This is a genomic window from Pseudomonas cavernicola (genome assembly GCF_003596405.1).
Classification (GTDB): domain Bacteria; phylum Pseudomonadota; class Gammaproteobacteria; order Pseudomonadales; family Pseudomonadaceae; genus Aquipseudomonas; species Aquipseudomonas cavernicola.
The window spans coordinates 570,172-627,601 of record NZ_QYUR01000002.1; the positions used below are offsets into that span (position 1 = coordinate 570,172).

Consider the following 57,430-nt stretch of genomic DNA (forward strand, 5'->3'; position numbering starts at 1 on the left):
TTTCCTCGACCCATGCCATTCGATTGGCGCTCCACAGAAGGCGCCGGTATAATCCGCCGGCTTTCCGGGGCCTATAGCTCAGTTGGTTAGAGCAGGGGACTCATAATCCCTTGGTCGCAGGTTCGAGTCCTGCTGGGCCCACCACCTTCAAAGCCGCGCACTGCGCGGCTTTTTTATTGGCCAAGCAAAAACAGCTCGACCAATCCCATGTTCCAAAGGTACAAATTCGGTACAGCGCTGATTCGCCAGCACGCCTTCGGAGCACCTCAAAGATGGCCAGCATCATCAAAACGCCCTCCGGCACCTGGAAAGCCCTGGTGCGTAAAACCGGCTGGCCGACCAATGCAAAAACCTTCCGCATCAAACGCGATGCCGAAGACTGGGCACGCCGCACCGAAGACGAAATGGTCAGGGGTGTCTACATCCAGCGCAGCGGCTCCGAACGCATGACGTTGGAAATGGCGCTCAAGCGCTACCTCAGCGAGGTCAGCCCTACCAAGAAGCCCACCACCCAGAAAGCCGAAGCCACAAAAGCTCAGCAGCTGATCCGGCATCTGGGTAAATACTCAATGGCCGCCCTCTCTGCTGAAATCATCGCCGGCTACCGCGACACCCGACTTGCCTCGATCACCAATCGCGGAAATCCCACCAGCAACAACACGGTGCGCTTAGAGCTGGCCCTGCTAAGCCACCTCTATACCGTAGCGATTCAGGAATGGGGTCTTGGACTGACCTTCAACCCCGTTCTCAACATTCGCAAGCCGAGCCCCGGGGAAGGCCGCGACCGTCGCCTGTCAGGCGAGGAAGAACGCCGCCTGCTGGCAGCCGTTAATGCACATAGCAACCCCATGCTGGGCTGGATGTTCCGAATTGCCCTGGAGACCGGGATGCGGTCATCCGAGATCGCATCCCTACGACGACATCAGGTCGACCTGAAAAAGCGCGTGGCGCGACTCTCAGACACCAAAAACGATGGCGCCCGCACTGTGCCGCTGAGTAAACGGGCCACCGAGGCCTTCCAGGCAGCCATGAGTAACCCGGTCCGCCCTATCGACTGCGACCTGGTGTTTTTCGGCGAGCCGGGCAAAGACGGAAAGCGCAGACCCTACGCATTCACTAAGGCCTGGGGTCAGCTTAAGACAAAGCTAGGGATGTCCGACCTGCGTTTCCATGACCTGCGCCATGAAGCAGTAAGCCGCCTGGTGGAAGGGGGCCTTTCCGACCAGGAGGTGTCCGCTATCAGCGGCCACAAGTCCATGCAAATGCTCAAGCGCTATACGCACCTGCGCGCTGAAGACCTGGTTAGCAAGCTGGATAAGCTGACGAACGAACGGTAGATCGCCTTGACGGTGCGTTAAACGCACCACAAACTATACGCAGATAACGTACAGAATATGAAAGCACTGTTTGTTGAACTACCACCGTTTCAGCGGCACCGAATGGACTATCTGGATGAGGAGGCCTTTCGCGCTTTTCAGACCGTCCTCATGGAGAACCCCGAAGCCGGCGATGTGATCCAGGGAACCGGCGGCCTGCGCAAGATTCGCTTCGCCGATGAGAAGCGCCAGAAGGGCAAGCGCGGCGGCATTCGAGTCATTTACTACTGGTGGCTGGGTGGCGCGCAGTTCTGGTTATTTACCGTCTACGGCAAGGACGTCCAGGACGACCTGAGCGAGCAACAAAAGAAGGCGCTCAAAAAGCTGCTAGATACTGAGATAGATGCGAGGAACAAACCATGAAACGTGACATTTTTGCCGAACTGGTCGAAGGCTTTGAAGCCCTGGCCGACGAACGCCAGGGGAAAGTCACGCTGCGCTCGCATAAGGCACAACTGAAAAAGCTGCCCGAGGTTACTGCAGAAGAACTGGTCGGAATTCGTCAGCACTTGAACATGTCCCGGCCTGTGTTCGCCATGTACCTACGCACCAACACCCGCACCCTGGAGAACTGGGAGCAAGGCCGCGCCAAACCCAACGCTCAGGCCACAACCCTGATTCGCCTGGTGCAGAAGTATCCGGAGACGGTGGAGCACCTAGCAGCGCTAGCCTAAATATCGGCGAGACGCCCCTTCCCCGTCTCCTCAGCGCGCTGCTCTCGCGTCACCCTTCTGCGCTGAAGCTCCGCCTTCATCCACTTGCTCGCCTCACGCATCTCATCTCTCAAAGCTACAAGTTCAGCATCAGTCAATCTTCGAACTGTCACTACTCGCCCCTCACCCAAACGCAGCTTTGATTTAGCTACCACTCCATGCATGCATTTTAGCGGCTAAAAAGCCTACTCAGACATGAGAGGGGCATTCCACTCAAGTGCGTCGTCGTAGGTCCATTTAGCCGAGTCGTAAACCGCAGTATCTCCTGCAAAATTTACAACCCGCTGAAGCTGCCCGCCTCGGTACCCAGCCCTCATAAATAGCTGGCAGACCTCAGCGAAACACTCATTGAAATGATGACGCCCAAGCATCCCTACAGCGATTCCTCGACCATTCAATTCATCAACGGTCTCGCTGGAGTCCCACGCCGGCATTGTGTTTACTTCTTCACGCCAGATCGTCACGCTGGACATTTTCGCCTCTCAACATTCGTAAGCAGAAGGAACGATTTGTCGTTATCGGGCTCCACCGACAAGCCGGCGTAGTGCTCACACAACATGCCACCCCCTCGCACCTCGTAGCCAATTTCCAGATTGCGCAGAAACGCGGCAACAGAAAGCCCCGCCTTTTTCGCGTTGTCCTCTATCGCCTTTTTTTCGTACGCCAGCACCGGAACTCTCAGGTGCGGCCCGTTCTTGCGCGTTTCATTTCCCATCGCTCACCCGCTGTATGGCTTTGATTTGACGGCGGTAGCCGTCTGCCTCGCAGAGCAAGATCCCCGTTGAGTGCGTAGCGCGAATAAGGGAGAGTGAAGATAGATAACCGGCTTGCCGGTTAGCTAACTTCACACATCTTGCCACAAACTTAGAGTTGTATATCCCTTTCCATAAAACCCCTCATAGGCTTGCTTATACCTTGTAGCTGCCTTTCTTCAAAAAAAGAAAGGCAGCTACAAGACAGAGGAAAGCCATAGACAAGGAGCAGGCCAAAAAGAAAGCCTCTTACAAGAAAATAGAAAGGGGTTACGGTGCGCACAGGAAAGCCAACTCAAAAAATTCGACCAACCGGAGTCAAACGAAAAACTTAACGGGCACTTTCCTGGCGTAACAACCAAACAAGCAGCACACGAAAGAAGTTCAGCTAAACTAATTATCAACACCCTAAGATCTTAGGATTTACATCTTTACGATGGATACACCCAACACTTAAAATTGCAGTTAACTTACACAACACTACTCAAACCTGCAGACACAATCAGGCACCAGACAATATATTGTTCGGCAAAGGCTCTACTCCAGGACAGAGCAAAGGAAAAAGGAGAGTGAGAGTATTAGAGGTGGTGCTATCGAGAGCTGGCGTGTCAGGCTGTTGCAGCCGCTTTCTCAGGGCACTCAAGGCGACGGTAGAGCTTTGTCAGCTCATCATCAGCAAGGTCAGGATGCGCAGCCTTCAAAGCCATAAGCTTTTCCAACACGGCAACGCCATCAGACTGCCTAGCAACTTCGTTTCGAGGCCTCACGCTCACTGAGCGTACAGGCCCCCTAATAGCTTTCACCGCAGCGTTAGGCCGCGAGGAGACATGCGCCTTCCTGCGTGAGATCGCCTTAGCACGTAATTTAGTAAAGAGTTGACCCAGCCCAAGATCGACGAAGAAACGCTCTGTGATGCAGATCAGAGTGCGTGTAGTCCAACGCCCATCCACATACTCGCGCTTAAATTTACGGTGGGTGTAGCCTGCCGAGTCCATAGTCCCCAGCAACCTCGAAAGACGCGACTCAGTGACACCTCCATCCTCTGCCAATTCTCTCTGCCTATTGAGGCGGAAGGCACCTGCATTATCGATCCACCCCAATGCCATTTCTGCAAGATCGAGCCTAGCCAGCATTGGTTCCATGACAGCAACCATTACGTCCCAGGGCTCCTGTCTGGTTCTGCGACCACTGCTGTTAACACGATCAAACGCCGATAGAAATCTCCCGGTGCGCGCTTGCGCCTCGGCTACGACTCGCCTTAAGGCCTCGCCAAAGATGGATTGATTTTGTTTAGGCGAGAGAGTACGCATAACAAGTGCCGTAAATTTTAGCCGCTAAATTTAAGAGGCTTCATTCACGACGCCACCCAGAAACTCGTCAGAGATCAGCCGAGCAATCGCCGGTGTACTGAAGTAAATGCGCCGGCCGATTTTCACTTTGGTTGAGTTCAGTTTCTTCGCATAGGCCTGCTCGCCGCGCAATGCAATACGCAACCCATCAGGACTTCTATGCAATATCTCCGCAAGCTCCTGAAGGCTCAGTAGCGGCCCATATTTACCCGAAATTGATTCGCTCACAGACATGCTTGAAGACATACAGACCTCGCAAAAATATTAGAAACCACGACTAAACACCAACAAAATACACTAACGCAACTTAACTATCGCACCAACGCAACTCAACTATCAAGCACTTCAGTTCCAAGCTTACCAAGTGCCTGCTATATTAACTTCAGGCACCAGAACGCAACTTTCGATATATCGAAAAACAAACATATATCTCTTCAAAAAATAAGCGCTAGAAATTTTAGCCGCTAAAAAACAAAGCCCTCTACCCAGGCCTAGCACCTAGTAAAACTTCAAAACATTAGGAGAACCAAAGAGATGATTGGAACGAAGAAAATTTTAGCCGCTAAAATTTTGCTGCTCGTCTCCTTGAAAGGACATGCAACAGGCATCCCCGTAGTGGATGTCGCCAATGTCTCACAGACCACCATTTCAGCCATTGAGAACGTGGCTCAGACCATTACGCAGGTAGAGCAATACGTCTCTCAACTAGCACAGCTTGAGGATCAACTTAGAAATACAGCCGCGCCAAATGCCTATCTCTGGGATCAGGCGGAGCAAACCATCGCGAGGGTACTTAGCACCATCGATACGCTGGGCTACTACAAACAGCAGGCTGGAAGCATTGATGCCTATCTAGCGGGGTATGGCGATGTGAATTATTACCGCAGTTCCCAATGCTTTGGAGTGAATGGCTGTAGCTCAGACCAATACCAGGCTATGCGACAGTCCGAGATAGACGGATCTGATGCGCAGATGCGAGCCAACGGGAACATGTTGCGAGGCCTAGACGAGCAACAGAAGCAACTCCAACAGGACGCCAGCAACCTAGTGCGGTTGCAGCACAGCACACAGTCCGCTCAAGGGCGTATGGAAGCCCTTCAGTTCGCGAACCAATTGGCCTCAAATCAGGCGAACCAACTCCTACAAATCCGCACCCTCTTGGTCGCTCAGCAAGCCGCCGAAATCCCTCGAGCGCAAACCATCGCTGCGCGAGAAGCAAAGGAACAGGCAGCGTCTGAGCAACTGCGTCGTGGTAGCTACCGGCCCAGCCCCACTCAATCCTGGTAACCGAGGAAACCTTGATGAAAAAGCATTTGCTTATCGCCCTGATGGCTGCGGTTACCTCAGCCAGTGTTACCGGCTGCAACCCCAATTCAGAAGATCAAGAAAAGGCAGCACAAGAGAATCAAAGCACACCGGACACGCGAAAAGGCGAGTTCAAAAAAAGCCCACACAAGCAATGGTAAGTGCCTAATGAAAATTTCCGACTTACTCAAAAGCTCCGTAGCCCTTCCCCTGCTTTTAGCCACATCCCTCTATTCGGTTGATGTGCTGGCGGCCGTCGACAGCGCGGGAGTCCTAGATAACGTTCTTCAACGTTATGCAACCTCCGCAAGCCAGTGGGGAAGCATCATGGTGAATCACGCCACCTTTCTTTTTTGGTCGTTGGTCATGATAAGCATGGTCTGGACGTTCGGGTTCATGCTGATGCGAAAAGCAGACATAGGTGAATTTTTCGCCGAATTTATCCGCTTCACGATCTTCACGGGCTTCTTCTGGTGGCTGCTAATTAACGGGCCAGCGTTTGCCACTTCCATCATCCAATCTCTGCGCCAGATCGGCGGTGACGCCACCGGATTAGGTAATAGCCTCAGTCCCTCAAGCATCGTGGACATCGGATTCGAAATCTTTTTCCGAGTCCTAGACCAGTCAAGCGTCTGGTCGCCGGTTGATAGTTTGTGCGGGATCATTCTTAGCGTGGCGGTTCTGGTAATTCTCGCGCTGATCGGGGCGAATATGCTGGTACTTCTGTGCTCCGGCTGGGTACTGGCCTACGGCGGAGTGTTTCTCCTTGGTTTTGGAGGCGCACGCTGGACGTCCGACATCGCGATTAATTATTACAAAAGTGTCATCGGCGTTGCGGTCAGCCTAATGGTCATGGTGCTGCTCGTGGGCATTGGCAAAAGCCTTCTTGATCAGTACTACGCACAGATGAGTCAGGGCATCAGCCTCAAGGAAATGGGGGTGATCCTGATTGTCGCGATCGTACTGTTCTACCTAGTGGATAAGGTGCCAGCAATGGTGTCTGGCATCGTGGGCAGTGCAAGTAGCGGTGCTGTTGGCGCATTTGGTGCTGGGGCAGTTACTGGAGCTGCCAGCATGGCCGCTGCCGCTGTCGCGACTGGAGGTAATTCGCTTGTTGCCGGCGCTACGGAGATCGGCGGAGGAGCTTCTGCGTTAAAAGCGGCGTTCACCTCAACCCAAGCCAATATGAGCAACGCAACGGGGATGTTTGCTGGGCGCAGCAATGACGACTCAAGCGGCATGAGCCAACGTTCATCCGGGCACCAGGCCTCCAGCTTTACTCAAGCAATGAATACCGGCTTGAGCTTTGCAGCAGATATGAGCGCTAACCTTGCTAAAGGTATTGGCTCTGCCGCTCAGGAAAAAACGGGCTCAGTTCTGGAAGATTTCAAAGCGCGCATGGCCGAGACGACTGGCGGACAAGCCGCCACAGCTATTCGCAGCAACGACAACGCCTCTCAGGAAAGCAGCAAAGAACAGCCAAATGAATTCTCTGGCGACAGTCTCGCTGGTGGCGGCATGAGCGATGAAGTCGCTGCCTTCGTGAACAAGCAGCCGTACAACAGCGACGCGAAAGGAGACGCATGATGAGCAAAAATCAGGCGTCTTACCATGCAATCGAACCTCAAAGCGCAGCCTGGTATGAAGGACATGATGCAGGGCAACGCGGAGAGAGTTTTCTGAGCTGCCCCCATCCTCGCCGCTCGAAAGCGCGCATCCATTGGCAAAAAGCCTATTGGTGTGGACTCCAGGACTGGAAAGAGAGGGATCGCCAGCGCCAGTTGAATCAGCGCAATCCAGCTCATTATCCATCCACTATGACTCTTGAGGGATGAACACTATGCAGAAATCCGCCGCGCCACATAAACCCCTGACTATACGAATCGCTGAGAAGGTATTGGCAGATTCGCCCGACCATCCCCTTCGTCACCGAGCAGAGTTCGTTCTAGCGCTCGACGAGGTAAAGGAAGCACTGAAGGCTGGACACTCCGTAAGGGCAATTTGGCGGGTGCTGCATGAGGAAGGAAACGTGAACTGTACGTACCAGGCTTTCAGGTGTTCGGTGAACAACCTGATCTTATCTAGGCCAGAAGGCCCAGATGGCCAAAGACCCAGGTATGTGGGAGCGGCAATGTCTTAGAGGCTTCGTCTGCAGGAAAAGCGGCGTAGGCCATCTGTCACGATGGCCTACGGTTTCAAGGCGCATGCCATAACTTTTGGAACAAATCGCTCGACTTAGAGCCTCTTACACGGAGCTGAAGCTCTAAATTTGCATCGAATAGGTTAGACCGTGACAGATGGCCTATGGCACAACGAATAAAACAGCCACTGGTGAGCCGAATAATCTCACCTATTCGGCTCACCAGCACCGAGCCCAACTGACCAGCCAAAACCAGTCAGCAAGAGCGAACCGCGAGAAAAGAGTGATAGCCGTCCCAGGCTCCTCACCCAGGATGAGATTGAGGCGCGGTGAAAAGATACCCGGCACTTGGCTGATCTTGTTGAGAAGGGAGTACTGCAACGACTCCCTGGTGGGGGGCGCAGTACTCGTTACCAGATCAGTGCATGCTAGGAGAGCCCATAGCATCTCGGCGGCTCTGCTCTCGATGATCATTTGGCACCACTTGGACTGATCACGCCAGGTGCCGGCTTTTGAGTCCAAAGCCAGCTTCGTTCGTCGTTTCGTTTATTGCGTTTTCGTTTATTTCGATTAAGATGGGGTTGTAAATCTAAGCAATGCACGAACGGAGTACAACCATGAACGTGTCCGAACTCGCCGGCTTCCCTGAGGCTCGCGAGGTTGCTGCCGCGGTGCAGGGGCAGCGCGATCTCGCGGCCTTCCTGTCGACCAAGACAGACACTCAGCGGATCGAAATCTACGATGCCGAGAACAGGGCTCACCAAGTTGAGTTGCCCACCAGCGCGCTGCGCCTGCTGGTGGACATCCTTGGCGAATTGGCCTTGGGCAACTCGGTTCGAGTGGTTCCTGTCCACGCAGAGCTGACCACCCAGGAAGCGGCCGATCTGCTGAACGTCTCTCGCCCTCACCTGGTGAAACTGCTGGAGGAAGGTGCTTTGCCTCATCACAAAACTGGTCGCCATCGCCGCGTGCTCTTCTCCGACCTGATGGAGTACAAACAGCAACGCGATGAAGCCAGCCGCAAAGCCATGGACGAACTGGCCAACCTCTCCGAAGAGCTCGGGATGGGCTACTGATGCGGCACTCGCCTTTCACTGCCGTCTATGACGCGTGCGTTCTCTACCCTGCTCCCCTTCGCGACCTGCTGATACGGCTGGCCGGGAAGGGGCTCTACAGGGCCAAGTGGACGGCGCAGATCGATGAAGAGTGGAAGCGGAACCTGCTGGAGAACCGCCAGGATCTGACGCGCGAGCAGCTCGATCGCGTTTCTCGCCTCATGGAGGCTGCCGTGCCCGACTCAATCGTCACCGGGCATGAAACGCTGTGCGCCGGGTTGGTCTTACCCGACCCTGACGACGCCCATGTACTCGCCGCGGCGATTCGCAGCAACGCCGAGGTGATCGTGACCTTCAACCTGAAGGACTTCCCGCCGGCGGCCCTGGCCGCATTCGATGTTGAAGCTCAGCACCCAGACGAGTTCATCATGGATCTTTGGGACCTCGACCAGGCTGCAGTGCTGGCCGCCGCGACCGAGATGCGCCGGGCCCTGACCCGCAACCCGTACACACCCGAAGAGTTCATTGAATGCATCTTCAAGCAGGGCCTGCCGCAAACGGCAAACGCCCTTCGCAGCTATACGATCCTCATCTAGTCGGTTACCTCTTGATACGGGTCTCAGAAAAAGTCCGTAGATCGAAGCTAAAGACTCTGCTCAAAATCTTTTCTGGAGGGGTATGTTTTCGACTTTATCGATACACAGCCTAAATTTCGATAGAGCTGTACTGCCACCGCGTTATCAAGATCAACCCCTTCAAATAGCAGAAATTGACATCCAGCCGCTTTAGCCTCTTCAATTAATCGCTCACAAATCTTGCGACCATATCCTTTACCCCGATAGTCAGCATAGACTTTTAAGCCGGTGACCCTGAACTCCCGCTCTGGAAGTATATGCCCATGAGATTCTGCAATTAAAATTCCGTCTACGAAAGCACGCGCGTCGTAGTAATGGCATCCCAAAGATGGCCCAGATGAGTAAGCCACAAAAAAGCCCTTTGGTAGAGCTTCCTCTATTTGCCTCCTTGAAAAACCGCACACCTGCTTAACTATTTCAAGCATACATCTACCTATATAGTCACCTGCAACCAGAATTTCTCGCTCACTTCCCGTATATACGCCGGGCAGATGCCAATGCCTGCACGGTGTCCCGTTCGAAGGTTGATCGCATTTCTTCCAATGGGTTACCAAGCCAAATCGGACCAAGGCCCCGCTTAGTTGCCTCTTCTAACAATGGCCTATACTGATCCGCCATTAATTCGTAAAAAATTTTCGCACGCTTGACCCGCAAAGTTAACCGCTCTACGACTTCGCGCTCGTCCCGAATTTCCTGAGTAAGCTCCCTCAGAGTGTCCCAAATATCCTTATCCGAGATGAACGTATCCATCAAAATATTTTCTACAAAGGTAAGATCTGCGATTAGAGCCCTAACGACATGCCCACCCAATCTGCTTGCGAAATAACCGCTGGCCAAATCTGCTTTGCCATGCGATTTAGTATGAACAAACCGCAAATCGCACAAATCCGACAGCACTCTGAGTGTGTCATCTTCCGAAAATCCGATTGAACGTATGTTGTCCCTAATCTCTGGCCCATCCAAGTGACCGCCAGAGGCACTACTCTGGCGAACAAGAGCAGACAAGACGAACAATCGCAGCAGCCCACCGTTTGATTTACCTAACCTAGAGTCGAACGGATTACCAAGAACAGAAAATTCCTCACTATAGACAGATTGATTACCAAGAAGAATTGAGCGGAAAGCTTCCTGTTTTGGAAGTACATATGCCCCTTTGCTTCGGAAGCTTTGAAGTGCTTTGGCTGGATCAGTATAGCCGCGAGCGAGAAACTCTCGCGTCATCCGCAATGCCAAGCGGACATCATGATTTGCCAAAACATCAATCCGCTCACCAACCTCAGTCCCCAAGACCGAAGCCCTAACGATATCAATAAAGACAGACAAATCTTCAACTTTGAAATTTGCACCATTGACCGAAGTAAAACTTCCAGTTTTCCCGGACAACAATTGCCCCGTTAGGAAGAACCGACGCGACAGAACCGCAGGAATTTCTGGCGGCTCAATATGAAGCGGGTCGAAATCGAAGGCATCGAACGTTGCGGAGCCACGATGATTGACATAGGTAGACTCACGCATTGAAATTATCAGGTTGAGGTGCAACCGGCCCGCAATAGCCATGGCATCTGAAAAAATCTCAGACTGCACCCTGTCATCTTCGAATTGATCAACGTTATCAATAACCAAAAAAATCGGCGCATTCTTAGCACCATAAGACATCAACTTGTCCACATATGGCCGTTTCTGATTATAATCAGAAACTATCACTTCAGTGATCTTTTTATCAAATTCCTCTGGATTCCTTGCAACAAGAAACATCGGCCCCGCCTTCAACGCATCTATGTCACGTTTATAAGCTGCCCTAATAGCCCGATTGAAATCCATAAAGTACGGATCATCGTTCACATAAGAAAACAAATGCGAATATATAAACTCCAAAGGGCTTTCATTGCGAGAAAAGTTACGGAAGTCGATATCAATCCAATGCGGATAAGGGGAACTTGAGGACTTCACGAAATATTGAGCAGAAGCCACCCTCCTAGTATACTGTAGAAAAGTAGTCTTCCCCGTACCGACTGTTCCCAAAATCAAAATTGCCAACGGCCGATGAGATGCAGAGGCGGAATTAATCGAATCAACCAGCGTTGACGCTTCTTTCTTTCGCATCGGTTTTTTTGGCTGGACTGAGAAAAGCGGCTCTCGTCGCTGTAAGTGCATCTGTATGCGATTATCAAATTTCTGTCTATCCGCATTCTTTACATAGCACTTTTCAAGCAAAGAATCCTCTGCCTCCAGAAGGGAATCAGAAAAAGCACTGATCACTTCATTTTCTATAAGCGGGTAAATCGGGTTTGACCGCTTAATACTAGAACCTTTAAAAAACTTGTTTAACCTTCGCTCCTCAAATTGATCCGTATTTCTACCGATCAACTCAATAGCCAAATTACCTTCAACCACAGCCGAACGCGAAAGAAGATCAACAAAATGATCCAGTTCTTCACCTAAAATACGTTCCAAAGAGTCGAAGACAATCGCATACGAGTCGGAGAAAGATATCGCATCAGTCCTAACCGCTGGAAATATTATCCACTGACTTCCGTTGGTCACGACAGCAAAAGGAATTGACTTTTTCCGGCAGTAATCTCGCGCCTGAATAATCGCAGCTCCTGTATCACCCTCCATTATTTTCCCGGAGAGCTTAACCCGCTTCTGCGTAGGCACCACGCCGAAAGCTTTACCGACCCTCTTGGCTTCAATCAGCAATGATATGTCGGCAGTACGAATTATATAATCCGCATAAGTTGTCTGCCGATCTTCAGATACTCGCTCTTCGTAGGATATATCAGCATCATCCCAGCCAAGCAATCGCTCGACAATTTTGTCGATCAACTTCTTTCGAGTTTCAGCTTCATTAGAGTCATGCAGCACGAGCGCAGAATGCGCCGCCAGTAGTTCGCTCGCAACTTCCGCTATTTGGTCCAAAATTACCCCCCCCCCCCGAAACAGCACTTCCATTCTTAAATAGATGAAGGCGGCGCACCTCTAGGAGCAGAGCAACACACTTTTTGCGTCCTTACATCTAGCGATGCGCCAGACTAGTCCAAGCGAATGGGGACCGTAAAGCAAATAGGCAGTTTCATTGCGTGACCTTTCGTGTACGAGAGATCACGCATACTCGACGACTACCCAGCCTTGGAGGACAACAAACGCACCATCGGCGCGCTGCAAGCCGCGCTGATTGCCGGGCGATAAGGGCAGCCAGTCGGCCATGCACTCAAGGTCGGCCGTGAAAGCCTTGAACGTATGCGCTGCCCCATCGGCGAATCCGGTGGCACAGTTAAGAGGTCAGTTAAGTGGTCGTAGTGATTTAGGCAGAACAAATCACTACGACCCCTTTAGTCGCTCAATTCGAACATAAGGGCAACCCTGCACCTGCGATTTTCGCGGGCGCGAAAATTTATGAGCCCGGTCGCGGGCCAATATAGATCCCCGACAATCTCGCACGATCAAAACTGAATACATGTGCGTGTGGGCTCTCGCTACAGCGCCCAACCAGAGGCAATTTATGCTCTGGCTTACCTGGCATTAGCGAGACACGACCACTACAGAGCGGACAATCTCCGGTAAAGCGAACAAAACGCGTCCAAGGGCTTTTCTCGCTATCGCGGTACATTTCCAGCTCTGCAGAGTCTTCCAAGATCGATAGAAGCAAGCTCGGTACCTTGATTACACGATCATCCACCAGCTGCCACCAAGGCAAATAAGCACTGCGCCACACAACCCAAGCGCATCCACACATGAAGAAAGCGGTCGCCAGTTGCCTAAATGTAAGCGCCTGATCGACTAATGCCACACTCCATAACCCGCCGACAAGCCAGGTCGCCAGCATTACCATTCCGATCAGGACGACCAAGAGCAAAGACAGTCCTCGCCAGCTTCTGTTCTTCAGCTCTCCATTCTTGAACAACAGTCGCAGCCACCAGGCGGGCTTAACCGCTCCGACGTCTGAACGCGTGTAGACAATCTGCGCACTCGAACCGATGACACCCTCCTGCTTTGATGTGTCCCGTTCAACCGGCCTTGTCTTCAACCAAAACAGGCGCTGAATTCCTGAACCGCCGTCACTGTCGTTCGTGCCAATTGCCGGTATCTCTTGCAGTCCCGCCCGCTCAAGCCGAGCAAGAATTGCTCCCTTACGGGCATCCAAGAACGTCTCCAACATGCTCTGCGTCAGCCAGCGAGAAGGGTTCACCCTGGCAGCATTTTCCTTGCTCTCACACAAGCGCAGTATTGTTGGCCGGTCAAATGTCTGGGGCTCAGCGTTGCCCTGCTCAAGCGCCTTAATACTGGCGTCCAACAACACCCTCAAAACCATGTAGGCCTTTAACCCATGAGCTGGGACTTGCGTTAGCTCCTCATCCAGGCACCGCATCACATCCAACATCTATTTCTCCCTGAAAGCACCGGTCTAGAGGCATTACAACATCAACAAGAACACTACATGAACCCCTTCTTGTGGGGATGGGGGGAAGTTTCACAGCGCACAAATCATGACTCTTGGAGCCGTCTTAACACCAGAGGCTTTGCCCATAAGCATGTTCGTTGCACTCGATCCAAACGGCCAACTGATCACCATTGAGAACGCCCTGCGCGGGCTTGCCTGCAATTGCACCTGTGCTTGCTGCGGCGAGCCCGTCCTCGCCCGCAAAGGCCTGATCCGTGAACATCACTTCTCCCACCACTCGAACAAGGAAAGCTGCTTCATCCATCGAGAAAGCCTGCTGCACCTGTACGCCAAAGAAGTCATCCGTAACCAACTCGGCCTGCAGCTTCCCCCGATGCCTGGCAATTGGCCGGCGAGCGAAGACAAAACCAGCTGGTGGGACTTCGAAAAGGTGGATGAAGAAGTCCCACAACAAGGATTCCAACCTGACCTGGTCGCCCACCTGAGAGATGGCAGCCAGCTATTCATCGAGGTCGCGGTCACCTCATTCATTGGCGAAGAAAAGCTGGAGCGGATTAAAAACGCCGGCATCAATACCGTCGAAATTGACCTCAGCGAACTGCTGTTCAGCAAGCAGTCCATTCCATCTGAAGAGGTGAAAGCCCATATCCTGGAGCAGACGCACAACAAATCATGGGTCTACCCCGAGCAGCCTCTAATGGCAGCTCAGCCAGCAACAGCTTGGCTATCCATTACTCCTAAGCCCCCTGTAACCGAGCCCGTGACCAAATGCATCGAGCATCGCTTTACGGTCATGGGCATGTGGGTATCTGCACGGATACTGCCAACGGGTTCAGCGGCCGTGCGTTCCTGGTCGTTCAATCCACAGATCGCAGAGCTGCTTAAATCCTGGCGAAACGAACTAGGCGGCGAGTACAACCCCAAGTACAGGAACTGGATTTTCTTCCCTCAATCTCGCGAAGAAGTATTGAGCCGCCTGCAGCAACTGGATAAGCAACCCTGACCAGCCGCGATGCCTCTGGCCACAAACAACCTGACCTCAGGATTAGACAGTGAGCCGATTAGCCGGCACAATCAGCTCAAGCGATGAGCCGAATAAGCTCTCTAATCGGCTCACAGATGAGCAGGCCCCATGAATGACCCCTTCTGGATCTGGCAGCAGCCCAACTGGCCGCACTTCAGCTGGCAAGCCGAACTGCTTGCCCCGTTGCTACGCGCCTGCACCCAGGCTCAGGGGCGCTTGCTCGGCATGCTCGGTGCTGTCGGTGGTGATACTGAAGCACAGAGCAGCCTGGATGCCCTGCTGCAGAACATCGTCACCTCATCAGCCATCGAAGGTGAGCAGCTGAATGTCGGTTCGGTGCGCTCCTCCCTGGCGCGGCGCTTGGGGCTTAGCGAGGAGTGCCGCACCACGGCACGTTCCGAAGGCCTGGCGGAATTGCTGCTCGATGCCACCAGTGCACACCAGCAACCGCTTACCCTAAAGCGGCTGTACGGTTGGCACTGCTGGCTGTTCCCCAGCGACGACAACCTGCTAGCCCGCCCACTGCGCATTGGCACGCTACGCGGCGAAGAGCCCATGCAAGTCGTTTCCGGCCGCCTGGACCAACCCACCGTACACTTTGAAGCCCCGCCACGCGCCGGGCTGAAGCAGCAACTGGACGACTTCCTCGCCTGGTTCGAGAGCAGCCGCAGAGGTACCAGTATCGATCCATTGTTGCGCGCCGGCATTGCCCATTTCTGGTTCGTCACCCTGCACCCCTTCGATGACGGCAACGGTCGCCTCACTCGCGCTCTCACCGACCTGGCCTTGGCCCAAGGCGAGCAGCAGGCCATCCGCTTTTACGCCATGTCGGCCAGCATCCTCGACGACCGCGCTGGCTATTACCGCATCCTTGAGGCCAGCCAGAAAGACACACTGGATATCACCGCCTGGCTGCAGTGGTTTCTCGGAACACTGCTCAAGAGCCTGGAACAAGCCATTGCCCGCATCGACCGAGTGCTAACCAAGGCTCGCTTCTGGCAGGCACACCGCAGCCATGCCCTATCAGCCGAACAAATCAAAGTGCTCAACCGCCTACTCGATGGCGGCGAAAGCGGCTTTGAGAACGGTATCAGCGCCGCCCAATACCAGGCCGTGGCCAAGGTTTCCAAAGCAACCGCGACCCGCCACCTAGGCGACCTCCTTGAAAAAGGCTGCCTCAACCGCCTATCTGGCGGTGGGCGCAGCACCCGCTATCAAGTTAATTACGCAGCAAGTGTGCAAGGCAGCGAGGCAACCTAAACAAGCAACGCAGAGCCATCAGGCTACCGCTCCGCAGGCCAGGCAGTGCAAGAAATCATGGCCTGCCCCCATACGCGCATGACGCTCAAAGGGACAAGCTAGAGCGCCCTGCAATACTTTCGTCCACTTGCGCTTACTTTCGGTAATATCCGGAATATCTGAGGATTGCTGAAGGTTAAGAAATGGACTTCACTCCCGTCATCGCGCAGGTCTGGGGCACGCTTGGCTGGTTTATCCCGCTGATGCTGCTGATCGGCCTGCTCAAGTCGCCTTGGGCCAAGGGCCATATCGGCGAGCTCCTGGTGCGTCTGTTCGCCCATTGGCAGCTGGATAAACAGACCTACCGCCGCCTGCATAACGTCACCCTGAGCGCACCCGACGGCACCACGCAGATCGACCACGTATTCCTCTCGCCCTACGGCATCTTTGTGCTGGAAACGAAGAACATGAGCGGCTGGATTTTTGGCAGCGAGAAGCAGCAACAGTGGACGCAGAAGCTCTACAAACGCTCGTTCAAGTTCCAGAATCCTCTACGGCAGAACTACAAGCACCTCAAGGCGCTGGAAGCCACCCTTGGCGTAAGCCCGGAGCACCTGCACTCGGTGATCACCTTCGTCGGGGGCAGCACCTTCAAAACCAACGTGCCGGCCAACGTCACCCAGGGCATTGGCTTTATCCGCTACATCAAGTCATTCCAGCAGCCGGTATTCAGCGAGGCTGAAGTCGACGCCCTCATGCATACCCTGCAAACCGGCCGCCGCGCACCAACTCTCGCTACCCACCGTGAGCACGTGCAAAACCTCAAACGCCGTAGTGACCCTACAGCCGAGCGGCAATGCTCGAAATGTGGCAGCGCCCTGCTGATCCGCACCGTGAAATCAGGCCCGAAAGCGGGTCAACAGTTCTGGGGCTGCAGCGCCTTTCCTAAATGCCGCACTATGCACCCTTTGGCTTGATAGAGCTGCCGCACACACTCAACCAGTAACGAACTCACAATAAGGACAACCTATGACCATTTCAAATTCTAGGCTGTTGTGAGCCCCATATTGGCTGCAGCCGCAGACGGCAACGACAATAACCTCTTCGCATTACGACTACTTTCGGTGCCCCCTGATTATGGACAAAGCAATAAAGAAATTAAGGCAGTTTCGTGACGAGCGCGACTGGAAAAAATTCCATAACCCTAAAGACCTCGCTTTAGCTTTGAGCATTGAATCAAGTGAGTTGCTTGAAGCCTTTTTATGGAAGTCACCTGAAGAAGCAGACATTGAAAAAATTAAGGAAGAGTTGGCGGATGTATTTTCCTATGCATTGCTGCTTGCAGAGTCCTATGAATTGGATGTGCAGCAGATTGTGCTCGACAAGATCGAAATAAACGAAAAGAAATACCCAGTGAGCAAAGCCAAAGGCTCCGCCAAGAAGTACACCGAATTATGAGCCACGAACATTTGGTTGAAGTGAATTGTTATGCCTTTTCTCGAGAGGCTTTGGACGATATCCGTAACAACGCCTACGCAAGCAACCACTGGCCCTTAGTGTATATATTAAGCGATGGCACAAAAAAACGAGCCTATATTGGTGAAACCACAGATACGCTCACCCGCATAAACACCCACATGAAACATGATGAGAAGAACCAGCTAACCTCAGTGCACATGATTAGCAGTGAGCGGTTTAACAAGTCAGCGACACTCGACATGGAGTCCGCCCTCATCAAGTACATGGCAGCTGATGGAAATTTTTCACTGCTTAATGGCAATCTCGGATTAGTTGAACACAACTATTACCAGAAGAATGATCTCTACGCCCATATATTCAAGGAAGCCTGGAACAAGCTGCGTAGTGAGGGCGTGGTAGAGCACTCACTGGAGTCCATTGATAATTCTGACTTATTCAAATACTCACCCTACAAGACACTTTCCTTTGATCAGCGCCAAGGCTTGCTAGGTATCATGTATGCATTGCTGGATGACAAAGTTAAGAGCCTAGTGGTTCAGGGTGGGGCTGGCACGGGCAAGTCTATTCTGGCAATTTTTTTGTTCAAGCTGCTGCAGTCTGATGATAGCGATTTAAATTTTCGCGAATTTTCCAACGAGGAGACCGAACTGCGTGATTTACTGCTGCTACTCAAGCAGCTTTATAAAAAGCCGAGAATGGCTTTGGTCGTACCTATGACTTCTTTCAGGAATACACTGAAAAAAGCCTTTAGAAATGTTAACGGTCTCAGCGCTGACATGGTGATTAGCCCATCTGAGTTAGCCAAACAAGCATACGACATTGTACTGGTAGATGAATCACACCGTTTGCGCAAACGTGTGAACCTAGGGGCTTATTATGGTGCTTTTGATAAAGCCTGTGAGGTATTGGGTTTTGACAAAGGCACCTGCAGTGAGGTGGATTGGGTAGGCAAACAGGCGAACAAGGCTATTTTCTTTTATGACGAGAGCCAATCTATCAAACCTTCAGATGCCAACCCAGAGGACTTTGCTGAGCTAAAGGCAGCAAGTACAACGCAGGTTCAGACACTGGCATCACAATTCCGCGTTCGAGGCGGAAATACTTACGTTGAGTTTGTGGATGCTCTGCTCAATGTACGCTTGCAAGTAGGCAAAATATTCACATCAAAGAATTATGAATTTTCACTATTTGACTCTATTGACGCAATGGTACAGACCATTCAGGAAAAGAATCGTCAGTTTGGGCTGTCGCGACTGATTGCAGGCTATGCCTGGCCCTGGATATCAAAAAATGATGCCAACCTTTTTGATATTGAAATTGAGGGCAATCTACTACGCTGGAATAGCACAAATACAGACTGGATCAACGCAAAGAACTCCGAACAGGAAGTAGGCTGCATTCACACCACCCAAGGATACGACCTGAACTATGCCGCCATAATTTTTGGGAAGGAGATTACCTATAACAAGGAGCGCAATGAAATTATAATTAATGCAGACCAGTATTTTGATCGCAATGGAAAACAAAGCATTCAGTCCCCCGCCGACTTAAAGCAATACATTCTAAACATTTATAAGACCATCATGCTTCGGGGCATCAAGGGTACTTTTGTCTATGCCTGCAATAAAGAGCTTCGTGAGTACTTAGCACAGCATGTCCCCCTGCACGAATCAGCCCAACAAAGGCCGCAGGAACAAGTAACCAAGCTCATCCCTTATGTGAATTCTGTACCTTTTTATGATTTGCAGGCAGCGGCAGGAGGCTTCAGCAAGCTTCAACAGGCCGAGCATAAGGAGTGGATTGCTGTCCCAGATGACATGAATCCGAGTGAAAGCCTTTTTGCATGCAAAGTAGTGGGGGAATCTATGAACAAAATTATCCCCAACGGTGCCACCTGTCTGTTTCGCCTAGAACGCGGCGGAAGTCGTAATGGAAAGATCGTTCTGGTAGAACACAGCGATGCAATTGATGGCGACAGTGGCTCCCATTACACCGTCAAGGAGTATGAAAGCTTCAAGATGGAGGACGAAAGTGGCTGGTATCAGAAAAAAATCCTATTGAAACCAAATTCATATAACGATGGTTTTGAGACACTAGAATTAACAGAGGAACAATCATCATATTACCGGGTTATAGGGGAGTTCGTAAGAGTATTAGGGCGACACTATCCATATACTGAATAGCCCTTAGCTTGGCATGCAACTTGAGCAGTAGGCATTAAGCCGAAACCTCTCAAGGCGAAAGCTAACACTTACGAATGACCGAATCCGGCCAAAAGCGCCCATTCATGAGCGACAGCCTCTGCAATATGGTTGTGGCAATTTGCCCTTGAAAGATTGTGAGGCAGCCGCTGGAGCCAACTGTGCTGGTATTCGGTGTGAGTCCTGCTCGCTTTATAATCCTCAACTAATCCAACGCGGTCGAATATTCTTCCTGAAAGGAGCGGCAAAGCTACTGGCAATCGCAAGCGCCTTGTTTTCGATCCCATTGCATTTTACATTAGGCTTCACGTACCTCTAGCGATCAACAAAGGGTGAAGGGTTCAAAATATCCTTATTGATTATCAGCCACCTAAATATTAGTTAATAACATGACAGAAAGCGCGGCTACAAATAGCATCAGACAGTCTATAAGCAAAGGGGAATTAGTAGTTGTTGTGGGGACTGGCTGTAGCATTTCCGTAACCAATAATTATTATAAATCACTTTCTTGGTCTGGGCTTATAAAAAGTGGATTTGATTTTGCCGGAGTTAAAGGAAAAGTCTCCAGCGAACAAATTGGCTTTTGGAGTAATCAGTTGCACTCATCAGATATAGATGATGTCTTAAGTGCGGCTGAATATATTAGCCGAAAACTTAATGCACCGACTGGAGATCTGTACGCACGGTGGCTTAATGAGTCATTTGAGAATATCACGCCAAAAAATAATGATATGATTCGCGCAATCAATCATATTTCAAGCATGGGTATTCCAATTTGCACGCTTAACTATGACTCTCTGCTAGAAAGCGTGACCAACCTTCCAACAATCGTATTGTCCGATACTCGTAAATCCTCCGCATGGATTAGGGGTGAGGAGAAAGGGATATTGCATTTGCATGGTCATTGGCAGCAACCTGAAACATGCATCCTAGGAATAAGAGACTATGAAAAAACATTGGACAGTGAGACTCGCGATTTATTTCAGAGATATTTAGGGGCGTTCAAGCGCCTGTTATTTATTGGTTGTGGTGATACCTTTTCGGATCCGAATTTTTCTGCGCTAATCATGTGGTTGAGGTCAAATATGGGCGCTTCAACTCCCCAGCATTACGCGCTGGTTGACGAGAAGCAACTTCCTGAGCGTCATGCCGACTTAACCTGGCAAGGATTTGTCGACCCCCTTGGTTATGGTTCTTCGCATTCGGATTTGCCAAATTTCTTATGTGACATGTTCAGTCAGGTCACATCCCCCAAAAATGCAAGAACACCAACTATAAAAAAGGCCTCCCGCAGCGATAAAAACGCAAAACTTTTGAATAGTTATAAAGAGTTTTTAGTAAGAGATTGCGGCCAGATGACTATCGAAGGCGTTCGAGCAGATATGGACACTGCGCAACGTCGCTTTGATCTAGAACGCCTATTCGTACCGCTGGATCTACTGCCATGCCCTCCAGATATATCACTGGATGATCCAGAACGGCAAAAAAAACTAACTATTTGGAAGCGAAAAAATAAAGATGCTCAATCATTTGGTAAGATCTTTTCAAAAACTAAAGGCTTGGCTCTTTTGGCACTCCCGGGAGGAGGGAAAAGTCTTTTATTAAAAAGATTGGCAGTTGCATATGCTAGTCCAGATCGAAGACTGAAGAGCGATGATCATTTACCGAATATCGAGATAACCCCAGTATTGATTAGATGTCGAGAGTGGAGAGAGCATATAACACTGCCAATCGCGACTCTTCTGAAAAGCCTTCCAGACATAACTGGCCAGCCTGGATTAGAAGGCCTTAGTGGTGCATTGACACCGCTTTTTAGGCAGGGAAAGGTATTGCTTCTCGTTGATGGGCTCGATGAAATACATGACGATGCTGATAGAACAATTTTCGTGGAAAACTTGAGGGGGTTTCTGGATCAATTTCCAAAAACGAAGCTTGTCGTAACTAGCAGAGAGGCTGGCTTCAATCTTGTTGCCCCATACTTGGCGACATATTGTGAACAGTGGAGAGTAGCTTCATTAAGCTCAGATGCCATACGCTTGCTTTGTGGTCACTGGCACAAACTTATGGTTGGGAATGCGCCAGAGGCTATTCAAGAGGCGGAGTCACTTGGTACCGTCCTTACCTCTAATGTCGCGCTAAGAAGACTTGCCGAAAATCCATTACTTTTAACAATGCTACTCGTTGTTAAACACGGTGCAGGCCGATTACCCCCGGACAGAGTGAGTCTCTACGGGAGAGCCGTTGAGGTGCTTCTGGATACCTGGAATATTAAGGGACATGATGCGCTTAATATGAAAGAAGCTATACCTCAATTGTCTTACATAGCCTACGAATTGATGCAGGCGGGGCAGCAAACGGCTACAGAGCGAGAACTGCTGGAGCTTCTTGAGAAGGCTCGAGAAAATGTCCCTCAGATTAAACGTTACGCCAAAGATACACCTTATGAGTTCTTGAAGCGCGTTGAGCTAAGGTCAAGTCTTCTACTAGAGGCCGGCCATCAAGTGGAGAACGGCAGGGCTGTCCCCTTCTATCAGTTTCGGCATTTAACATTCCAAGAGTACCTGGCAGCCCTAGCGGTTGTTGAAGGTAACTATGTTGGTTATGACGCCAAGACCCCGATATTGAAACCTTTAAATGACAAGCTTGCTTCTGATGAGTGGAAAGAAGTAATACCAATGACCGCCGTTCTGGCGGGAAAGCAAGGTGAGTCAGTCGTACAAGCATTGGTTAAAAAAGGGATCTTGCTTAAGAGGAAGATGGATGAAGGGAAAGGTTTTGCAGGGAAGCAGGAGTGGATTTCTCACCCGAACGTATTGCCTAGTGTTATCGCAAGATTGGTTCAAAGTCTCATAGAAGAAGCGCAGGCTGAGCCAAGGACGCTTGCTGAAGCACTTAAGCTTATAGCGTATTTTGCAAGAGGATGTCAGTCTAGCATGGATTGGAAAACCTTGTGTCGAGGGCCTTATGCAGGTGAACTTATCAACCAAGCATGGAAGCTATATGAGCCGATGGATTTCCCAGCAGAGGCATGGGTTCGAAATAGCTACGCAAGTTTCGCCGCACACAGAAAGCCTACAACCTATTGGCTCAGCGAAGAAGGACAGGATGAACTACATGAACTTTTAAGTAGCTCTTCCGATGAAAAGATTTGTTTGGGGCTCATGACTTGCGTGGGTATTCTATGGAATGGTAAATCCACTCGTGGAACGTTCACTGTAGTCGGGACCAAGCTCAGTCAAAGCACAGAATCTTTCTTGTTTTCCGATAACCCTGCAATCGCACACGTTGCTCTATGGGTGTGGAGCCTTGATCGCCACAGTAACGGTTCAGCAGAAATTCCGCCCGTAAAAATATTAAACCTTTTGCTGGAAGGTTTTATGCGAGGGGATTTTGAGGAGAGTGACTTGTCTGCTTTTGCCTTAGATACCTGCTTTGGTCTCTCTAGGGACTATTGGAAGCCCAAGTTAACTTTCGCCTATATTGAAAAACTGAGAACCGCTCCAAAAATTCAAGCTGATGAGCGCGTTAATAAAAATTTAAGTGCAGTATTGGTTATTGCCTTTCATGCTCTTTCGGTGCTGAGTGATGCAGAAATAGTTGTTCAAATTTCCGCACTTCGTGAGCACTACAAACGAATTAGTATCGGCAGAAATATAAGTGAATTTGATCGGACTCTTGCTCAAATTCAGCCATATGGTGTCGATTATTTGGCGTCAGTCGTTGATGATGATGATGTCGAGGTAGAAGATGAGTTGTATATAGATGATATTGAGAATGCTGAAGGTATTGTGGAGCTGACCGCGAAGGAAATGGAATAAGAGGATTTAAGTTTCCAATTTTGGTGATAGCTGGTTAATTCCGCTAGGAGTGAAGCTGTTTGGTGAATAATGTTCCAGCCTATTTTTCTGGGGTGGAACATTTTCAAAATTTGCGTTGTGCAAATGTATCATTGCTCACTGGCAGCTGCTGGCCGATGGATACCTTTCGCCAACGGCAGCTATGGGTCCAGGCTGTGTGAAAACGTATTGAGTGCCAAGCGCTGATCAATAAATGATCAAATTTGGTGCTCTTCCGCGGATTCTATGCAGGCTAGCTCGGATAACTTCTGCAGATTTCGCGTAGCAACGCGAACCTCAGAATCGATCGGGAGTTTTCACACAGCCTGGGTCGAGAGCTGTCAATCACGGCATGAGACAGCTAAATCCTGACCGTTTCGCGGTACAGAAAACAGTACACCAGCGGTACAGTGCCCAGCTTCTACACGTTTCGCCAAATTACGCTCAACCCCAGTAACCACGCTACTTTCAGCTTGCTGTACCTACGCTAACCTAAGTTCGATTTCACTAGGCTTACCGCGTTTCCAGGCAACTCATAATCCCTTGGTCATAGGTTCGAGTCCTACTGGGCCCACCATATAAACCAAAAAGGCTCACGCCGTGATGGCGTGAGCCTTTTTTTGTGCGGCGTTTGTTGATCCACGGTCGGCCGGCTTAACCAAGCCGGAGCATCGACGATGCTCCGGCGCATTGCGCTTAGAAGAACCCCAGCGGGTTGATGTCGTAGCTGACCAGCAGGTTCTTGGTCTGCTGGTAGTGTTCCAGCGCCACTTTGTGGGTTTCGCGGCCGACCCCGGATTTCTTGTAACCGCCGAACGCGGCGTGCGCCGGGTACAGGTGGTAGCAGTTGGTCCACACCCGCCCGGCCTTGATCGCCCGGCCCATGCGGTAGGCGCGGTTGATGTCGCGGGTCCAGAGGCCGGCGCCGAGGCCGAACTCGGTGTCGTTGGCGATCGCCAGGGCTTCGGCTTCGTCCTTGAAGGTGGTTACGCCGACCACCGGGCCGAAGATCTCTTCCTGGAACACGCGCATCTTGTTGTGGCCCTTGAGCAGGGTCGGCTGGATGTAATAACCGCCACCCAGGCTGCCGGCAAGCTGTTCCACGCCGCCGCCGGTGAGCAGTTCGGCGCCTTCCTGCTTGGCGATCTCCAGGTAGGCGAGGATCTTGTCGAACTGCTGCTCGGAGGCCTGGGCGCCGACCATGGTCTCGGTGTCCAGCGGGTCGCCGCGCTTGATCTGCGCGACCTTCTTCATCACCTCGGCCATGAACGCCGGGTAGATCGACTCCTGCACCAGCGCCCGCGACGGGCAGGTGCAGACCTCGCCCTGGTTGAAGAACGCCAGCACCAGGCCTTCGGCGGCTTTTTCGATAAAGCTCGGCTCGGCCTGCATGATGTCTTCGAAGAAGATGTTCGGCGACTTGCCACCCAGCTCGACTGTGCTCGGAATGATGTTCTCCGCCGCGCACTTGAGGATGTGCGCGCCGACCGGGGTCGAGCCGGTGAAGGCGATCTTGGCGATGCGGGTGCTGGTCGCCAGCGCTTCGCCGGCTTCCTTGCCGAAGCCTTGCACCACGTTGAGCACGCCGGCCGGCAGCAGGTCGCCGATCAGCTCCAGCAGCACGCTGATGCCCAGCGGCGTCTGTTCGGCCGGCTTGAGCACCACGCAGTTACCGGCGGCCAGGGCCGGGGCCAGCTTCCAGGCGGCCATCAGCAGCGGGAAGTTCCACGGGATGATCTGCCCGACCACGCCCAGCGGTTCATGGATGTGGTAGGCCACGGTGTTGCCGTCGATCTCGGCGGCGCCGCCTTCCTGGGCGCGCAGGCAACCGGCGAAGTAGCGGAAGTGGTCGGCGGCCAGCGGAATGTCGGCATTCAGGGTCTCGCGCACGGCCTTGCCATTGTCCCAGGTCTCGGTGACGGCGAGCACTTCGAGGTTGGCTTCGATGCGGTCGGCGATCTTCAGCAGGATGCCCGCGCGCTCCTGCACCGAGGTCTTGCCCCAGGCCGCGGCGGCGGCATGCGCGGCGTCCAGCGCGCGCTCGATGTCGGCGGCGCTCGAACGCGGGAACTCGGCGATCGGCTGGCCGTTGACCGGCGAGAGGTTGGTGAAGTACTGGCCGTTGACCGGCGGCACGAACTCGCCACCGATGTAGTTGCCGTAACGGGCCTTGAAGGCAACGATGGCGCCGTCGGTACCGGGGTGTGCGTAACGCATGGTGGTATCTCCTGTCTTTTGTACTTATTAGAGGGTGCAGTTCTGGCCGGGTTTTGTAGTGGGGTCGCAGCTCCCGGCCCGCTGCTCAACCCGTAGGTTTTAACCTTTGTCTGCCTTGCCGGCCGCCGCGGCGAACTTCGCCAGGCCGACATCCAGGCGCCGTGGCCGACGACCGTGATCTTCGGCCTGTTCTTTACGGCGGATCGCGTTGCGCACCATCAGCGAACCGAGGTAGCGGATCGGCTCCGGCGGGAAGTAGCCGAGCGGGCCATTGAGCAACGGCGAACGAGTCCACTCGTTATCCAAACCGAGGACCATCGAGGACAGAATCTGCCCGCCCATATGGCAGGGGCCGACGCCACTTCCAGAGTAGCCAAAGCCATAGAAGACGTTGCCGCTCTGGCTCATCTGGCCGAAGAATGGCAAGCCGGTGACCGAGCGATCCGAAGGGCCGTTCCAGGTCGACTCGATAGCGACCCCTTCGAAGTCCGGAAAGAACTCGCCCAGGCTGCTGCGCAGCAGGCTCTCGTAGGGCGATGGCTGATCGAACACCGGCAGCATGCGGCCGCCATAGGCGAAGGTATTGCCACCCTTGCCGAGCATGATTCGGCCATCCGGGGTGTTGTGGTAGTAGTGCACGAAGATCCGCGAGTCGAGCACGGTCACCCCGCTGGTCAGGCCGATCTTCTTCAGCAGGTCCGGGCGAGGCTCGGTGATGATCATGTCGCTGGAGACGATCGCCACGGTGCGTTCGAACTGCGGGAAGGCGCGGGCCATCCAGGCATTGATCGCGAGCACCACGCGGTCGGCTTTGACCCGGCCGTGGGGGGTATTGACGGTGGCCGGTTTGCCTTCTTCGAGGCCGCTCATCGGCGTGCATTCATACAGGCGCACGCCCAACTCCAGGGCGACCCGGCGCAAGCCACGCACCAGTTTGCCCGGCTGCACGCTGGCAGCGGCCGGCGAGAACCAGCCTTCGAGGTGTTTGCTCGAACCAGCCATGCGCTGCACATCGGCCAGCGGGCGTTTGGTGAACGAGTTGATACCGTTGCGCTCCAGCGCCGCAATCACCCCGTCGGTGGCGCCGACTTGCGCGCGATTGGTCGCGGTGTAGAGCGTACCGTCGAGGCGGTAGTCGGCATCCACCGCGTATTTGCGGCAGAAATCGCCAATCGCATAAATACTCTGTTCCGAGGCTTTGACCAGACGTACGGCCTCCTCCACCCCGAACAGCCGTTCAAGGGTGAAGTACTTGGCCGACCAGGACAGTGCGCAGCCGCCGTTGCGCCCGCTGGCACCGGCACCGCAGATATCCGCCTCGATAATCACTACATCGAGTTCCGGGTTCTGCTCCTTGAGCATGATCGCCGTCCACAGCCCGGTGTAGCCGCCACCGACGATGCAGACATCGGCACGGGTGTCCTGCTGCAGCGTCGGGCAGGGCTCGGACGTATCGTGTTTGAGCGCTTGGTCGAGCCAGTAAGGTCGCATGGGAAAATCTCCAGTGTGTTGTTGCAGGTGTCGGCGGACTTCAGGAGCGCGCCGCCACCACGATCATTTCCAGCCGCCAGTCCGGGTTGATCAGCTCGGCCAGGGTGCAGGCGCGGGTCGGCGCCTGACCTTCGGGGAAGAACTCATCCCAGACCCGGTTGAGCCCTTCGTAGTCTTCCCGGTGCGCCAGCAGGATGCGCACCGAGAGCACCCGGCTGCGGTCACTGCCGACGCTGTGCAGCAGGCGCTCGATGTTGGCCAGGACTTCGCTCGTCTGGGCTTCGATACCGCCGCTGGTGTCCTCGGCGACTTGGCCACCGATGTAGACGGTGTTGTCGTGCAGGACCATATCCGCGCGGCGTTTCACCACCTCGAAACGTTCGATATCCATGGCGTTCTCCTATCTGCAGGCAAAGCGCTGGTAAAGGACGCAAGCGAACTCGCATCACCGGGAAGACAACAAAAGGGTTTAGGTGAACAAAGGGTTCAGGTGCGTAGCGGTTTAATCAGCACCTGCGTGTTCGGCACTGCTGTCTGGCCCTCACTCAGGGCAGCCGGCCGGCTGTTCCAGTGCGGGAGCAGGATCAAGGAGGAGAGCAAGGCGCAGCCGGTAAACACCTGGAACACGGTGTAGGTGTCGAAATAGCCAGGCAGCAAACCACCGAGAATGGCGCCGACCGAGCCGCAGCCGTTGACGAAGCCCGCGGCGGTACCGGCCGCTTTGCTGGTGCCGAAGTCGATCGCCGCGGCGCCGCTAATCATCGAGTCCGGCCCGTAGAGGGTCAGGCCCATCATGAACAGCAGGCCGAGCACGATCAGCGTGTTGCCGGTATTCAGCGCCGGCATGAACAGGAACAACGACGCCGTCAGGGCCAGCAGGCTGATGACACAGGCGGGCATGCGTCGCGCACCGAATAGCTTGTCCGAGGCCAGACCGATCATGATCGGGCCGAGTAAGCCGGCCAGTTCGAAGGCCGTCGGGATGATCGCCGCACCGACCTTGCCCAACGCAGGCATGCGCTCATAAACGATCACCGGCCCCCAAAGTAGAATGGCGTAACGCGCGGGCTTGATCAGGAAGTAAGCCAGGCCGAGGGTCATCACCGTACGGTTGCGCAGAATAGCCAGTAATGGCGCGAGCACACTCAGCTTGCAGCCATCGGCGCCGGCGCTGGCCGTGGCCTCCGACTCCGGTTCGACCGCGGGCAGGCCGACGTCCTCCGGCTTATTGCGTTGAAAGATGAAGAACAGCAGCGCCACCAACCCGACCGCCGCGGCACTGGAGATAAACGCCGCCTGCCAGTTGTGAAACACGGAATAGGCCCACCAGCCGGCGAACGGCGAGGCGACCAGGCCACCGAAGGCATAGCAGGAGCTCCACAGCCCCAACACGCGACCGCGCTGTTCGTTGGGAAAGAAACTGCCGATGTTCTTGCACAGGCCCGACCAGCCGGTGGATTGCGCCAGGCCTTGAACCACCATGCAGGTGGCGAAAATCGGTAGCGTGGCGAAGGTACCCATCGCCAGCGCCGCCAAGGCGGAGATGATCAAGCCGCCGAGAACGACCACCCGTGGGCCGAAGCGGTCGGCGAGCATGCCCCAGGTGAACTGGCCGACCGCGTAGGCCGCCAGGTACAGGCCATCGAGGTTGGCCATGGCCATCTTGTCGAGATGGAAAGTCGGGTCTTCGGTGATGCCAAGCTTGGCCACCGAGAAAGCTTTGCGGGTGAAATAGAAGCCGGCATAGGCCAGCCAGGTGATGGCGAAAATCTGCATGCGCCAACGTTTAATCGTATCCCAGGGCTGCATCTGGGCAGCCGCGCCAGTGTGCTTGTTCATTGTATTTCTGACCTCAGATTTTGAGTGTGCCGGCAGATTCGAGGAACCGCCTGGTTTTTGTTTTGGAAGCACTTCGGTGCCGGCCTGAGGGGCTAGCACTGGTCAGATGGGTAGCAGGTGGGTCACCTCCGCTAGGTTATCGAGAGTCGTCTGGCCTGCACGCTGCCGTTGGGCCGAAAGATCACCCAAACGCATGGCCAGATGTTCAACCGCTGGTGAAGCTGGAGGCGATAAAAGCAATTCCTGATAGATAACTGAAATCGATTTATCGTATTTTAAAAATAAGTTCAGCTTGTAAGAGGCAAGGTCATGTCGGTTTCCCACGCTCAGTTGAAGGCCTTCCACGCGGTGGCGGTACACGGCAGCTTTACCCGAGCCGCCGAACGGTTGTTTTTGACCCAGCCGGCCATCTCCGATCAGGTGCGCAAGCTCGAGGAACGCTTCGGCGTGTTGTTGTTTCATCGCAACAAACGCTCGGTGCGCCTGACCGATCTGGGCGAACGCCTGCTCGGCGTAACCCAGCGCTTATTCGTCATCGAGGCGGAAGCTCAGGAGCTGTTGATGGATTCCCGGGCCCTGCAGACCGGCAGCCTGATCTTGGCGGTGGATGCACCGGTGCATGTGCTGCCGCAGATCGCGCGTTTCTGTGAGCGCTACCCGGGGATCACGGTGAAAATCGAGACCGGCAATACCGATGAATCGCTGCATCGGTTGTTCAACTACCAAGCGGATCTGGCCCTGCTCGGCCGCGCGGTCTCGGACGAACGGTTGCTCTCGCTGATGCTGCGCAATGACCCGATGGTCGCCTTCGTCGCCCACAGCCACCCGTGGGCAAAGCGCGAATCGATTTGCCTGGCCGATCTGGATGACACGCCCCTGGTGCTGCGCGAACAGGGTTCGGTGACCCGGCAGACCCTGGAGGAAGAGATGAGTCAGGCCGGCTTGCGCATTCGCCCGGCGATCGAAGTCGAGGGGCGCGAAGCGGCGCGGGAGGCGGTGGTCGTCGGGATTGGCGTCGGCGTGGTGTCGGCCGCGGAGTTCGGTGCAGACTCGCGGGTCTGCGCCCTACCGATCGTCGACTGCCAGCGGCGCTTGACCGAGACCCTGGTGTGCCTGCGCGAACAGAGCTCACGGCGCATCGTCGCGACCTTCCTCGATATGGTCCGCGCGACCATGCCCGTGGGCTAACCCGGACTAATCTACGACGCGGCTCAGGTTGAAAAAGGCCTTGATGATGCGCAGTTCGCGCCGGCGCTCCATGCAGCCGATCATGTGTTGGTTGACCAGCCCCGGACCTTCGATCGGCAACGCCCGTACCCGCGGGTCATGGCTGACCTCAACCGAGGAGACGATGCCGATGCCCAGCTCGGCGGCGACCGCTTCGGTGACCGCCTCGCGACTGTCCAGCTCCAGCAGCACACGCGGGCTGACCTTGGCGCTGGCACAGGCCTGAAGGTCCGGCGGGTGATCGAGGTCGGCTCGCGGAGCACCATGATCATCTGATCCAGCTCGGCGAGCGAGAGGCCTGCCGAGCGCTCCAGCCACGGCTGCTTGGCCGGCACCAGGGCACAGATCCGCGACTCACTCAGGCGCTGCAGATGCAGGCCCTTGCGCTCCTCCACCTCGGTCAGCACGGCCACATCGGCATGCTCGGAGAGCAACGCGGCCAAGGTTTCCTGGGCATTGCCCAAGCGCAGATTGACGGTAATCCCCGGGTATTGCGCGCGCAGCCGAGCCAACAGCGGCATCACCAGATGCGGGCCATCGGCGGCGACTTCAAGCCGCCCGGAGAGCAATTGCCGGTTGGCGTCGAGCAGCGCCTCCGCCTCCTCCGCCAGGCCGAACATGGCCCGGGTGATCGCCGCCAGTTTGATCCCCTCCTCCGTCAACTCGACTCGCCGTGCCGTTCGTCGCAACAGGGTGATCTGATAATGCTCTTCAAGCGCCTTGATATGCCCGGTCACTGCCGGCTGGCTGATGAACAGGCGCGTGGCAGCATGGGTGAAGCTGCCTTCACGGGCGACGGCGTCGAATGCGCGGAGCTGAAATAGGTTCATATCTATCGGCCTTACTTATTGCAGGCATCACAACAAACAATTTGATTGATGACAAGCCGAACCTCAATTTATGTCCGTCGCATCGTCCACCAGCCTGATGGCTCTTGAGCCTGTACATCCTGAGGAACCCAGCATGAACAGCATTACCACCGTGCAGCCTGATCCGATTTTGCTGACCCCCGGCCCCCTGACCACCTCATTGCGGACCCGCCAAGCGATGATGGTCGACTGGGGCTCCTGGGATGACAAGTTCAATGAGCTGACCGCCAGCCTCTGCTACCAACTGCTGGACATCGTCAATGGCACCAACAGCCACCGCTGCGTGCCGTTGCAAGGCAGCGGTACCTTCGCCGTCGAAGCGGCGATCGGCACCCTGGTGCCGCGCAACGGCAAAGTGCTGGTGTTGATCAATGGTGCCTACGGCAAACGCCTGGCGAAAATCTGCGAAGTGCTCGGGCGCAGTTACAGTACCTTCGAAACCGCTGAAGACGAGCCGACCACGGCAGCGGATGTCGATCGCCTGCTGGCGGCAGACCCGGCGATCACCCACGTGGCGCTGATCCACTGCGAGACCAGCACCGGCATTCTCAACCCCCTGGAAGAGATCGCCAAGGTCATCGCCGGGCATGGCAAACGCCTGATCATCGACGCCATGAGCTCCTTCGGCGCGCTGCCGATCGATGCTCAAACCGTGCCCTTCGATGCGCTGATCGCCGCCTCCGGCAAATGCCTGGAAGGCGTGCCGGGCATGGGTTTCGTCTTCGCTCGCAACGAGTCGTTGGCCGCGGCGGCCGGCAACTCCCATTCGCTGGCAATGGACCTGCATGACCAATACACCTACATGGCCAAGACCGGCCAGTGGCGCTTCACCCCGCCGACTCACGTGGTCGCGGCGCTGCACGAAGCCTTGCTGCAATACAACCTCGAGGGCGGGCTGCCGGCGCGCCTGAAGCGCTACGCGAAGAACTGCCAGACCCTGCTCGATGAGATGGCCAAGCTCGGCTTGCGCAGCTTCCTGCCGGAGTCGATCCAGGCGCCAATCATCGTCACCTTCCATGCGCCGCGTGACCCGCGCTACCAGTTCCGCGGGTTCTACGAACGCGTGAAAGCCAAGGGCTTCATCCTCTACCCCGGCAAATTGACCCAGGTCGAGACCTTCCGGGTCGGCTGTATCGGTCACGTCAACGACAGCGGTATGCGTGCCGCGGTCGCCGCGATTGCCGAAGTGCTGGAAGAAATGGAAGTCGTGGAAATCTGATTTTTTGCTGTACGTGAACCTGCGGCCTCATTGGCCAAAACTGCCTACAGGACTGATGAAATGAACTACAAGAACCCTGAAAAACTACAAGCCGTGGTCCTCGACTGGGCCGGTACCGTTGTCGACTTCGGCTCCTTCGCGCCGACCCAGATCTTCGTCGAAGCCTTCGGCGAGTTCGATGTACAAGTCTCGATCGACGAAGCGCGCGGGCCGATGGGCATGGGCAAGTGGGATCACATCCGCACCCTCTGCGATCAGCCGCAGATCACCGAGCGCTATCGCAAGGTGTTCGGCCGGGCGCCGACAGACGACGATGTCACCGCCATCTACGAACGCTTCATGCCGCTGCAGATCGAGAAAATCGCCAAGCACTCGGCCTTGATTCCAGGCGCGCTGGAGACCATCGCGGCGCTGCGCGAACAGGGCATCAAGATCGGTTCGTGCTCGGGCTATCCGGCCCAGGTGATGGAAAAGGTCGTGCAACTGGCCGCCACCAACGGCTATGTCGCCGATCATGTGGTCGCCACCGACGAAGTGCCGAATGGCCGCCCATGGCCGGCCCAGGCCCTGGCTAACGTGATCGCCCTCGGCATCGACGATGTGGCCGCCTGCGTGAAGGTCGATGACACCGTACCGGGCATCCTCGAAGGCCGCCGCGCCGGCATGTGGACCGTCGCACTGGTCTGCTCGGGCAACGCCCTCGGCCTAACCTACGAGGAGTATCGCGCCCTGCCGAAAGAGCGCCTGGAGCAGGAGCGCAAGCGCATCCACCAGCTGTTCGAAGGTTCGCGTCCGCACTACCTGGTCGACACCATCACCGACCTGCCGGCCGTGATCGCCGATATCAATGCGCGCCTGGCCAAAGGTGAAGTACCACAGGCCAGCTAAGCGCTGTTTTGACTCGCTTGCGACAAAACCCCAGGTGATGAGCCATCACCTGGGGTTTCTTTTTTACCGATTCGGCTTGCGGCTTGCGCCCCGGATCAGCCATCGGCCTTATGCCGCGCGGCATACAGGCAAACCATCTCCATGGCGATGGTCGCACCGGCCAGCGCGGTCACTTCGGCGTTGTCGTAAGGCGGCGAGACTTCCACCACATCCATCCCAACCAGGTTGATGCCGCGCAACGCACGCAGAATCTCCAGCGCCTGATGCGTACTCAAACCACCGCAGACCGGCGTGCCGGTGCCGGGCGCGAAGGCCGGGTCAAGGCAGTCGATGTCGAAGGTCAGGTACACCGGGTTATCACCGACCCGCGCGCGAATCAGCTCGGCGATGGCCTCCGGCGTGTTGCGATGCACCTGCCGGGCGTCGAGCACCTGGAAGCCCATCACGTCATCATTGGTGGTGCGCAGGCCGATCTGCACCGAGCGCGCCGGATCCACCAGGCCCTGGCGAGCGGCGTGGTAGAACATGGTGCCGTGACTGATCCCCTGCACGCTGTCGTCGGCATCCGGCCAGGTATCGCTGTGCGCATCGAAGTGCACCAGGGACAGGGCGCCGTGTTTCTTCGCATGGGCCTTCAACAGCGGATAGCTGATGAAGTGGTCACCGCCCAGGGTCAGCATGCCGCAACCGGCGTCGAGGATGTGCTCGGCATGCGCCTCGATGGCCGCCGGCGTCCGCTGCGGCTGCGCGTGGTCGAAGTTGCAATCGCCGTAATCGATCACCGCCAGATGGTCGAAGGGATCGAACTCCCAGGGATAGTGGCGCTCCCAGGCACTGGTCACCGAGGCGGCGCGGATCGCCCGTGGCCCGAAACGGGTTCCTGGGCGATTGGTGGTAGCGGTGTCAAACGGCACGCCGCTGACCACCAGATCGACGCCGCGCAGGTCCCGCGTGTAGCGCCGGCGCATGAAGCTGGTGACGCCGGCGTAGGTCGGTTCGGAAAAGGTGCCGTACAAGCTGTCGCGCGTGATGGCTAGATCGTTACCCTGAAACTCTTCCACGATGAACTCCTCAATACTGGCTGCGGAAACTGGTCCAGATGCGCGTGCGGTCGCGCTGCGTGCGCAGCGACAGCAACTGCTCGCTGAACAACCGTGCGCGCACTTCCTGCGGCGGATAGATGTCGGGATCGCCACTCACGGCCGGGTCGACCAGCGGGGTGGCGGCGCTGTTGGCGTTGGCGAAGAACACGCTGTTGGTCAGCTCGGCGATGGCCTCCGGGCGCAGCATATAGTCGATGAAGGCGAGCGCGGCCTGCGGGTGCGGTGCGTCCACCGGGATCGCCATGGTGTCGAACCAGATCAGCGTGCCTTCACGCGGGATGCGATAGAGCACCTCGAACGGCTGCTTCGCCTCGCTAGCGCGGGCGGCGGCCATGGCGGCGTCACCGTTATAGGTCAGCGCCAGGCAGATTTCGCCCTTGGCCAGGTCATCGATATGCCGGCCGGTACCGACATAGCGCAGGTTCGGCTGCAGCTCGGTGAGCAGTTGTTGCACCTGTTTCAGCTCGGCCGCGTCGGTACTGTAAGGGTCGTGGCCAAGGTAATTGAGGGCGATGCTGATCACTTCCTGCGGCGAATCCAGCACGGCGATGCCGCAGTCCTTGAGCTTGCTTGCATATTCCGGTTTGAACAGCAGATCGAGGCTGTTCAGCGGCGCGTCGGGAATGCGCTTCGTCACCGCCTCTTTATTGAGGCCCAGACCGACCGTGCCCCAGGTATAGGGCACGCCGTAGCGGTTGCCCGGATCGGCGCTGGCCAGCTTGGCCAGCAGCTCAGGGTCGAGGTTAGCGTAATGCTTCAGTTGCGCCTGTTCGACCGGTTGCACGGCCTTGGCCTTGATCGCCCGCGCCAGCCCGCTGGAGGCCGGGAACACCACGTCGTAGCCGCTGCCGCCGGTGAGCAGTTTGCTGTCTAACGCCTCGGCGCTGTCGAAGATGTCGTATTTGACACTGATGCCGGTCTCCTCCTTAAAGCTCTTGAGCGCCTGCTCCGGGATATAGGCGGACCAACTGTAGAGGTTCAGGGCCTTGTCTTCCGCGTGCACGGGCAGCACGCAGCAGAGCAGTAAGGGCCAGAGGGCCATGCGCATGATAGAAATCCTCATCGGGTGCTTTTTGTTTTGCCGAGCCCATCCTGCGGCGTGCCTCGCTTCTGATAAATATGAAGTGTGCTACTTTGGCATTCACTTCCATAAATGTTTGGAGCCGCCATGCTCAGCCAAGTCCGCGACCTCGACCTGCAACTGCTGCGGCTGTTCGTCAGCGTGGTGGAGTGCGGCGGCTTTAGCGCGGCGCAAGGCGAACTGGGGATTGGCCAGTCGACCATCAGCACGCAGATGGCCAAGCTGGAGACGCGGCTGGGTTTCCGCCTGTGCGAACGCGGCAAGGCCGGCTTTCGCCTGACACCCAAGGGCGACGAGGTGTTACTGGCCACGCGCAAGCTGTTCGCCGCCATCGAAACCTTCAAAGGCGAAGCCCAGGGCATGGCCGATAAACTGCTCGGCGAGCTCAGTATCGGCCTCTCCGAAGCCCTCGACGCGCAGGTGTTGGAACGGGTTGCCGCCGCCATCCAGCGCTTTCGTCAACGCAACCAGGCGGTGCAGATCGAGCTGATCAGCGCCATGCCGGCCGAACTGGAACGTCGCCTGCTGCAGGATCAGTTGCACCTGGCCATCGGCTACTTCTCCGGCAAGCAAACTGCGTTGGATTTCCAACCGCTGTTCAGCGAAGAGCAGTTGCTCTACTGCGGCCGCGGGCATCCGTTATTCAGCCGACAGCAGATCGTCAAAGTCGACCTCGACGGCTGCGACCGCGTGCATCACCCCTACCGCTTCATCAGTGCCGACGAACCCGCCCAGTCCAGCCTCAGCAGCGCCCGCACCGAACAGGTGGAGGGCAGCCTGGCGTTCATCCTCTCCGGCGCCCATATCGGCTACCTGCCCGGGCATATCGCCGGCCCCTGGGAAACGCGTGGGCTCCTGCGGGTGCTATTGCCAGAGCAACTCGGCTACACCGTGCAATTCCACTTGGCCAGCCATCGCGGTCGTCAGCCGAGCGAAGCGCAGCAGGCCTTCGTCGAGGATGTGCTCGGCGCGTTTAGCCAGTAGCCAGAATCATGATGCAGGCTGCCCGCTTCGGCTGCTGAAAACCGAGCAAGGCGGGGCGTCATTGCCGAAAACGACAAAGCGGCTGAGGCGGCCTTCCACGCGGTCGCAGCTATAGTTTTCAGCTCAGGGCTTTTCCGTTCGCCCCTCTCCACAGCGTGCAAGGAGTCATCATGAGCAAGGTTCACCACATCGCCGTCCTGGTCGGCAGCCTGCGCAAGGCCTCCATCAACCGCAAACTCGCCCTGGCCATGGCCGACCTGGCGCCGGCTTCGCTGAAACTGGAAATCGTCGAGATCGGCGAACTGCCTCTGTACAACGAAGATATCGACATCGACCCGCCACCGGCCGCCTACACCGCCTTCCGCGCCAAGATCAAAGCCGCCGATGCGCTGCTGTTCGTCACCCCGGAATACAACCGTTCGGTACCGGCACCGATGAAAAACGCCATTGACGTAGGCTCGCGCCCCTACGGCCAGAGCGCGTTCGGCGACAAGCCGGGCGCCGTGCTCAGCGCCTCGCCGGGGGCGGTGGGTGGCTTCGGCGCCAACCACCACCTGCGCCAGTCCATGGTGTTCCTCGGTGTGCCGATGATGCAGCAGCCGGAGGCTTACCTGGGCGGCGCCGGCAGCTTCTTCGAAGAGGCCGGCATGCTCGGCGACGGCATCCGGCCGTTCCTGCAGAAGTTCATCAACGCTTATGCGCAGTGGGTGGAGCAGCACGTCAAAGGCTGAGTGACGGCCGATCGTTCCCACGCTCCGCGTCTGCCAACAGCGGACGCAGAGCGCCCCCAGAGGGGTTCCCACGCCGGAGCGTGGGAACCATCAAAAAGAGCATTACGCCAGCGGCGCCCTGTTGGGCATTATCGGTCGAGGGTGATGAGTTAGGCGCGAGAGTGTGCGTGGGTATTTCGAGAGTCTGTTGCGAGAGGCATCGGCTAGACGCCGAAAAAAGAAAACCCCGCCGAGGCGGGGCTTTGCAGACTGAATCCTGACATCCGTAATCGTTCCACCATCCTGGTGGAAATCCAGCGTATCCCTGTTATTTCCTAGGCGCTTCCTGCGCGACGTCCATGCCAGCAGAGTACCCGCGCACTGTAGGGGGCGATAGCGGCGATCGGCAACACGTTCTGTAAGCTTAGGCTTACAGAACCAACCAAGCGTCCGCTTGGCTTTCTTTCGTGACATAGGTCTTGTTAGACTCATCTTGTCCTACAAAAACAACAGACCACGACACAGCAGTTCAAGGGCCAAGACCATGCGTGCAGTTGTGATTGCCCTCTCTTGTCTAGCGGCGAGTGCCGCGTCCCCGACCTTCGCCGGCGGACAAAACCAACTTTCCAATCCCAAAGTCGCCGTCGAGCAATTCTTCTGGAAACAGCTCTACGCGGACGGTGGGAGTTCACTCTATTGCGGCACCCTCTTCAGCGCCGAACGTGGTCAAGTCACCGCCAGCCTGGTGTACAGCAGCAAACAGATCAAATCGGCAATGCGTTGCCTCACCGACAACCAGTGCACGGTCTCGAACCCGCAATACCCCTATATGCTTGCCGATCTGCATAACATTTACCCGGAGATGAGCCGGGTAGAACTGGCGCGGCGCAATGCGCTGTTCGGTGAACTCGACGACAGCGTACCTAGCAAGTTCAGCGATATCGGCTGCGACCTGAAGGCCAGCTTCCAACTGGTCGAGCCTCGTGATGAAGCCAAGGGCAACGTGGCACGAGCCATCTTCTATATGCACAGCGAGTACGGCCTGCCCATTGTCGGCCAACTGCAGATGTACAAACGCTGGAACCAGATGGACCCACCGGATGCGCAAGAGAAAGCCCGAAATGCGCAGATCGAGACGATCCAAGGCACCCGCAACCGCTATATCGACGACCCGGCTGCGGCCGACCAGCTGACTCAGGAGTGAAGCCTGGGCCGGGGAGAAAACAGCTTTAGCTGAGTTCTACTGACAGCCTCCGTCCCCCTAACCCTCCCCCCAAAAGGGCAAGGGGACTGAAAACAAAATGCCCCGCAATTGCGGGGCTTCTCTATTACGACAGCCTTAGAACTGCGTGGCATCCAATAGGTACAGCGACTCGCTACCGGCCTTGACCGAAGCCGTCAGCGAGTGAATACGCGGCAGCAAGCGGGCGAAGTAGAAACGCGCAGTACCGAGCTTGCTGGCATAGAACTCGTCCTGAGTTTCCTTGCCCAGCGCCGCTTTGGCCATCAGTGCCCACATGTAGGCATAAGCGGTGTAGCCGAACACATGCAGGTACTCGACCGAAGCCGCACCGATCTCGTTCGGATTGCCTTTGGCGCTGTGCAGCAGCCAAGCGGTCAAATCGTCGAGGTTCGCCACAGCAGCTTGCAGCGGCTCGACGAACTCGGCCAGTTCAGCGCTGGCGCTGCCGGCAAAAGCCTTGATCTCGTCCGCGAAGTGCTTGTAGAACGCGCCGCCGCTGCCAACGATCTTGCGACCGACCAGATCGAGCGCCTGAATGCCGTTGGTGCCTTCGTAGATCTGGGTGATACGCACGTCGCGCACCAGCTGCTCCTGGCCCCACTCGCGGATAAAGCCGTGACCGCCGAATACTTGCTGGCCGTGCACGGTGGTTTCCAGGCCGAGGTCGGTGAGGAAAGCCTTGGCAATCGGCGTCAGCAGCGCCACCAGTTCTGCCGCACGCCTGTGGGTAGTCGGGTCTTCGCTGAACTTGGCGGTGTCCAGCTGCATGGCGACGTAAGTGGAGAACGCACGCCCACCTTCGTTCAGCGCCTTCATGGTCAGCAGCATCCGGCGCACGTCCGGATGCACGATGATCGGGTCCGCCACCTTGTCTTTCGCCACTGGGCCGGTCGGCGCGCGGCTCTGCAGACGATCGCGGGCGTATTCGATGGCGTTCTGGTAGGAACGCTCACCTGCCGCCAAGCCCTGGATACCGACGCCCAGACGCTCATAGTTCATCATGGTGAACATCGCCGCCAGGCCCTTGTTCGGCCCATCGATGATGTAACCGATGGCGCCGTCGAAGTTCATCACACAGGTCGAGGAACCCTGGATGCCCATCTTGTGTTCGATCGAGCCGCAGGTAACGGCATTGCGTTCGCCCAGGCTGCCATCGGCATTGACCATGAATTTCGGCACCAGGAACAGCGAGATGCCTTTCGAGCCAGCCGGTGCATCCGGCAGCTTGGCCAGCACCAGGTGGATGATGTTCTCGGTCAGGTCGTGCTCGCCACCGGTGATGAAGATCTTGGTGCCGCTGACCTTGTAGGAGCCGTCCGCCTGCGGCTCGGCTTTGGTGCGGATGATGCCCAGATCGGTGCCGGAGTGCGGCTCGGTCAGGCACATAGAGCCAGCCCAAACCCCGGCATACATGTTCGGCAGGTAGGTTTGTTTAAGCTCTTCGCTGGCATGCGCGTTGATCGACAGGCAGGCGCCGGCGGTCAGCATCGGGTACAGGCCAAACGACAGGTTGGCCGCATTGAGCATTTCTTCCACTTGCGCGCCGAGGACTTTCGGCATGCCCATACCACCGTAGTTCGGGTCGCCGCCCACACCTACCCAGCCGCCTTCACCGTAGATTTTGTAAGCCTCGGGGAAACCTACCGGGGTGCTGACTGCTGTGTTGCTCCAGCGGCAGCCTTCTTCGTCGCCGCTGCGATTCAGCGGGGCGATGGTTTTCGCGGTGACCTTGCCGGCCTCTTCGAGGATCGCCTCGGCGGTATCGGCATCGACGGTTTCCGCCAGGGCAGGCAATTCAGCCCAGAGTTTAGCGACCTCGAATACTTCATTGAGGACGAAGCGCATATCGCGCAGGGGTGCTTTGTAGTCTGCCATGTGGCGATCCTCGAACGATCCAACGGAGCGGCCTGCTGGCCGGTATGACGCAGGCTTTGGAGTTTACCTGAACAACTTTTAAGACACATAGAGTCGCGTTGTGACCAAAAAGTCATATATAAGTCACCGTGCAACACTGACAAAAAGGCCCGCCGAATGGCGGGCCTTGCAGGCTTATTAACCGTCTGTCAGAGCGCGAACTGCTCGGCCGGCAACTGCATCAGGCAATCACTCCCCGCCTCTACCGCGGCCTGATGCGCGGCAGTCCGCGGCAGCAGACGTTTGAAGTAGAACTCACAGGTCGCCAGCTTGGCCCGGTAGTACGCCGCTTCGCCGCCGCCAGCACTGAGTCGGCCCTGGGCGACCACAGCCATCCGCAGCCAGAAATAACCGAGGATGATGTAGCCAGAGTACATCAGGTAATCCAGGGCGGCGGCGCCGACCTCGTCCGGGTTCTTGATTGCCGCCATGCCGACCTTCTGGGTCAGTTCGCCCCACTCCTTGTTCAGCGTCGCCAACTGGGCCACATAGCCGCTGAGCTGCGGGTGCTGCGCCTGCGCTTCGCAGAACCTGTGGACGATCTTGGTGAAGCCGCGCAGCAGCTTGCCCTGACTACCGAGGACCTTGCGGCCGAGCAAATCGAGCGCCTGGATGCCATTGGTGCCCTCGTAGATCGGCGCGATGCGGCAGTCGCGCACCAGCTGTTCCATGCCCCACTCGCGGATAAAACCATGGCCGCCGAACACCTGCATGCCATGGTTGGTCACCTCCAGGCCGGTCTCGGTCATAAAGGCCTTGCAGATCGGCGTGAGGAAGGCCAACAGGTTTTCGGCCTCCTGGCGTTGTGCGTCGCTGTCACTGCTGTGGGCGACATCCAGCAATTGCGCGGTAAAGTAGGCCAGTGCTCGATTACCTTCGTTGAAGGCCTTCATGGTCAGCAGCATGCGCCGTACATCGGGATGCACGATGATCGGGTCGGCCGCTTTGTCCGGCGCCTTTGGCCCGGTCAGTGCGCGCATCTGCAAGCGCTCGTTGGCGTATTTGATCGCGCCCTGGAAGCTCGTCTCACCTAGACAAAGCCCCTGCATGCCGGTGCCCAGGCGTGCGTGGTTCATCATGGTGAACATGCAGTTGAGGCCTTTATTGGCCTCGCCGATCAAAAAGCCCTTGGCGTTATCGAAGTTGATCACGCAGGTGGCCGAGGCCTTGATGCCCATCTTGTGTTCGATCGAACCACAGGACACGGCGTTGCGTGCGCCCGCCTCACCCTGCGCATCGGGCAGGAACTTCGGCACGATAAACAGCGAAATACCCTTGGTGCCAGCCGGCGCATCAGGCAACTTGGCCAGCACCAGATGGACAATGTTCTCGCTCATGTCGTGCTCGCCGGCGGAGATGAAGATCTTGCTGCCGGAGACCGCGTAACTGCCATCGGCCTGGGGCACGGCGCGAGTCTTGATGATGCCGAGATCGGTGCCGCAATGCGCTTCGGTCAGGCACATGGTGCCGGTCCAGCGGCCGGCGGTCATGCGCGTCAGGTAGGCCTGTTTCTGCTCTTCCGTCCCGTGGGCATGGATCGCCGACATCGCGCCCTGCGTCAGACCCGGGTACATGCCCCAGGAGGTGTTGCTGGCACCGACCATTTCACTGATCAGCAGGCCCAACGAGTGCGGCAGCCCCTGGCCGCCATAGTTCGGGTCGGCAGCCAGACTCATCCAGCCACCTTCGGCATACTGGGCGAAGGCTTCTTTGAAGCCTTTTGGGGTAGACACCTCGCCGTTGTTGAACTGGCATTCTTCCTCATCGCCGGAGCGATTCAGCGGCGCCAGCACCTGCTCGCAGAACTTGGCGCCTTCTTCGAGGATCGCATTGACCATGTCCGGCGTCGCATCGCTCGCGCCCAGCGCGGCGTAACTGGCGTGAAAATCAAAGACTTCGTCGATCAGAAAGCGCATGTCGCGCAGGGGAGCCTTGTAGTCAGGCATGGTAGTTCTCCGTCAGCAGGTACGCAGGAAGCCTCGTCAAGTCGATCACGCTACTGCTGACAGCTAGCCGAGAACAATCACCGTGCAGACGCTGAATGCGCCGCTATAAGCGCCCGGCAGCTCACTCACCGGTGGTCGCGACGCGCACCGCCCCGCGGCGGTTCTGCCCGTGCACCATCACGCAGTTGCGGCCGGCGCCCTTGGCCGCGTAGAGCGCCTGATCGGCGGCCTTGATTACCTCTTCCGGGGTGCGCTGATCGCTCTCTTTCTCCGCCACACCGATACTCACCGTTACCGAGACGCTGCTCGCCGCGGCGCCAGCGCGCTTTTGCCGGCCACGCCGATCATTCTGCGGCCGGCTGCCTTTGTCGCGCAGTTGCACGCTGTAGGCTTCAATCGCCTGGCGCACAGCCTCAAGGTGCGGTCGGCATTCCTCCAGGGTCTTGCCCGAAAACACCAAGGTGAACTCCTCGCCACCGTAGCGGTACGCCTTGCCGCCCCCGCCAATCTTGCGCAGTTGGCTGGCGACCACGCGCAGCACCTGGTCGCCGACATCGTGGCCGTGGGTGTCGTTGAATTGCTTGAAATGATCGACGTCAGCCATGGCGATCACGTAGTTGCGCCCCAGCCGTGGCAAACGCTCGCTCAGCGCGCGGCGGCCGGGCAGACCGGTCAGCTCATCGCGAAAGGCCATCTGATAGGCCTCGTGGGCCACCGCCGCGACCAGAATCAGCATCACCTGGCTGCTCATCACGTTCAGCACATGCGGCAGCAGGAAGGTTTTTGGCAGCATCCAGCACAGCCCGAGCAACCCCACCAGTTGCGCGGCATGCAGCGGCCGCGGATGGCGCAGGTACTGTACCAGCAGTACCCCGAAGGCGAGCAGGAATACCGGATAGGCCAGTTGAATCATGCTCATCCAGTCGGCATGCAGGGCCGGCCAACGGATTTGCGTCAGCCACGCCAGCAGGCCATCGGGATAACGCTGCGCCAGCGCCAGCGCGACACCGCCGACCGCGAACAGCACGGCCGCACGGGCAATCAGGTCGCGCAACAGGTGAGTCCGCTCCAGCCACGCCGCATACAGGCCATAGAGCAAGGGCAGCAGCAGGCTACAGAGATGAAAGACCAACGCGGCGTCAGGCCGGGCCTGGCCATGCGCATGGTAAAAATCGGTCTGGGTGTCGAGCAAGAAGTACGCGAGGTACACCACCAGCAGCAGGAACAACTCCCGCTGGCGGGCATAGATCAGACAGAAAGCACCGCCCAGCGTCAGCAACAGGCTCGGCAACACGTTGAACAGCGAAGTGAAAAACTCGTTCAGCGTATTCAGGCTGGCAGCCGCCATCCCACCGCACAGTAACAGCAGCGACGGCAGAAAATGACTGAGACGCACCGCTTTGAACCGAGACAAGACAAAATTCCAGAGGCTGACGGACTGGGCAGACCGTAGCTGGCATTTTGCCTGCTTACGCTGGATTCGGCACTCGTTCCAGGCGCAAATTCATCAATAGGCCCGCGAATCGAGTTCGCGCCTACAAAAAGCGCAGGCAAAAAAATGCCGCTCACCCTCGAGGGTGAACGGCATTCTTCTGCGCCGAAGTCAGATTACGACTTAGTAACCCAGGTCGAAGTGTTCTTCGTCCATGTCCATCAGGTTGTTGGCGCCGGACAGCATTGCCTCTACGTGAGCACGAGTGCGCGGCAGGATGCGCTGGAAGTAGAAGCGCGCGGTCTGCAGCTTAGCTTTGTAGAAGGCTTCTTCCGCAGTGCCCTCGGCCAGTTTCTCAGCCGCCAGACGGGCCATGTCCGCCCAGAAGTAGGCCAGGCAGGTGTAACCGGAATACATCAGGTAATCCACCGAAGCGGCACCGACTTCTTCGCGGTCTTTCATCGCCGCCATACCGACCTTCATGGTCAGCTCGCCCCACTCTTTGTTCAGCTTGGCCAACGGAGCCACGAACTCTGCGACAGCAGCGTTGGCTTCGTTGTTCTGGCAGAACTTGTGGACGATCTTGGTGAAGCCTTTCAGCGCTTCGCCTTGGGTTTGCAGCACTTTACGACCGAGCAGGTCGAGGGCCTGAATGCCAGTGGTGCCTTCGTACAGCATGGAGATACGGCTGTCGCGAACGTTCTGCTCCATGCCCCACTCGGCGATGAAGCCGTGGCCGCCATAGATCTGAACGCCGTGGTTGGCTGCTTCGAAGCCGACTTCGGTCATGAACGCTTTGGCAATAGGAGTCAGGAACGCCAGCAGGGCGTCAGCTTGCTTCTTCTGCTCTTCGTCCTGGCTGTACTTGACGATGTCGACCTGCTTGGCAGTGAAGTACACCATCGCCCGGTTGCCTTCGGCAAAAGCCTTCATGGTCAGCAGCATACGGCGCACGTCCGGATGCACGATGATCGGGTCTGCCGCTTTGTCCGGCGCTTTCGGGCCAGTCAGCGAACGCATTTGCAGACGCTCACGAGCGTATTTCAGGCCGCCCTGGAAGCCGATTTCGGCGTGGGCCAGACCTTGCAGTGCGGTACCCAGGCGAGCGGTGTTCATAAAGGTGAACATGCAGTTCAGGCCTTTGTTCGCTGGACCGATCAGGTAGCCAGTGGCACCGTCGAAGTTCATTACGCAAGTAGCGTTACCGTGGATCCCCATCTTGTGTTCGATCGAACCACAGGACACAGCGTTGTGCGCACCAACGCTGCCATCGGCGTTCGGCAGGAACTTCGGCACGATGAACAGCGAGATACCTTTGGTGCCTTGCGGCGCATCGGGCAGGCGAGCCAGGACGATGTGGACGATGTTATCGGCCATGTCGTGCTCACCGGCGGAGATGAAAATCTTGGTGCCGGAAACTTTGTAGGAGCCATCCGCTTGCGGTTCGGCTTTAGTGCGCAGCATGCCCAGATCGGTGCCGCAATGCGGCTCGGTCAGGCACATGGTGCCAGTCCACTCACCGGAAACCAGCTTGGTCAGGTAGGTGTGTTGCTGATCAGCGGTGCCGTGCTCAGAAATCGTGTTCATCGCACCGTGGGACAGGCCTGGGTACATGCCCCACGACCAGTTGGACTCGCCAACCATTTCGCTGATGGCAAGGCCGAGGGATTCCGGCAGGCCTTGGCCACCGTGATCGACGGCATGCGCCAGGCTCGGCCAGCCGCCTTCGACGAACTGTTTGTACGCTTCCTTGAAACCAGTCGGGGTCTTAACGCCGGACTCGCTCCAGGTGCAACCTTCGGTGTCACCCACACGGTTCAGCGGCGCCAGCACCTGCTCACAAAACTTGGCGCCTTCCTCGAGAATGGCGTTGACCATGTCCGGAGTAGCGTCTTGGCAAGCCGGCAGGCTCTGATAATGCGCTTCGTAGCCGAGCAGTTCGTCACGTACGAAACGGATATCACGCAAGGGGGCCTTGTAATCAGGCATAGCGGTAAACCTCTACGGTGGGTTCCTAGATTGGGTGACCGTATTTTCGGTCGCTTACGGGATCTCTCCCGATTGCCCGGCAGCTAGGATGCGGCCCAGCAATCAAACAGGCGTTTGAAACATACGTTTACGTCCCACCCTTGTCAAGCACCGGTCGCCGGTTGCGCAAGCAACTCGCGAAGCAAGCGCGTCATCTCAACGGAAGCGCTCTAGATTCAGTTTAGGTGTCCGCGATACTGCGCGCAGGTCAGGCTCGCGCCGCACAGCCAAATTCGCAGCTTTCAGCAGCAGCGGGCGGACGGACGGGCCGCGTAACTTGAGGCGAATTGATGGGCTTATGCCGGGAGGCCTGTCCGCAGTTCACTGCAAAGCAACTGGCGCCTGCGCCGGCAACGGGCTGGAAGGGCGAACACGTTCGGGGGAAAACATCAGACCAGCCAGAGCAGGCAGGCAGTGAAGGCGGTAGGGATGCAACCTAAGGCGTAGCGCTAGCGATGGCTAGCGAAGCCCTCCTCGCCTTCGGAGCGGGCCATGCCCGCGAAAAGCTGAGCTTCGCGAGCAGAGCTCGCTCCTACGAATTGGCGTTGTTGCCAGGCTACTGCGCCACCGCCGCTCTTTGTAGGAGCTAGCTCTGCTAGCGAACACAGGCTTACGAGTTTCGCGGGCATGGCCCGCTCCTACAAATGTGGTTTCTCTCCCAAACCTGCGCGGTCGAGCGAAAACCTAAGCGCGGGTGTCGATCAGCGTACCGAGCATTTCATCGGCAGTTTTGATGACTTTGGCCCCCGCCTGAGCCTCGACCTTGCCCACCTGGAGCTCCGTCAAGCTGCTGGCCAGATCGACAGAACTCGCCGCTGGCTGGCTGCTGTCCGCTGCACGCTCGGGGCGTGGCAGCGCATTACTTGCGATCCCGCTCGCCGCTTGATCGATGCGCTGCTGCCCGGATTGCAAGGTACTCAGCCCAGCACTAAAAGCATTACCCGAGATTTGCATACTGCGCTCCGCACAGGTGGGATGATTCATTGGGGTAATTGAAGCAGGTAACGCCGAAAAAAAGTATCCACAAAAGGCTACCGGCAGGCCCCTGTTTATAGCGCCAAACCCAATAACGCCAGATTCAAGTGCTCCGCCACCGCCGCTGGCGTGGCACTGGCCAGACGTGGCACCCGCCCCAGGCACGGCGCCGGCAAGCGCTCGGCGAGTGTTGCGAGATTCTCTTCCAAGCGCGAAGTGGCCGGGTCGACGATATTCGCCACCCAACCGGCCAAGCTCAGGCCGTCCCGCTGGATGGCTTCCGCGGTCAACAACGCATGATTGATACAGCCCAGCCGGACACCGACCACCAGAATCACCGGCAAATCGAGTGCGATCGGCAGATCTGACAGCAACTCCTGCCCGGCCAATGGCACGCGCCAGCCACCCGCGCCTTCCACCAGGGTGAAATCCGCAGCTTTCGCGAGAATATGCTGCACCGGTCCGCGCAACGCTTCGACATTGAGCGTCACCCCCGCCTCGCGCGCCGCCAGGTGCGGGGCGATAGCAGGAGCGAAAGCCCAGGGATTGACCTCGGCGTAACTCAACGGCAGCGAGCATTCGCCGAGCAGCGCCAGCGCATCTTCGTTGCGCAGGCCCTCGCTGCTGGCGCTACAGCCGGACGCCACCGGCTTGGCCGCCGCCGTACTCAGCCCGGCCAACCGCGCCGCATGCAGCAAACCCGCGGCGATGGTGGTCTTACCGACTTCGGTATCGGTGCCGGCAATAAAAAAGACCGCAGTCATTTCAGTGCTCTTTCTGCAAGACGGCATAGACCACTTGATAGGTCGCCGGCAGCCCCTGGGGCTGACGAAAACCTTCATAGGCGTCGATCAGCGCGAGAATCCGCGCACGCCCCGTCAGGCCGCCGGGGCGGCCGGGATTCAGGTTGTGCGCACCCAAGGCTTTCAGCTCGTGGGTCAAGCTGCGCACATCCGGGTAATACAGAACCTCCGGCAGGGTCTCCAGGTTCAGCACGCGTAAACCGCTGGCGGCACACAAGCGCTGGTAATCGGCAAACTGGCGGAAGCGATTGACGTGGACCAAGCCATCCACCGCCTGCCAGCTATCGCGCAATTCCTGCAGCGTGCCGACACACAGGCTGCTGAACGCAAACAGGCCGCCCGGCTGTAAAACCCGTTCGGCTTCGGCTAATACCGCGGCGAAATCCGCGCACCATTGCACCGCCAGGCTGGAGAACAGCAGATCGCGGCTCTGCGCCCGGAGTGGCAGCCGCTCGGCATCGCCAGCGATGAACTGCTGGGCGCCACCCAAAGGCCGCGCATGCCGGAGCATACCCTCGGCAATATCCAGCGCCGCACCCTGCGCGGACGGAAACCGCTGCGCCAACGCCCGGCTGAAATGCCCGGTACCACAGCCCAGATCCAGCCAAGCTTGCACCGGCTGCGCAGGCGGCAAACGCGCCAACAGTTGCGCGCCGACCGCGCGTTGCAACTCAGCCACACTGTCGTAGCTCTCCGCCGCGCGGGAAAAGGAAGCGGCGACCTGGCGCTTGTCCGGTAACGCGCCAAGCACCGGGGAATGGGCGAGATCAGTCATCGCCAGACTCGTGCAAAAAAGCCTGGATGGCCGCCGCCACTTCATGCGGGCGCTCGACGACAAACGCGTGGCTGGCCTGTTCGATCAAGCCGATTTCGATATCCGGCAGCAACGCCAGTAGCGCACCGGCCGCCTCGCCCGGCACCAGCGCATCGGCGCCGGCAAACAGGTGCAACTGCGGGCCTCGGAAGGCTTGCAAAGCGCCGCGGGTATCCAGGGCGGCGAGCACGTCCAAGCCCTGCAGCAGAGCCGTGGCCGCCGTGTGCGGAGCCCCACCGGCGAGCAGCCGTGCCAGGCTGCGGGCCTCTGCCGCGCCTTGGGCGCTGAGCAGACTGAAGCGTTTCAGGGTGGTATCCGCATCGACCACACAGCCCTCGCGGAAGGCGCCAAAGTTGGCCTTGGACATGGCGCTCGGCCAATCGTCGCGGGCGACGAAACAGGCATTGCTGGCCAGGGTCAGCAGGCCGCAGCAGCGATCAGCGCGGCGAGCGGCCAATTCGGCGGCGAGCATACCGCCGAATGACCAACCACCGAGCCAAACGTCTTCCGGCAGGTTGGCGTCCAACTCGTCCAGCCAGTCGGCAGGATCGCTGGAGCCTGAGGTCGGCAGCGGTTCGATCTGCACCCGCAGGCGCTCATCCAAGCCTTGCAGGGCCGCAGCCAGGGGCTCCAGCGGTGCGCTACCCAGGCCCCAGCCGGGCAATAGAATCAGACGATTACGCATTGGCAATCTCCGCAGGTTCTTCTGCACCTAAGCGCGGCCAGCATTCGGCCAGTGCCTCTAACAATAGCTGCAGCTGCGCCTCGCTATGGGCGGCCGAGAGGGTAACCCGCAGGCGCGCGCTGCCGGCCGGCACCGTTGGCGGGCGGATCGCGGTAACCAGCAAGCCGCGCTCACGGAGCATCTGCGACAAGCGCAGCGCACGACCGCTGTCGCCGATCAGGATCGGCTGGATCGGCGTGAAGCTGTCCATCAATTGCAGGCCGATGCTGTGCGCCCCCGCGCGAAATTGCTGAATCAGCGTGGCCAGATGCGCCCGCCGCCAACTTTCCGTGCGCAGCAGTTCAAGGCTTTTCAGCGTGGCACAGGCCAGCGCCGGTGGCTGGCTGGTGGTGTAGATGTAGGGCCGAGCAAACTGGATCAGCGTTTCGATCAACTCCTCGCTACCGGCGACGAACGCGCCCGCCGTACCGAAGGCCTTGCCGAGGGTGCCGACCAGAACCTGCACATCCTCCAGCCCCAGGCCGAAGTGTTCGACGATCCCGCCGCCATTGGCGCCCAGCGGGCCAAAGCCGTGGGCATCATCGACCAGCAACCAGGCGTCCCGAGCTTTTGCCGCAGCCGCCAGCGCCGGCAGATCGGCCAGATCGCCGTCCATGCTGAATACGCCGTCGGTCACCACCAGGGTGTTGCCGCTGGCTTTCTCCAGGCGGCTGGCGAGGCTCGCCGCATCGTTATGCAGGTAACGTGAAAAACGCGCGCCGCTGAGCAAGCCAGCATCCAATAAGGAGGCGTGATTGAGACGGTCTTCCAGCACCGTATCGCCCTGCCCGACCAACGCCGTAACGGCGCCGAGGTTGGCCATATAGCCGGTGGAAAACAGCAGTGCCTTGGGCCGCCCGGTGAACTCGGCCAAGGCTTCTTCCAGTTCATGGTGCGGAGTGCTGTGGCCGATCACCAGGTGCGAAGCGCCGCCACCGACGCCCCAGCGCGCGGCACCGGCACGCCAGGCGGCGATCACCTCTGGGTGATTGGCCAAGCCCAGGTAATCGTTGCTGCAGAACGCCAACATGGACCGGCCATCGACCATGACCAGCGGGCCTTGCGGGCTTTCCAGCAGTGGCCGCTGGCGATACAGATTGTCTGCGTGGCGGGCGGCGAGACGGGCGGCGAGGTCGAAGCTCATGGCAGCTCGGTGTAAAGGAGATATGACTCCCCTCTCCCGAAACGGGAGAGGGGTTGGGGGAGAGGGCCGGACCGCAGAGATCCGTGAGCCCTCTCCCCAACCCTCTCCCGCAACGGGAGAGGGAGCTGACCGTTTCAAGCCGAGGTGGCGTCGTAGAACAGCTCGCTGCTCTTCTGCTCGACCAGGGCCTGTTCGATCGCGGCCTGGTGCACCTCATCGGAATGCTCTTCGCGCTCTTCCGGCTTGATCCCGAGGCGTCTGAACAGCTGCATATCCTTGTCCGCTTGGGGGTTGGCGGTGGTCAGCAGTTTCTCGCCGTAGAAAATCGAGTTGGCGCCGGCGAAGAAGGCCAAGGCCTGCATCTGTTCGTTCATCGCCTCACGGCCGGCGGACAGCCGTACGTGCGACATGGGCATCAGGATGCGGGCCACGGCGAGCATGCGAATGAAGTCGAACGGATCGACATCCTCGGCATTCTCCAGCGGCGTGCCCTGGACCTTCACCAGCATGTTGATCGGCACCGATTCCGGATGCTCCGGCAGGTTAGCCAACTGAATCAGCAGGCCGGCGCGGTCGTCCAGCGACTCGCCCATGCCGAGGATGCCGCCGGAGCAGATCTTCATCCCTGCATCGCGCACGTAAGCCAGGGTTTGCAAACGCTCGCTGTAGGTACGGGTGGTGATGATGCTGCCGTAGAACTCTGGCGAGGTATCCAGGTTGTGGTTGTAGTAGTCGAGGCCGGCAGTGGCCAGGGCAGCGGTCTGCTCCTGGTCCAGGCGGCCGAGGGTCATGCAGGTTTCCAGGCCCAGCGCCTTCACGCCTTTGACCATTTCCAGCACGTAGGGCATGTCTTTCGCCGATGGGTGCTTCCAGGCGGCGCCCATGCAGAAACGCGTCGAGCCGATGGCCTTGGCCTCGGCGGCGGCTTGCAGGACTTTCTGCACTTCCATCAGCTTTTCTTTTTCCAGCCCGGTGTTGTAGTGGCCGGACTGCGGGCAGTACTTGCAGTCTTCCGGGCAGGCGCCGGTCTTGATCGACAGCAAGGTCGAGACTTGCACGCGATTGGCATCGAAATGCGCGCGGTGCACGGTCTGTGCCTGGAACAACAGGTCGTTGAACGGCTGCTCGAAGAGCGCCTTAACCTCGGCGAGGGACCAGTCGTGACGCAGGTTAGGGGTAGTAGTGGCGCTCATTCGGTGTTCCTTACTAGTAGCTTGCACCTGCTAAAGTCCACAGGCGCGACACGGATGTTCGGCATAGTTAAGGAAGCGATATGCGCTGTCAACCAGGTAGCAGAAAGCCGGTTTACATCTGGTTAAAAAACAAACAGTCTTGCTTGCTGTGTGACGAGCCTGCGGACACCCTTGTCCCCCTCTGCAGCAGTTGCGAGACGGAACTACCCTGGCTCGGCGGGCACTGCCTCATCTGCGCGCTGCCTTTGCCGACCTCCGGTCTCGTTTGTGGAGAATGCCTGCAGCGCCCGCCAAGTTTTAGCCGCGTCGAAGTGCCCTGGCGCTATGCATTTCCTGTCGATACGCTGATCACGCGGTTCAAACATCAGGCCAAGTGGCCATTGGGACGCCTGCTGGCCGAGCTTTTGTCACAGCATCTGCTCAATTCTTTCGATCAAGGCCTCCCTCGCCCGGACCTCCTGCTACCAGTGCCACTGGCCAATCGGCGCTTGCGCCAGCGCGGCTTCAATCAGGCGGCGATGCTGGCCCGCTGGCTCAGCCAGAGTCTGCAACTGCCCCTGGCGGAAGGCTGGCTGCTGCGCACCCACGACACCCCGGCACAGCAGAAACTCGATGCTGCCGCGCGCAAACGCAATCTGCGCCATGCCTTTGCCCTGGCCAATCACGCCGCGATCAAAGGTCGCCATTTGGCGCTGGTCGACGATGTGCTGACGACCGGCGCCACCGCCGAACGCCTCGCCCGCCTGCTGAAAAAAGCCGGTGCCACGCGAGTCGATGTGTATTGCCTGGCGCGTACGCCGAAACCCGGCGATGGGTAAGCTGGGTTTCACCAAAAGGCGGCTCTACCCAACCTAGTGCGTCGGTTTTTCTCACCGTGCTGGCACGCACAATCGGCGGCCACCTGGCTTGTGGGCGTACACTGGTACGCCCCGCTGTCTGGATTGCCCCATGACCCACCCCTTCGCCGCGCTCACTCCCGACCTTGTACTCGATGCCGTCGAGAGCATTGGCTTTATCAGCGACGCCCGCGTGCTGGCGCTGAACAGCTACGAGAACCGCGTGTATCAGGTGGGTATCGAGGACGGCGAACCGCTGATCGCCAAGTTCTACCGGCCGGCGCGCTGGAGCAATGCGGCGATCCTCGAGGAGCACAGCTTCACTTTCGAACTGGCCGAGTGCGACGTTCCGGTGGTGGCGCCGCTCATACACAATGGCCAGACGCTGTTCGAACACGCCGGCTTTCGCTTCACCCTGTTCCCCCGCCGCGGCGGCCGCGCGCCGGAACCGGGCAATCTCGATCAGCTCTATCGCCTCGGTCAGCTACTCGGCCGCCTGCATGCGGTGGGCGCGACCAAGCCCTTCGAACACCGCGAAGAACTGGCGGTTCAGAACTTTGGCCATGATTCGCTGAGCACATTGCTGGAAGGCAACTTCGTCCCTCGCAGCCTGCTACCGGCCTATGAGTCGGTCGCCCGCGACCTGCTCAAGCGCGTCGAAGAACTGTATGCCGCGACGCCCTATCAGGCGATCCGCATGCACGGCGACTGCCACCCGGGCAACATGATGTGTCGCGACGAGGTATTCCATATCGTCGACCTCGATGACTGCCGCATGGGCCCGGCGGTGCAGGATCTGTGGATGATGCTCGCCGGTGACCGCCAGGAACGCCTGGGCCAGCTCTCCGAACTGATGGATGGCTACCAGGAGTTCCACGATTTCAATCCGCGCGAGCTGCCGCTGATCGAAGGCCTGCGCTCCCTCCGTCTGGTGCACTACAGCGCCTGGCTGGCGCGTCGCTGGGACGACCCTGCCTTCCCCCACAGCTTTCCCTGGTTCGGCAGCGAGCGCTATTGGGGCGAGCAGGTGCTGGTGCTGCGCGAACAGCTGGCGGCGCTCAACGAAGAGCCGCTGCGGCTGTTCTAAATCGTGCCCGCAGCGCAACCAACCGTTGCTGTAAAGCTAACCTTACGACTTGCGTATTTTATCCAACGAAGAAAAACCTGAACTAACAGACAGGTCGACTGAGCGACCTTAGAATGGCCGACGAACTCGTTAGCTGCCTAAGCAAGGACTCAGCATGCACGCCGCCAACCCGCGCCGCGGGTACATCCTCGGCCTCACCGCCTACAGCATCTGGGGCCTTTTCCCGCTCTATTTCAAAGCCATCGCCCAGGTGCCGGCGCTCGAGATCATCGTCCATCGCGTGCTCTGGTCGGCGCTCTGCGGAGCTTTGCTGTTGCTGGTCTGGAAGCATCCAGGCTGGCTGGCCGAGCTGCGCAACAACCCGCGGCGCTTCGCCGTGCTGGCCGCCAGCGGCACGCTGATCGCCGTGAACTGGTTGACCTATGTCTGGGCGGTGAATAACGGCCGCATGCTGGAAGCCAGCCTCGGCTACTACATCAACCCGCTGATCAACGTACTACTGGGCCTGTTTCTGCTGCGCGAACGCCTGCGTCCGCTGCAATGGCTGGCCGTCGCCCTCGCAGCGATTGGAGTGGCGCAACAGGTCTGGCAAGTCGGCAGCCTGCCCTGGGTGTCGCTGGTGCTGGCCTTTTCTTTCGGGTTCTACGGGCTGATTCGCAAGCAGGCGCCGGTCGCGGCGCTGCCAGGCTTGGTTGTGGAGACCTGGATGCTGGTGCCGCTGGCTGTCGGCTGGCTACTGCTGAACCCCACAGCGGCGAGCAGCCAGGCGAGTTTCTGGACCACCTCGCAGGCGCTCTGGCTTGCCGCGGCCGGGCCGATCACCCTGGTGCCGCTGGTTTGCTTCAACGCCGCCGCCCGCCACCTGCCTTACACCACCTTGGGTTTTCTGCAGTACCTGGCGCCGACCTTGGTGCTGCTGCAGGCGGTGTTCCTATTCGGCGAGCACCTGACCCCCAGCACGCTGGCAGCCTTCGGCTTTATCTGGGCGGGGTTACTGCTGTACAGCATCGATGCCTGGTTCAATCTGCGGCGCAATGGTGGGTTACGGCCCTCGGCCTAACCCACCCTACGAAACTGCGCGCAGGCAGAGACAGCCCTCGTAGCGCGACCAGAGCAAAAAATGCTCGACCTGCTGTGGGCCGCGTTGAGCCAAGCCGTAGGGTGGGTTAGCCGCGAAGGGGCGTAACCCACCAGCGAGATTCACAGACATCGTCATTGGCCGGCCCCATGGGCCGGATGGTGGGTTATGGCCCTCGGCCTAACCCACCCTACGAAACTGCGCGCAGGCAGAGACAGCCCTCGTAGGTTGGTGCTGAGCATAGCGATGCCCAACAAGGAGTCGCCCCGCGACTCCCTTGACTCGATCTCACCCTTGAAAGCCCGGCCTTGCAGGCCGGTTGTTGGGCATCGCCTTCGGCTCAGCATCAACCTCCGTTCTCGGCGTTGCGCAGGTTGAGCTCCACCATCAAGTCATCGGCCAGGGTTTCCAGGCGGGTCTGCAACAGCTCCAGCGACAGCGTCAGCGGTACCGCCAACACCGCCTTGGCATGGAACAACGGCTCGCTGCTCATCGGCGCCGGCATCACCTCGGTGACCAGACTTTCCACGTTGATCCCGTGCTCTGTCAGCAACTTCGTGATATCGCGAACGATGCCCGGCCGGTCGTTGCCCACCAGATCGAGCAGGATCGGCTTCCAGGTGCAGGACGGCTCGATGCCGCTTTCCGCCACCAGCACGCGAATACCGTGGCTGTTCAACGCTTGCAGGGCGTCGACCAACTCATCGTAAGCCTCCGCCGGCACCCCGACCCGCAGGATGCCGGCGAACTGCCCGGCCATCCGCGACATGCGACTTTCCAACCAGTTACCGCCGTGCTCGGCGATGCACTCGGCAATCTGCTCCACCAGGCCAGGCTTGTCCTGGGCGATGACCGTGAGTACCAGATGATTCACGCGCGACTCCTTTTCTATAAGCCAGGCGAGCCTGATTCAAGTGCGCGCCAAGCTCAGCCAATAGGTATAAAAGACTTCATCTCTTACATAGCCTAGGCGCTCATACAGCGCCTGCCCGGGCAAATTAGTCTTCGCCGTTTCCAGTTGTAGGCCACAAGCGCCGCTCGCCTGTGCATGCGCGCGCGCCGCATTCATCAGCGCCTCACCAATACCCTGACGGCGAGCCTGTGCCACCACATAGAGATCACTCAACAACCACGCGGATTCGAGCGCCAAGGATGAGAAAAACGGGTAAAGCTGGACGAAGCCCAGCGCCGTACCGGCGACATCCCGGGCGAGCAGCAGCGTTGAGTCGCCTCGCTTCAAACGCACCGCAAGAAACTCGCGGACCACCGCTAGCGGCTTGGGTACTTCGTAGAACTCGAGATAGCCGACAAACAGCCGCGCCAGGTCGTCGAGGTCTTCAGTGGCGGCAGCATGGATAGGCATTCGATACGCTCCAACGAAGTGATGCCCGAGTATAGGCAATACTTATCGAGCGCTCTTCAAGGCAGCCGCGACCGCAGGTCGCAGGTGCGCCAGCGAACAAATCGTGTACTGTTTGAAGATTTATCTGGAACAATCTGTAGGATTTTTGAGAACATCCGCGCCCCCGCTGTGACTGCAAGGCACGCTCCGGTCGCAGAGCGACGCGTGCCCACTGATTTTCACAACATCTTGATGTAGTATGCCGCGCCTCGGACTACAAGACGGCCAACGCCGCGAGTCCGTAGTGGGCTATTGAGTAGAGCTGAAGAGCTGAGCAGAGTGAGGCAAGTGATGACTGAGCGCGTTCAAGTCGGTGGCCTTCAGGTCGCCAAAGTCCTGTTCGACTTCGTAAATAACGAAGCCATCCCCGGTACCGGGATTTCTGCCGAGCAGTTCTGGGTCGGTGCCGAAAACGTCATTAATGACCTGGCGCCGAAGAACAAAGCCCTGCTCGCCAAGCGCGATGACTTCCAGGCCAAGATCGATGCCTGGCACCAGTCGCGTGCTGGTCAGGCGCATGACGCCGTGGCTTACAAAGCCTTCCTGCAAGAAATTGGTTACCTGCTGCCAGAAGTCGCAGATTTCCAAGCCACCACCCAGAACGTCGACGAAGAAATCGCCCGCATGGCCGGCCCGCAGCTGGTCGTCCCGGTGATGAACGCGCGCTTCGCCCTGAACGCCTCCAACGCCCGCTGGGGCTCGCTGTACGACGCCCTGTACGGCACCGATGTGATCAGCGAAGAAGGCGGCGCCGAGAAAGGCAAGGGTTACAACAAGGTCCGCGGTGACAAGGTGATCGCCTTCGCCCGTGCCTTCCTGGATGACTCCGCACCGCTGGAAAGCGGTTCCCACGTCGACGCTACCGCCTATGTAGTGAAGAACGGCGCGTTGGTGGTCAGCCTGAAAAACGGCAGAACCAGCGGCCTGAAAAACGCCGCCCAATTCATCGGTTTCCAGGGCGACGCTGCGGCGCCGAAAGCCGTACTGTTGAAAAACAACGGCCTGCACTTCGAAATCCAGATCGACGCCAACAGCCCAATCGGCCAGACCGATGCCGCCGGTGTCAAAGACCTGCTGATGGAAGCGGCGTTGACCACCATCATGGACTGCGAAGACTCGGTCGCTGCCGTCGATGCCGACGACAAAGTGGTGGTCTACCGCAACTGGCTGGGCCTGATGAAAGGTGACTTGGCGGAACAAGTGTCGAAAGGCGGCAGCGCCTTCACCCGCACCATGAACCCGGACCGCGTCTACACCGCGGCCAACGGCGGCGAACTGAGCCTGCATGGCCGTTCCCTGCTGTTCGTGCGCAACGTCGGCCACCTGATGACCATCGACGCCATCGTCGACGCCAAAGGCAACGAAGTGCCGGAAGGCATCATGGACGGCCTGGTTACCGCGCTGATCGCCGTGCACAACCTGAATGGCAGCAGCAGCCGCAAGAACAGCCGTACCGGCTCGATGTACATCGTTAAGCCGAAGATGCACGGCCCGGAAGAAGCCGCGTTCACCAACGAACTGTTCGGCCGCATCGAAGACGTCCTGAGCCTGCCGCGCAACACCCTGAAAGTCGGCATCATGGACGAAGAGCGGCGTACCACCGTCAACCTCAAGGCCTGCATCAAGGCCGCCAGCGAGCGCGTGGTGTTCATCAACACCGGCTTCCTCGACCGTACC

At 57.6% G+C, this 57,430-nt stretch carries 51 protein-coding genes, 1 tRNA gene and 2 pseudogenes (2 of these 54 running past the window's edge); 29 read left to right on the top strand and 25 right to left on the bottom strand.

What is annotated here, in order from left to right; translation table 11 throughout:
• The 5 genes from D3879_RS03025 to D3879_RS03045 form a co-directional block, all read left to right on the top strand.
• On the top strand, positions 1-52 hold the final stretch of the coding sequence (locus D3879_RS03025; RefSeq protein WP_119952619.1) for an EAL domain-containing protein. It extends 3,284 nt beyond the left edge of the window; only the last 52 of its 3,336 coding nucleotides appear in the window; its start codon lies off the left edge, out of view; the stop codon is at positions 50-52.
• A 15-nt stretch (positions 53-67) separates the two neighbouring features.
• Positions 68-144 (top strand) — tRNA-Ile (locus D3879_RS03030).
• A gap of 128 nt (positions 145-272) precedes the next feature.
• Positions 273-1,337, top strand: a complete 1,065-nt coding sequence (locus D3879_RS03035) for a site-specific integrase (RefSeq protein ID WP_238474195.1) — start codon at positions 273-275, stop codon at positions 1,335-1,337.
• A gap of 57 nt (positions 1,338-1,394) precedes the next feature.
• A complete protein-coding gene (locus tag D3879_RS03040) occupies positions 1,395-1,739 on the top strand; it encodes a toxin (protein WP_119952620.1) in 345 nt (114 codons plus the stop codon).
• Positions 1,736-2,050 (top strand): helix-turn-helix domain-containing protein, encoded by a 315-nt coding sequence (locus tag D3879_RS03045; protein WP_119952621.1) that lies wholly within the window; start codon positions 1,736-1,738, stop codon positions 2,048-2,050. The genes D3879_RS03040 and D3879_RS03045 overlap by 4 nt, the downstream gene beginning before the upstream one ends.
• A 499-nt stretch (positions 2,051-2,549) precedes the next feature.
• Here D3879_RS03045 and D3879_RS03060 read toward each other — a convergent pair whose 3' ends face one another.
• The 3 genes from D3879_RS03060 to D3879_RS03070 all read right to left on the bottom strand — a co-directional run bounded on the left by D3879_RS03060 (position 2,550) and on the right by D3879_RS03070 (position 4,436).
• On the bottom strand, positions 2,550-2,804 hold the full coding sequence (locus tag D3879_RS03060; RefSeq protein ID WP_147411088.1) for a plasmid mobilization protein: 255 nt from the start codon (positions 2,802-2,804) through the stop codon (positions 2,550-2,552).
• A gap of 645 nt (positions 2,805-3,449) precedes the next feature.
• Positions 3,450-3,983, bottom strand: coding sequence for a hypothetical protein (locus D3879_RS03065; RefSeq protein WP_147411090.1), 534 nt, complete (start codon positions 3,981-3,983; stop codon positions 3,450-3,452).
• Positions 3,984-4,181: 198 nt separating this feature from the next.
• Positions 4,182-4,436, bottom strand: a complete 255-nt coding sequence (locus D3879_RS03070; protein WP_238474196.1) for a DNA-binding protein — start codon at positions 4,434-4,436, stop codon at positions 4,182-4,184.
• Between the two features lie 288 nt (positions 4,437-4,724).
• On the opposite strand from D3879_RS03070, the gene trbJ reads away from it, so the two are divergent.
• From trbJ to D3879_RS03090, 8 genes and pseudogenes are all read left to right on the top strand, one after another.
• Positions 4,725-5,477, top strand: a complete 753-nt coding sequence (gene trbJ / locus D3879_RS03075) for a P-type conjugative transfer protein TrbJ (RefSeq protein WP_119952626.1) — start codon at positions 4,725-4,727, stop codon at positions 5,475-5,477.
• Between the two features lie 14 nt (positions 5,478-5,491).
• A complete protein-coding gene (locus D3879_RS26445) occupies positions 5,492-5,656 on the top strand; it encodes a hypothetical protein (protein WP_158592056.1) in 165 nt (54 codons plus the stop codon).
• Positions 5,657-5,663: 7 nt separating this feature from the next.
• Positions 5,664-7,082 (top strand): P-type conjugative transfer protein TrbL, encoded by a 1,419-nt coding sequence (trbL, locus tag D3879_RS03080; RefSeq protein ID WP_177412353.1) that lies wholly within the window; start codon positions 5,664-5,666, stop codon positions 7,080-7,082.
• On the top strand, positions 7,082-7,330 hold the full coding sequence (locus D3879_RS26230) for a hypothetical protein (RefSeq protein WP_147411092.1): 249 nt from the start codon (positions 7,082-7,084) through the stop codon (positions 7,328-7,330). Before trbL ends, D3879_RS26230 begins: the two co-directional genes overlap by 1 nt.
• Positions 7,331-7,335: 5 nt before the next feature.
• On the top strand, positions 7,336-7,635 hold the full coding sequence (locus D3879_RS27755; RefSeq protein WP_158592057.1) for a TraK family protein: 300 nt from the start codon (positions 7,336-7,338) through the stop codon (positions 7,633-7,635).
• 339 nt (positions 7,636-7,974) lie between these two features.
• A pseudogene (locus tag D3879_RS27760) lies at positions 7,975-8,067 on the top strand (hypothetical protein); the annotation flags it as partial.
• Positions 8,068-8,252: 185 nt separating this feature from the next.
• Positions 8,253-8,711 carry a helix-turn-helix domain-containing protein gene (locus D3879_RS03085; RefSeq protein WP_119952627.1) on the top strand — a complete coding sequence of 153 codons (459 nt, stop codon included), beginning with the start codon at positions 8,253-8,255 and terminating at the stop codon, positions 8,709-8,711.
• Positions 8,711-9,286, top strand: coding sequence for a PIN domain-containing protein (locus tag D3879_RS03090; RefSeq protein ID WP_119952628.1), 576 nt, complete (start codon positions 8,711-8,713; stop codon positions 9,284-9,286). The genes D3879_RS03085 and D3879_RS03090 overlap by 1 nt, the downstream gene beginning before the upstream one ends.
• A gap of 47 nt (positions 9,287-9,333) precedes the next feature.
• On the opposite strand, the gene D3879_RS03095 is transcribed toward D3879_RS03090, so the two are convergent.
• The 3 genes from D3879_RS03095 to D3879_RS03105 all read right to left on the bottom strand — a co-directional run bounded on the left by D3879_RS03095 (position 9,334) and on the right by D3879_RS03105 (position 13,706).
• Positions 9,334-9,750 carry a GNAT family N-acetyltransferase gene (locus D3879_RS03095; RefSeq protein WP_119952629.1) on the bottom strand — a complete coding sequence of 139 codons (417 nt, stop codon included), beginning with the start codon at positions 9,748-9,750 and terminating at the stop codon, positions 9,334-9,336.
• A 40-nt stretch (positions 9,751-9,790) separates the two neighbouring features.
• Entirely contained in the window at positions 9,791-12,277 is a 2,487-nt protein-coding gene (locus D3879_RS03100) for a P-loop NTPase fold protein (protein ID WP_177412354.1), read from the bottom strand.
• Positions 12,278-12,719: 442 nt separating this feature from the next.
• Positions 12,720-13,706, bottom strand: coding sequence for a hypothetical protein (locus D3879_RS03105; protein WP_119952630.1), 987 nt, complete (start codon positions 13,704-13,706; stop codon positions 12,720-12,722).
• 151 nt (positions 13,707-13,857) lie between these two features.
• On the opposite strand from D3879_RS03105, the gene D3879_RS03110 reads away from it, so the two are divergent.
• The 6 genes from D3879_RS03110 (at position 13,858) to D3879_RS03135 (ending at position 23,488) form a co-directional block, all read left to right on the top strand.
• Positions 13,858-14,730: a competence protein CoiA family protein gene (locus tag D3879_RS03110; RefSeq protein WP_158592058.1), complete on the top strand. Its 873-nt coding sequence runs from the start codon at positions 13,858-13,860 to the stop codon at positions 14,728-14,730.
• Between the two features lie 129 nt (positions 14,731-14,859).
• The gene (locus D3879_RS03115) at positions 14,860-16,011 is read left to right on the top strand and encodes a Fic family protein (RefSeq protein WP_119952632.1); all 1,152 of its coding nucleotides are present in this window, start codon (positions 14,860-14,862) and stop codon (positions 16,009-16,011) included.
• 182 nt (positions 16,012-16,193) lie between these two features.
• On the top strand, positions 16,194-16,967 hold the full coding sequence (locus D3879_RS03120; protein WP_119952633.1) for a nuclease-related domain-containing protein: 774 nt from the start codon (positions 16,194-16,196) through the stop codon (positions 16,965-16,967).
• A gap of 160 nt (positions 16,968-17,127) precedes the next feature.
• Complete coding sequence (locus D3879_RS03125; protein ID WP_119952634.1) at positions 17,128-17,448, top strand: nucleotide pyrophosphohydrolase; 321 nt, start codon at positions 17,128-17,130, stop codon at positions 17,446-17,448.
• The gene (locus tag D3879_RS03130; protein WP_119952635.1) at positions 17,445-19,652 is read left to right on the top strand and encodes a DNA/RNA helicase domain-containing protein; all 2,208 of its coding nucleotides are present in this window, start codon (positions 17,445-17,447) and stop codon (positions 19,650-19,652) included. The genes D3879_RS03125 and D3879_RS03130 overlap by 4 nt, the downstream gene beginning before the upstream one ends.
• A 407-nt stretch (positions 19,653-20,059) precedes the next feature.
• On the top strand, positions 20,060-23,488 hold the full coding sequence (locus D3879_RS03135; RefSeq protein ID WP_119952636.1) for an SIR2 family protein: 3,429 nt from the start codon (positions 20,060-20,062) through the stop codon (positions 23,486-23,488).
• Between the two features lie 714 nt (positions 23,489-24,202).
• On the opposite strand, the gene exaC is transcribed toward D3879_RS03135, so the two are convergent.
• From exaC to D3879_RS03155, 4 genes are all read right to left on the bottom strand, one after another.
• Positions 24,203-25,723, bottom strand: a complete 1,521-nt coding sequence (gene exaC / locus D3879_RS03140; protein ID WP_119952637.1) for an acetaldehyde dehydrogenase ExaC — start codon at positions 25,721-25,723, stop codon at positions 24,203-24,205.
• A 99-nt stretch (positions 25,724-25,822) separates the two neighbouring features.
• Positions 25,823-27,214, bottom strand: coding sequence for an FAD-dependent oxidoreductase (locus tag D3879_RS03145; RefSeq protein ID WP_119952638.1), 1,392 nt, complete (start codon positions 27,212-27,214; stop codon positions 25,823-25,825).
• 40 nt (positions 27,215-27,254) lie between these two features.
• Positions 27,255-27,605, bottom strand: a complete 351-nt coding sequence (locus D3879_RS03150) for a RidA family protein (protein WP_119952639.1) — start codon at positions 27,603-27,605, stop codon at positions 27,255-27,257.
• A gap of 95 nt (positions 27,606-27,700) precedes the next feature.
• The gene (locus D3879_RS03155) at positions 27,701-29,053 is read right to left on the bottom strand and encodes an MFS transporter (protein ID WP_177412356.1); all 1,353 of its coding nucleotides are present in this window, start codon (positions 29,051-29,053) and stop codon (positions 27,701-27,703) included.
• Between the two features lie 309 nt (positions 29,054-29,362).
• Between D3879_RS03155 and D3879_RS03160 the strand changes: the two genes are divergently transcribed.
• Complete coding sequence (locus tag D3879_RS03160; RefSeq protein WP_119952640.1) at positions 29,363-30,241, top strand: LysR substrate-binding domain-containing protein; 879 nt, start codon at positions 29,363-29,365, stop codon at positions 30,239-30,241.
• 6 nt (positions 30,242-30,247) lie between these two features.
• On the opposite strand, the pseudogene D3879_RS03165 reads toward D3879_RS03160, so the two are convergent.
• Positions 30,248-31,110: pseudogene (locus tag D3879_RS03165) on the bottom strand (LysR substrate-binding domain-containing protein).
• Between the two features lie 133 nt (positions 31,111-31,243).
• Here D3879_RS03165 and D3879_RS03170 point away from each other — a divergent pair.
• A complete protein-coding gene (locus D3879_RS03170; RefSeq protein ID WP_119952641.1) occupies positions 31,244-32,368 on the top strand; it encodes a 2-aminoethylphosphonate--pyruvate transaminase in 1,125 nt (374 codons plus the stop codon).
• Positions 32,369-32,428: 60 nt separating this feature from the next.
• Complete coding sequence (gene phnX, locus D3879_RS03175) at positions 32,429-33,256, top strand: phosphonoacetaldehyde hydrolase (RefSeq protein WP_119952642.1); 828 nt, start codon at positions 32,429-32,431, stop codon at positions 33,254-33,256.
• A 95-nt stretch (positions 33,257-33,351) separates the two neighbouring features.
• Here phnX and speB read toward each other — a convergent pair whose 3' ends face one another.
• Positions 33,352-34,317: an agmatinase gene (gene speB / locus D3879_RS03180; protein ID WP_119952643.1), complete on the bottom strand. Its 966-nt coding sequence runs from the start codon at positions 34,315-34,317 to the stop codon at positions 33,352-33,354.
• A gap of 10 nt (positions 34,318-34,327) precedes the next feature.
• Positions 34,328-35,407: a polyamine ABC transporter substrate-binding protein gene (locus tag D3879_RS03185; RefSeq protein WP_119952644.1), complete on the bottom strand. Its 1,080-nt coding sequence runs from the start codon at positions 35,405-35,407 to the stop codon at positions 34,328-34,330.
• A 120-nt stretch (positions 35,408-35,527) separates the two neighbouring features.
• On the opposite strand from D3879_RS03185, the gene D3879_RS03190 reads away from it, so the two are divergent.
• From D3879_RS03190 to D3879_RS03200, 3 genes are all read left to right on the top strand, one after another.
• Entirely contained in the window at positions 35,528-36,424 is an 897-nt protein-coding gene (locus D3879_RS03190) for a LysR family transcriptional regulator (RefSeq protein WP_119952645.1), read from the top strand.
• 170 nt (positions 36,425-36,594) lie between these two features.
• Complete coding sequence (locus D3879_RS03195; protein WP_119952646.1) at positions 36,595-37,155, top strand: NADPH-dependent FMN reductase; 561 nt, start codon at positions 36,595-36,597, stop codon at positions 37,153-37,155.
• 523 nt (positions 37,156-37,678) lie between these two features.
• Positions 37,679-38,338: an endonuclease gene (locus tag D3879_RS03200; protein ID WP_119952647.1), complete on the top strand. Its 660-nt coding sequence runs from the start codon at positions 37,679-37,681 to the stop codon at positions 38,336-38,338.
• 135 nt (positions 38,339-38,473) lie between these two features.
• Here D3879_RS03200 and D3879_RS03205 read toward each other — a convergent pair whose 3' ends face one another.
• The 10 genes from D3879_RS03205 to bioB form a co-directional block, all read right to left on the bottom strand.
• Complete coding sequence (locus D3879_RS03205; protein ID WP_119952648.1) at positions 38,474-40,252, bottom strand: acyl-CoA dehydrogenase C-terminal domain-containing protein; 1,779 nt, start codon at positions 40,250-40,252, stop codon at positions 38,474-38,476.
• Between the two features lie 188 nt (positions 40,253-40,440).
• On the bottom strand, positions 40,441-42,237 hold the full coding sequence (locus D3879_RS03210; protein ID WP_119952649.1) for an acyl-CoA dehydrogenase C-terminal domain-containing protein: 1,797 nt from the start codon (positions 42,235-42,237) through the stop codon (positions 40,441-40,443).
• A gap of 121 nt (positions 42,238-42,358) precedes the next feature.
• A complete protein-coding gene (locus D3879_RS03215) occupies positions 42,359-43,651 on the bottom strand; it encodes a GGDEF domain-containing protein (protein ID WP_119952650.1) in 1,293 nt (430 codons plus the stop codon).
• A 201-nt stretch (positions 43,652-43,852) separates the two neighbouring features.
• Positions 43,853-45,658, bottom strand: a complete 1,806-nt coding sequence (locus D3879_RS03220; protein WP_119952651.1) for a phenylacyl-CoA dehydrogenase — start codon at positions 45,656-45,658, stop codon at positions 43,853-43,855.
• 723 nt (positions 45,659-46,381) lie between these two features.
• A complete protein-coding gene (locus tag D3879_RS03230; protein WP_119952653.1) occupies positions 46,382-46,651 on the bottom strand; it encodes a hypothetical protein in 270 nt (89 codons plus the stop codon).
• Positions 46,652-46,746: 95 nt separating this feature from the next.
• Entirely contained in the window at positions 46,747-47,436 is a 690-nt protein-coding gene (gene bioD, locus D3879_RS03235; RefSeq protein WP_119952654.1) for a dethiobiotin synthase, read from the bottom strand.
• 1 nt (position 47,437) lies between these two features.
• Positions 47,438-48,250, bottom strand: coding sequence for a malonyl-ACP O-methyltransferase BioC (bioC, locus tag D3879_RS03240; RefSeq protein WP_119952655.1), 813 nt, complete (start codon positions 48,248-48,250; stop codon positions 47,438-47,440).
• Positions 48,243-48,974: an alpha/beta fold hydrolase gene (locus D3879_RS03245; protein ID WP_119952656.1), complete on the bottom strand. Its 732-nt coding sequence runs from the start codon at positions 48,972-48,974 to the stop codon at positions 48,243-48,245. Before D3879_RS03245 ends, bioC begins: the two co-directional genes overlap by 8 nt.
• Positions 48,967-50,157, bottom strand: a complete 1,191-nt coding sequence (gene bioF, locus D3879_RS03250) for an 8-amino-7-oxononanoate synthase (RefSeq protein ID WP_119952657.1) — start codon at positions 50,155-50,157, stop codon at positions 48,967-48,969. The genes D3879_RS03245 and bioF overlap by 8 nt, the downstream gene beginning before the upstream one ends.
• Before the next feature lie 134 nt (positions 50,158-50,291).
• On the bottom strand, positions 50,292-51,350 hold the full coding sequence (gene bioB / locus D3879_RS03255; protein ID WP_119952658.1) for a biotin synthase BioB: 1,059 nt from the start codon (positions 51,348-51,350) through the stop codon (positions 50,292-50,294).
• Positions 51,351-51,430: 80 nt separating this feature from the next.
• Between bioB and D3879_RS03260 the strand changes: the two genes are divergently transcribed.
• From D3879_RS03260 to rarD, 3 genes are all read left to right on the top strand, one after another.
• The gene (locus D3879_RS03260; protein WP_119952659.1) at positions 51,431-52,168 is read left to right on the top strand and encodes a ComF family protein; all 738 of its coding nucleotides are present in this window, start codon (positions 51,431-51,433) and stop codon (positions 52,166-52,168) included.
• A gap of 130 nt (positions 52,169-52,298) precedes the next feature.
• On the top strand, positions 52,299-53,273 hold the full coding sequence (locus tag D3879_RS03265; protein WP_119952660.1) for a serine/threonine protein kinase: 975 nt from the start codon (positions 52,299-52,301) through the stop codon (positions 53,271-53,273).
• Between the two features lie 154 nt (positions 53,274-53,427).
• Positions 53,428-54,333, top strand: a complete 906-nt coding sequence (rarD, locus tag D3879_RS03270) for an EamA family transporter RarD (RefSeq protein WP_119952661.1) — start codon at positions 53,428-53,430, stop codon at positions 54,331-54,333.
• A gap of 364 nt (positions 54,334-54,697) precedes the next feature.
• Here rarD and D3879_RS03275 read toward each other — a convergent pair whose 3' ends face one another.
• Positions 54,698-55,225 carry a glycine cleavage system transcriptional repressor gene (locus D3879_RS03275; RefSeq protein ID WP_119952662.1) on the bottom strand — a complete coding sequence of 176 codons (528 nt, stop codon included), beginning with the start codon at positions 55,223-55,225 and terminating at the stop codon, positions 54,698-54,700.
• 36 nt (positions 55,226-55,261) lie between these two features.
• Positions 55,262-55,714, bottom strand: coding sequence for a GNAT family N-acetyltransferase (locus D3879_RS03280; RefSeq protein WP_119952663.1), 453 nt, complete (start codon positions 55,712-55,714; stop codon positions 55,262-55,264).
• Between the two features lie 330 nt (positions 55,715-56,044).
• Between D3879_RS03280 and D3879_RS03285 the strand changes: the two genes are divergently transcribed.
• Positions 56,045-57,430: the 5' portion of a malate synthase G gene (locus D3879_RS03285; RefSeq protein WP_119952664.1), read on the top strand. Its footprint extends 792 nt past the window's final position; the window shows 1,386 of its 2,178 coding nt (coding positions 1-1,386); the start codon lies at positions 56,045-56,047; its stop codon lies beyond the right edge, outside the window.

What these genes read in the sequence shown, in the direction of transcription:
- D3879_RS03035 (WP_238474195.1), top strand. Translation starts at nt 273, where the DNA reads ATGGCCAGCATCATCAAAACGCCCTCCGGCACCTGGAAAGCCCTGGTG.
- D3879_RS03040 (WP_119952620.1), top strand. Translation starts at nt 1,395, where the DNA reads ATGAAAGCACTGTTTGTTGAACTACCACCGTTTCAGCGGCACCGAATG.
- D3879_RS03045 (WP_119952621.1), top strand. Translation starts at nt 1,736, where the DNA reads ATGAAACGTGACATTTTTGCCGAACTGGTCGAAGGCTTTGAAGCCCTG.
- D3879_RS03060 (WP_147411088.1), bottom strand. Translation starts at nt 2,804, where the DNA reads ATGGGAAATGAAACGCGCAAGAACGGGCCGCACCTGAGAGTTCCGGTG.
- D3879_RS03065 (WP_147411090.1), bottom strand. Translation starts at nt 3,983, where the DNA reads ATGGAACCAATGCTGGCTAGGCTCGATCTTGCAGAAATGGCATTGGGG.
- D3879_RS03070 (WP_238474196.1), bottom strand. Translation starts at nt 4,436, where the DNA reads ATGTCTTCAAGCATGTCTGTGAGCGAATCAATTTCGGGTAAATATGGG.
- trbJ (WP_119952626.1), top strand. Translation starts at nt 4,725, where the DNA reads ATGATTGGAACGAAGAAAATTTTAGCCGCTAAAATTTTGCTGCTCGTC.
- D3879_RS26445 (WP_158592056.1), top strand. Translation starts at nt 5,492, where the DNA reads ATGAAAAAGCATTTGCTTATCGCCCTGATGGCTGCGGTTACCTCAGCC.
- trbL (WP_177412353.1), top strand. Translation starts at nt 5,664, where the DNA reads ATGAAAATTTCCGACTTACTCAAAAGCTCCGTAGCCCTTCCCCTGCTT.
- D3879_RS26230 (WP_147411092.1), top strand. Translation starts at nt 7,082, where the DNA reads ATGAGCAAAAATCAGGCGTCTTACCATGCAATCGAACCTCAAAGCGCA.
- D3879_RS27755 (WP_158592057.1), top strand. Translation starts at nt 7,336, where the DNA reads ATGCAGAAATCCGCCGCGCCACATAAACCCCTGACTATACGAATCGCT.
- D3879_RS03085 (WP_119952627.1), top strand. Translation starts at nt 8,253, where the DNA reads ATGAACGTGTCCGAACTCGCCGGCTTCCCTGAGGCTCGCGAGGTTGCT.
- D3879_RS03090 (WP_119952628.1), top strand. Translation starts at nt 8,711, where the DNA reads ATGCGGCACTCGCCTTTCACTGCCGTCTATGACGCGTGCGTTCTCTAC.
- D3879_RS03095 (WP_119952629.1), bottom strand. Translation starts at nt 9,750, where the DNA reads ATGCTTGAAATAGTTAAGCAGGTGTGCGGTTTTTCAAGGAGGCAAATA.
- D3879_RS03100 (WP_177412354.1), bottom strand. Translation starts at nt 12,277, where the DNA reads ATGGAAGTGCTGTTTCGGGGGGGGGGGGTAATTTTGGACCAAATAGCG.
- D3879_RS03105 (WP_119952630.1), bottom strand. Translation starts at nt 13,706, where the DNA reads ATGTTGGATGTGATGCGGTGCCTGGATGAGGAGCTAACGCAAGTCCCA.
- D3879_RS03110 (WP_158592058.1), top strand. Translation starts at nt 13,858, where the DNA reads ATGTTCGTTGCACTCGATCCAAACGGCCAACTGATCACCATTGAGAAC.
- D3879_RS03115 (WP_119952632.1), top strand. Translation starts at nt 14,860, where the DNA reads ATGAATGACCCCTTCTGGATCTGGCAGCAGCCCAACTGGCCGCACTTC.
- D3879_RS03120 (WP_119952633.1), top strand. Translation starts at nt 16,194, where the DNA reads ATGGACTTCACTCCCGTCATCGCGCAGGTCTGGGGCACGCTTGGCTGG.
- D3879_RS03125 (WP_119952634.1), top strand. Translation starts at nt 17,128, where the DNA reads ATGGACAAAGCAATAAAGAAATTAAGGCAGTTTCGTGACGAGCGCGAC.
- D3879_RS03130 (WP_119952635.1), top strand. Translation starts at nt 17,445, where the DNA reads ATGAGCCACGAACATTTGGTTGAAGTGAATTGTTATGCCTTTTCTCGA.
- D3879_RS03135 (WP_119952636.1), top strand. Translation starts at nt 20,060, where the DNA reads ATGACAGAAAGCGCGGCTACAAATAGCATCAGACAGTCTATAAGCAAA.
- exaC (WP_119952637.1), bottom strand. Translation starts at nt 25,723, where the DNA reads ATGCGTTACGCACACCCCGGTACCGACGGCGCCATCGTTGCCTTCAAG.
- D3879_RS03145 (WP_119952638.1), bottom strand. Translation starts at nt 27,214, where the DNA reads ATGCGACCTTACTGGCTCGACCAAGCGCTCAAACACGATACGTCCGAG.
- D3879_RS03150 (WP_119952639.1), bottom strand. Translation starts at nt 27,605, where the DNA reads ATGGATATCGAACGTTTCGAGGTGGTGAAACGCCGCGCGGATATGGTC.
- D3879_RS03155 (WP_177412356.1), bottom strand. Translation starts at nt 29,053, where the DNA reads ATGAACAAGCACACTGGCGCGGCTGCCCAGATGCAGCCCTGGGATACG.
- D3879_RS03160 (WP_119952640.1), top strand. Translation starts at nt 29,363, where the DNA reads ATGTCGGTTTCCCACGCTCAGTTGAAGGCCTTCCACGCGGTGGCGGTA.
- D3879_RS03170 (WP_119952641.1), top strand. Translation starts at nt 31,244, where the DNA reads ATGAACAGCATTACCACCGTGCAGCCTGATCCGATTTTGCTGACCCCC.
- phnX (WP_119952642.1), top strand. Translation starts at nt 32,429, where the DNA reads ATGAACTACAAGAACCCTGAAAAACTACAAGCCGTGGTCCTCGACTGG.
- D3879_RS03185 (WP_119952644.1), bottom strand. Translation starts at nt 35,407, where the DNA reads ATGCGCATGGCCCTCTGGCCCTTACTGCTCTGCTGCGTGCTGCCCGTG.
- D3879_RS03190 (WP_119952645.1), top strand. Translation starts at nt 35,528, where the DNA reads ATGCTCAGCCAAGTCCGCGACCTCGACCTGCAACTGCTGCGGCTGTTC.
- D3879_RS03195 (WP_119952646.1), top strand. Translation starts at nt 36,595, where the DNA reads ATGAGCAAGGTTCACCACATCGCCGTCCTGGTCGGCAGCCTGCGCAAG.
- D3879_RS03200 (WP_119952647.1), top strand. Translation starts at nt 37,679, where the DNA reads ATGCGTGCAGTTGTGATTGCCCTCTCTTGTCTAGCGGCGAGTGCCGCG.
- D3879_RS03205 (WP_119952648.1), bottom strand. Translation starts at nt 40,252, where the DNA reads ATGGCAGACTACAAAGCACCCCTGCGCGATATGCGCTTCGTCCTCAAT.
- D3879_RS03210 (WP_119952649.1), bottom strand. Translation starts at nt 42,237, where the DNA reads ATGCCTGACTACAAGGCTCCCCTGCGCGACATGCGCTTTCTGATCGAC.
- D3879_RS03220 (WP_119952651.1), bottom strand. Translation starts at nt 45,658, where the DNA reads ATGCCTGATTACAAGGCCCCCTTGCGTGATATCCGTTTCGTACGTGAC.
- D3879_RS03230 (WP_119952653.1), bottom strand. Translation starts at nt 46,651, where the DNA reads ATGCAAATCTCGGGTAATGCTTTTAGTGCTGGGCTGAGTACCTTGCAA.
- bioD (WP_119952654.1), bottom strand. Translation starts at nt 47,436, where the DNA reads ATGACTGCGGTCTTTTTTATTGCCGGCACCGATACCGAAGTCGGTAAG.
- bioC (WP_119952655.1), bottom strand. Translation starts at nt 48,250, where the DNA reads ATGACTGATCTCGCCCATTCCCCGGTGCTTGGCGCGTTACCGGACAAG.
- D3879_RS03245 (WP_119952656.1), bottom strand. Translation starts at nt 48,974, where the DNA reads ATGCGTAATCGTCTGATTCTATTGCCCGGCTGGGGCCTGGGTAGCGCA.
- bioF (WP_119952657.1), bottom strand. Translation starts at nt 50,157, where the DNA reads ATGAGCTTCGACCTCGCCGCCCGTCTCGCCGCCCGCCACGCAGACAAT.
- bioB (WP_119952658.1), bottom strand. Translation starts at nt 51,350, where the DNA reads ATGAGCGCCACTACTACCCCTAACCTGCGTCACGACTGGTCCCTCGCC.
- D3879_RS03260 (WP_119952659.1), top strand. Translation starts at nt 51,431, where the DNA reads ATGCGCTGTCAACCAGGTAGCAGAAAGCCGGTTTACATCTGGTTAAAA.
- D3879_RS03265 (WP_119952660.1), top strand. Translation starts at nt 52,299, where the DNA reads ATGACCCACCCCTTCGCCGCGCTCACTCCCGACCTTGTACTCGATGCC.
- rarD (WP_119952661.1), top strand. Translation starts at nt 53,428, where the DNA reads ATGCACGCCGCCAACCCGCGCCGCGGGTACATCCTCGGCCTCACCGCC.
- D3879_RS03280 (WP_119952663.1), bottom strand. Translation starts at nt 55,714, where the DNA reads ATGCCTATCCATGCTGCCGCCACTGAAGACCTCGACGACCTGGCGCGG.